This window comes from Longimicrobiales bacterium (genome assembly GCA_035764935.1).
GTDB lineage: Bacteria > Gemmatimonadota > Gemmatimonadetes > Longimicrobiales > RSA9 > DASTYK01.
Window position 1 is genome coordinate 1 of the sequence record DASTYK010000094.1, and the last position, 48,278, is coordinate 48,278.

The 48,278-nt window shown below is 68.5% G+C and carries 43 protein-coding genes and 1 rRNA gene; 20 read left to right on the forward strand and 24 right to left on the reverse strand.

The genetic code is table 11. The features are described from left to right. The 7 genes from VFU06_07745 to otsB all read right to left on the reverse strand — a co-directional run. A 16S ribosomal RNA gene (locus VFU06_07745) occupies nucleotides 1–76 on the reverse strand; the annotation flags it as partial. A gap of 323 nt (nucleotides 77–399) precedes the next feature. Next, nucleotides 400–654: a hypothetical protein gene (locus VFU06_07750; protein HEU5209287.1), complete on the reverse strand. Its 255-nt coding sequence runs from the start codon at nucleotides 652–654 to the stop codon at nucleotides 400–402. A 383-nt stretch (nucleotides 655–1,037) separates the two neighbouring features. After that, nucleotides 1,038–2,888 (reverse strand): translational GTPase TypA, encoded by a 1,851-nt coding sequence (gene typA, locus VFU06_07755; GenBank protein HEU5209288.1) that lies wholly within the window; start codon nucleotides 2,886–2,888, stop codon nucleotides 1,038–1,040. Between the two features lie 248 nt (nucleotides 2,889–3,136). Beyond that, on the reverse strand, nucleotides 3,137–4,135 hold the full coding sequence (locus VFU06_07760) for a cation diffusion facilitator family transporter (GenBank protein ID HEU5209289.1): 999 nt from the start codon (nucleotides 4,133–4,135) through the stop codon (nucleotides 3,137–3,139). Beyond that, the gene (locus VFU06_07765; protein ID HEU5209290.1) at nucleotides 4,132–4,548 is read right to left on the reverse strand and encodes a hypothetical protein; all 417 of its coding nucleotides are present in this window, start codon (nucleotides 4,546–4,548) and stop codon (nucleotides 4,132–4,134) included. The genes VFU06_07760 and VFU06_07765 overlap by 4 nt, the downstream gene beginning before the upstream one ends. Next, entirely contained in the window at nucleotides 4,541–5,929 is a 1,389-nt protein-coding gene (locus VFU06_07770; protein HEU5209291.1) for a cation:proton antiporter, read from the reverse strand. The genes VFU06_07765 and VFU06_07770 overlap by 8 nt, the downstream gene beginning before the upstream one ends. Then, entirely contained in the window at nucleotides 5,926–6,720 is a 795-nt protein-coding gene (gene otsB / locus VFU06_07775) for a trehalose-phosphatase (protein HEU5209292.1), read from the reverse strand. Before otsB ends, VFU06_07770 begins: the two co-directional genes overlap by 4 nt. A 143-nt stretch (nucleotides 6,721–6,863) precedes the next feature. Between otsB and VFU06_07780 the strand changes: the two genes are divergently transcribed. The 10 genes from VFU06_07780 (at nucleotide 6,864) to VFU06_07825 (ending at nucleotide 20,421) form a co-directional block, all read left to right on the forward strand. Continuing rightward, on the forward strand, nucleotides 6,864–7,871 hold the full coding sequence (locus tag VFU06_07780) for a DUF4837 family protein (GenBank protein ID HEU5209293.1): 1,008 nt from the start codon (nucleotides 6,864–6,866) through the stop codon (nucleotides 7,869–7,871). 20 nt (nucleotides 7,872–7,891) lie between these two features. Next, nucleotides 7,892–11,485: a DNA polymerase III subunit alpha gene (gene dnaE / locus VFU06_07785; protein HEU5209294.1), complete on the forward strand. Its 3,594-nt coding sequence runs from the start codon at nucleotides 7,892–7,894 to the stop codon at nucleotides 11,483–11,485. A gap of 7 nt (nucleotides 11,486–11,492) precedes the next feature. After that, a complete protein-coding gene (locus tag VFU06_07790) occupies nucleotides 11,493–12,467 on the forward strand; it encodes an acetyl-CoA carboxylase carboxyltransferase subunit alpha (GenBank protein HEU5209295.1) in 975 nt (324 codons plus the stop codon). Between the two features lie 7 nt (nucleotides 12,468–12,474). Further along, complete coding sequence (ricT, locus tag VFU06_07795; GenBank protein HEU5209296.1) at nucleotides 12,475–13,440, forward strand: regulatory iron-sulfur-containing complex subunit RicT; 966 nt, start codon at nucleotides 12,475–12,477, stop codon at nucleotides 13,438–13,440. Further along, the gene (metG, locus tag VFU06_07800) at nucleotides 13,437–14,972 is read left to right on the forward strand and encodes a methionine--tRNA ligase (GenBank protein ID HEU5209297.1); all 1,536 of its coding nucleotides are present in this window, start codon (nucleotides 13,437–13,439) and stop codon (nucleotides 14,970–14,972) included. The genes ricT and metG overlap by 4 nt, the downstream gene beginning before the upstream one ends. 257 nt (nucleotides 14,973–15,229) lie before the next feature. Further along, the gene (locus tag VFU06_07805) at nucleotides 15,230–16,165 is read left to right on the forward strand and encodes a M23 family metallopeptidase (protein HEU5209298.1); all 936 of its coding nucleotides are present in this window, start codon (nucleotides 15,230–15,232) and stop codon (nucleotides 16,163–16,165) included. Nucleotides 16,166–16,246: 81 nt separating this feature from the next. Further along, the gene (locus VFU06_07810) at nucleotides 16,247–17,020 is read left to right on the forward strand and encodes a hypothetical protein (GenBank protein HEU5209299.1); all 774 of its coding nucleotides are present in this window, start codon (nucleotides 16,247–16,249) and stop codon (nucleotides 17,018–17,020) included. Continuing rightward, a complete protein-coding gene (locus VFU06_07815; protein HEU5209300.1) occupies nucleotides 17,017–19,194 on the forward strand; it encodes a 3-hydroxyacyl-CoA dehydrogenase NAD-binding domain-containing protein in 2,178 nt (725 codons plus the stop codon). Before VFU06_07810 ends, VFU06_07815 begins: the two co-directional genes overlap by 4 nt. Further along, nucleotides 19,191–19,739: a DUF402 domain-containing protein gene (locus VFU06_07820; GenBank protein HEU5209301.1), complete on the forward strand. Its 549-nt coding sequence runs from the start codon at nucleotides 19,191–19,193 to the stop codon at nucleotides 19,737–19,739. The genes VFU06_07815 and VFU06_07820 overlap by 4 nt, the downstream gene beginning before the upstream one ends. Before the next feature lie 49 nt (nucleotides 19,740–19,788). Further along, nucleotides 19,789–20,421: a thioredoxin domain-containing protein gene (locus tag VFU06_07825; protein ID HEU5209302.1), complete on the forward strand. Its 633-nt coding sequence runs from the start codon at nucleotides 19,789–19,791 to the stop codon at nucleotides 20,419–20,421. Here the strand turns inward: VFU06_07825 and VFU06_07830 are convergent, their stop codons facing one another. Genes VFU06_07830 through VFU06_07845 form a run of 4 tightly spaced genes read right to left on the reverse strand, consistent with a single transcriptional unit; the run spans nucleotide 20,422 to nucleotide 22,595 of the window. Next, nucleotides 20,422–20,622, reverse strand: coding sequence for a hypothetical protein (locus tag VFU06_07830; protein ID HEU5209303.1), 201 nt, complete (start codon nucleotides 20,620–20,622; stop codon nucleotides 20,422–20,424). Continuing rightward, nucleotides 20,619–21,104 (reverse strand): vitamin K epoxide reductase family protein, encoded by a 486-nt coding sequence (locus VFU06_07835; GenBank protein ID HEU5209304.1) that lies wholly within the window; start codon nucleotides 21,102–21,104, stop codon nucleotides 20,619–20,621. The genes VFU06_07830 and VFU06_07835 overlap by 4 nt, the downstream gene beginning before the upstream one ends. 11 nt (nucleotides 21,105–21,115) lie before the next feature. After that, complete coding sequence (locus VFU06_07840; protein ID HEU5209305.1) at nucleotides 21,116–21,841, reverse strand: DsbA family protein; 726 nt, start codon at nucleotides 21,839–21,841, stop codon at nucleotides 21,116–21,118. 58 nt (nucleotides 21,842–21,899) lie between these two features. Further along, entirely contained in the window at nucleotides 21,900–22,595 is a 696-nt protein-coding gene (locus tag VFU06_07845; GenBank protein ID HEU5209306.1) for an HAD hydrolase-like protein, read from the reverse strand. Nucleotides 22,596–22,598: 3 nt separating this feature from the next. Here VFU06_07845 and VFU06_07850 point away from each other — a divergent pair, with 3 nt between their 5' ends. Then, nucleotides 22,599–23,552 carry a biosynthetic peptidoglycan transglycosylase gene (locus tag VFU06_07850; protein HEU5209307.1) on the forward strand — a complete coding sequence of 318 codons (954 nt, stop codon included), beginning with the start codon at nucleotides 22,599–22,601 and terminating at the stop codon, nucleotides 23,550–23,552. Nucleotides 23,553–23,571: 19 nt separating this feature from the next. Here VFU06_07850 and VFU06_07855 read toward each other — a convergent pair whose 3' ends face one another. The 9 genes from VFU06_07855 to uvrA form a co-directional block, all read right to left on the reverse strand. Continuing rightward, nucleotides 23,572–24,495 (reverse strand): P1 family peptidase, encoded by a 924-nt coding sequence (locus tag VFU06_07855; protein HEU5209308.1) that lies wholly within the window; start codon nucleotides 24,493–24,495, stop codon nucleotides 23,572–23,574. A 2-nt stretch (nucleotides 24,496–24,497) separates the two neighbouring features. Continuing rightward, nucleotides 24,498–25,292, reverse strand: a complete 795-nt coding sequence (locus tag VFU06_07860) for a gamma-glutamyl-gamma-aminobutyrate hydrolase family protein (protein ID HEU5209309.1) — start codon at nucleotides 25,290–25,292, stop codon at nucleotides 24,498–24,500. Between the two features lie 33 nt (nucleotides 25,293–25,325). After that, nucleotides 25,326–26,321: a threonine/serine dehydratase gene (locus VFU06_07865; GenBank protein HEU5209310.1), complete on the reverse strand. Its 996-nt coding sequence runs from the start codon at nucleotides 26,319–26,321 to the stop codon at nucleotides 25,326–25,328. Next, nucleotides 26,314–28,956, reverse strand: coding sequence for a DNA gyrase subunit A (gene gyrA / locus VFU06_07870; protein HEU5209311.1), 2,643 nt, complete (start codon nucleotides 28,954–28,956; stop codon nucleotides 26,314–26,316). Before gyrA ends, VFU06_07865 begins: the two co-directional genes overlap by 8 nt. Nucleotides 28,957–29,194: 238 nt before the next feature. Further along, nucleotides 29,195–30,496, reverse strand: a complete 1,302-nt coding sequence (locus tag VFU06_07875) for an amidohydrolase family protein (GenBank protein ID HEU5209312.1) — start codon at nucleotides 30,494–30,496, stop codon at nucleotides 29,195–29,197. Further along, nucleotides 30,493–31,875 (reverse strand): amidohydrolase, encoded by a 1,383-nt coding sequence (locus VFU06_07880; protein ID HEU5209313.1) that lies wholly within the window; start codon nucleotides 31,873–31,875, stop codon nucleotides 30,493–30,495. The genes VFU06_07875 and VFU06_07880 overlap by 4 nt, the downstream gene beginning before the upstream one ends. Nucleotides 31,876–31,960: 85 nt before the next feature. Further along, on the reverse strand, nucleotides 31,961–32,962 hold the full coding sequence (locus tag VFU06_07885) for a glycosyltransferase (GenBank protein ID HEU5209314.1): 1,002 nt from the start codon (nucleotides 32,960–32,962) through the stop codon (nucleotides 31,961–31,963). 3 nt (nucleotides 32,963–32,965) lie between these two features. After that, nucleotides 32,966–33,424: a hypothetical protein gene (locus VFU06_07890; GenBank protein ID HEU5209315.1), complete on the reverse strand. Its 459-nt coding sequence runs from the start codon at nucleotides 33,422–33,424 to the stop codon at nucleotides 32,966–32,968. A 74-nt stretch (nucleotides 33,425–33,498) separates the two neighbouring features. Beyond that, nucleotides 33,499–36,348, reverse strand: a complete 2,850-nt coding sequence (uvrA, locus tag VFU06_07895; protein HEU5209316.1) for an excinuclease ABC subunit UvrA — start codon at nucleotides 36,346–36,348, stop codon at nucleotides 33,499–33,501. Between the two features lie 358 nt (nucleotides 36,349–36,706). Here uvrA and VFU06_07900 point away from each other — a divergent pair, with 358 nt between their 5' ends. Beyond that, entirely contained in the window at nucleotides 36,707–36,832 is a 126-nt protein-coding gene (locus VFU06_07900) for a hypothetical protein (GenBank protein ID HEU5209317.1), read from the forward strand. A 101-nt stretch (nucleotides 36,833–36,933) separates the two neighbouring features. Here the strand turns inward: VFU06_07900 and VFU06_07905 are convergent, their stop codons facing one another. Beyond that, on the reverse strand, nucleotides 36,934–38,124 hold the full coding sequence (locus VFU06_07905; GenBank protein ID HEU5209318.1) for an aminotransferase class V-fold PLP-dependent enzyme: 1,191 nt from the start codon (nucleotides 38,122–38,124) through the stop codon (nucleotides 36,934–36,936). Between the two features lie 69 nt (nucleotides 38,125–38,193). After that, nucleotides 38,194–38,493, reverse strand: coding sequence for a ribosome assembly RNA-binding protein YhbY (gene yhbY / locus VFU06_07910; GenBank protein ID HEU5209319.1), 300 nt, complete (start codon nucleotides 38,491–38,493; stop codon nucleotides 38,194–38,196). A 247-nt stretch (nucleotides 38,494–38,740) separates the two neighbouring features. Between yhbY and hisG the strand changes: the two genes are divergently transcribed. From hisG to hisIE, 8 genes are read left to right on the forward strand one after another with little or no spacing between them, the layout of a single operon-like run. Continuing rightward, complete coding sequence (gene hisG / locus VFU06_07915) at nucleotides 38,741–39,604, forward strand: ATP phosphoribosyltransferase (GenBank protein HEU5209320.1); 864 nt, start codon at nucleotides 38,741–38,743, stop codon at nucleotides 39,602–39,604. Then, nucleotides 39,601–42,060 carry a histidinol dehydrogenase gene (hisD, locus tag VFU06_07920; GenBank protein HEU5209321.1) on the forward strand — a complete coding sequence of 820 codons (2,460 nt, stop codon included), beginning with the start codon at nucleotides 39,601–39,603 and terminating at the stop codon, nucleotides 42,058–42,060. Before hisG ends, hisD begins: the two co-directional genes overlap by 4 nt. Continuing rightward, a complete protein-coding gene (hisH, locus tag VFU06_07925; protein ID HEU5209322.1) occupies nucleotides 42,057–42,653 on the forward strand; it encodes an imidazole glycerol phosphate synthase subunit HisH in 597 nt (198 codons plus the stop codon). The genes hisD and hisH overlap by 4 nt, the downstream gene beginning before the upstream one ends. After that, nucleotides 42,650–43,363 carry a 1-(5-phosphoribosyl)-5-[(5-phosphoribosylamino)methylideneamino] imidazole-4-carboxamide isomerase gene (locus VFU06_07930; protein ID HEU5209323.1) on the forward strand — a complete coding sequence of 238 codons (714 nt, stop codon included), beginning with the start codon at nucleotides 42,650–42,652 and terminating at the stop codon, nucleotides 43,361–43,363. Before hisH ends, VFU06_07930 begins: the two co-directional genes overlap by 4 nt. After that, a complete protein-coding gene (gene hisB / locus VFU06_07935) occupies nucleotides 43,360–43,905 on the forward strand; it encodes an imidazoleglycerol-phosphate dehydratase (protein ID HEU5209324.1) in 546 nt (181 codons plus the stop codon). The genes VFU06_07930 and hisB overlap by 4 nt, the downstream gene beginning before the upstream one ends. Further along, nucleotides 43,905–44,762: an imidazole glycerol phosphate synthase subunit HisF gene (gene hisF / locus VFU06_07940; protein HEU5209325.1), complete on the forward strand. Its 858-nt coding sequence runs from the start codon at nucleotides 43,905–43,907 to the stop codon at nucleotides 44,760–44,762. Before hisB ends, hisF begins: the two co-directional genes overlap by 1 nt. Further along, a complete protein-coding gene (gene hisN, locus VFU06_07945) occupies nucleotides 44,759–45,538 on the forward strand; it encodes a histidinol-phosphatase (protein ID HEU5209326.1) in 780 nt (259 codons plus the stop codon). The genes hisF and hisN overlap by 4 nt, the downstream gene beginning before the upstream one ends. Before the next feature lie 5 nt (nucleotides 45,539–45,543). Then, a complete protein-coding gene (hisIE, locus tag VFU06_07950) occupies nucleotides 45,544–46,218 on the forward strand; it encodes a bifunctional phosphoribosyl-AMP cyclohydrolase/phosphoribosyl-ATP diphosphatase HisIE (protein HEU5209327.1) in 675 nt (224 codons plus the stop codon). Here hisIE and VFU06_07955 read toward each other — a convergent pair. Together VFU06_07955 and VFU06_07960 are read right to left on the reverse strand one after the other, a co-directional pair. Then, nucleotides 46,141–46,404, reverse strand: a complete 264-nt coding sequence (locus tag VFU06_07955) for a GlsB/YeaQ/YmgE family stress response membrane protein (protein HEU5209328.1) — start codon at nucleotides 46,402–46,404, stop codon at nucleotides 46,141–46,143. The genes hisIE and VFU06_07955 overlap by 78 nt on opposite strands. Nucleotides 46,405–46,407: 3 nt before the next feature. After that, nucleotides 46,408–48,111 (reverse strand): methyl-accepting chemotaxis protein, encoded by a 1,704-nt coding sequence (locus VFU06_07960; protein ID HEU5209329.1) that lies wholly within the window; start codon nucleotides 48,109–48,111, stop codon nucleotides 46,408–46,410. Nucleotides 48,112–48,278: the final 167 nt, after the last annotated feature.

Below are 48,278 nucleotides of genomic sequence, written 5' to 3' on the forward strand. Positions count from 1 at the left end.
ACTGGACTCGTTCGACTTGCATGTGTTAGGCACGCCGCCAGCGTTCGTCCTGAGCCAGGATCAAACTCTCCAAAAAGAAAAGTCCGATACAGCTCTCATCAACGAAACGCTCACGTGTTGTTCTGTGAACGTTCGGAATCATTACCTTTGCAGTACCTCGTGGTGCGTTGCCGCACCTGCGCGGCGGAAGGTATGCCGCCACGCGAGGCCCACACGAACGTCTTACCCGACCTCGATTGTCAAAGAGCAATTGGCGCGAAACGCGCCGAGCAGAACAGTATACAGGACGGTCGCCGACTCGTCAACCCCGTGTTTCACGAAGGGTGCCGGCCGTCTGAACGACCCGGCCGGCAGAGCTCCTTCCGATTGCGGAACGGAGCTCACGGAGCGGGGGAGGAGCTATTCCTCCTCGTCCTCGACGTCCTCCTCGAGGTCCTCTTCCCACTCTTCGTCTTCGTCTTCTTCCCAGTCCTCGTCCTCGTCCCAGTCCTCGTCCCAGTCCTCGTCGTCGTCCCAGTCCTCGTCGTCTTCGTCGTCCCAGTCCTCGTCTTCGAGCTCATCGTCCTCGAAGTCGTCCTCGTCGCCGGCGAGGATCGTGGGGATGTCCTCGTCCTCGAGCCACGCGCTCCGGCGCCGATGCAGAACCTCCGCCATTTGCCGACTCTCCTATGACAGGGCGGTATGGAAATGGTGCCGGCCCCCGCAGGCAGCACCTGTCGACGTGCGTACTGCGCGTCGGACGGCCCAAGGTAAAGGCATGATCAGGAGTGTCAAGGGGATTATTTCCCTCGAAAAACCTTGTGAACACGCCAAGAATTTATGCGTCGCTCTCTGCCCGGTGATGAGACGGAACGCGCGCCCCGAACCCAACGTCGACGGGCGTTGCACTGGCTGCTCGGCAGCACGCGATCGAGCCGGCGCGGGGGCACGGCGCAACTGCATGGAATGGTCCGCTGGTGCGGGAGCCGGAACCCTGCCGCCGCGTGGGCGGCGATGAACAGAGTTCCGGAGACCTGTGGAAGAGGCGGCGCGTCCGCTCAGCTCGCGGCGCGCGCGGCCTTTTTGCGTTCGTGCTGCTTGAGAAAGCGCTTGCGGAGACGGATCGCCGCGGGCGTGATCTCGACGAGCTCGTCGTCGCCGATGAACTCGAGAGCGCTCTCCAGGGTGTGGGCGCGCGGCGTTTCGAGCTGGATCGCCTCGTCTGCACCGGACGCGCGGATGTTCGTGAGCTTCTTGCCCTTGGTGACGTTGACCTCGAGATCACCGGGTCTTGCGTTGCTGCCGACGATCATCCCCTCGTAGACGTCGATGCCGGGGCCGATGAACAGCTCCCCCCGCTCCTGCAGGTTCCAGAGGGAGAAGGCCACGGAAACGCCGTCGGCCATCGATACCATGACACCGCGGTCGCGGCTGCGGATCGTGCCGGCCCAGGGTCCATAGCCGCTGAAGCGGTGGTGCAGCACGCCTTCGCCACGCGTGTCCGTCAGGAACTCGCTGCGGTAGCCGAACAGGCCGCGCGCAGGCATGCGGTAGACGATCCGGGTCAGCCCGCTGCCCTCGCCCTGCCCTGCGCTCCGCATCTCGAGCATCTCGCCGCGGCGGCTGCCGAGCTTCTCGATGACGACGCCGACGAACGCCTCGGGCACGTCGATCACGACCTCCTCGTACGGCTCCAGCGTCTCGCCGTCGGGGCCCTTCTTGGTGATGATGCGCGGTCGGGAAACGGCGAACTCGTAGCCTTCGCGGCGCATCGTCTCCATGAGGATGCCGAGGTGCAGCTCGCCGCGGCCGCTCACGGTGAAGGTGTCGGGCGAGTCGGTGTCCTCGACGCGCAGGGCGACGTTGCGCTCCAGCTCCTTGTAGAGCCGGTCGCGGAGCTGGCGGCTCGTGACGTACTTGCCGTCACGGCCTGCGAACGGCGACATGTTGACCATGAAGTCGACGGAGATCGTCGGCTCCTCGACCGCGATGCCGGCGAGCCGCTCCGGTCGCTCAGGGTCCGTGATGGTCGAGCCGATCTCCACGTCCTCGATACCGGCGAGCGCGACGATATCGCCGGCCGATGCGCTCTGCACCTCCACGCGCTGCAGCCCCTCGAACGTGTAGAGCTTCGAGACGCGCCCCTGGCGGTCGCCCTCGTCGGGTGCAAAGCCCACCACGTCGTCGGTGCGATGCGCGAGCAGCAGGATCGAATCACCGACGTTGACACTGCCACGCTCGACCCGGCCGATCGCCAGGCGGCCCAGGTAGGGCGAGTGATCGATCGTCGAGACCAGCATCTGGAACTGCGCCTCTGCATCGCTCGGCGGCGGCGGCACATGCTCGAGGATCGCCTCGAAGAGCGGCTCCAGGCTGTCGCGCGGCTGGTCCAGCTCGCGGACCGCGTAGCCGTTGCGGCCGGAGGCGTACAGGAAGGGGGCGTCCAGCTGCGCCTCGTCCGCCTCCAGCTCCATGAACAGCTCCAGCACCTCGTCGTGGACACGCAGCGGGTCCGCGCCGTCGCGATCGATCTTGTTGATCACGACGATCGGCTGCAGCCCGAGCGCGAGCGCCTTGCGCGTGACGAAGCGCGTCTGAGGCATCGGCCCGTCAAAGGCGTCCACCAGCAGCAGCACACCGTCGACCATCCGCAGGATGCGCTCGACCTCGCCGCCGAAGTCGGCGTGGCCGGGCGTATCGACGATGTTGACCTTGTGCTCGCGCCAGTGGATCGACGTGTTCTTGGAAAGGATCGTGATCCCGCGCTCGCGCTCGAGCGGGTTGGAGTCCATGACCCGCTCCTCCACGACCTGGTTGTCGCGGAAAGCGCCGGCCTGGCGCAGCATCTTGTCGACCAGTGTGGTCTTGCCGTGGTCGACGTGTGCAATGATGGCAATGTTGCGGATCATGTGTCGGATCGTTCGGGTCTCGTGTAGAGCCCTTGAAAATAACGGGACTGGATGGGTAGGCGGCACCCCCCAATTTCGGACGGAAAACTGCGGGTTGTGGGCGGGTGGGTGGTGCGAGATGGGTGGTGGGCACTTCGGGAACACCCTGGGGCGGCGGGCGGCGGGCGCCCTTCGCCCGTTAACCCCGTCGTTCCCGAAGTGCCCACCACCCCTCTCGCACCACCCATCGCCCAAAACCCGCCGTGTATTCAGCCTTCGATCCGGTACAGCCTGACCGGCTCGATCTGCACCGTGACATGGTTGATGTCGTAGTCGTCGTGCATGCGCTGGTGGATCGCGTCGAGCACGGTGCGGTGCGTGGCCGCGTCCGTGATGACGACATGGCCGCTCATGGCGACGAAGCCGCTGGTGAGGGTCCAGACGTGGAGGTCGTAGACGCGCTCGACGCCGGAGATGCTCTCGATGCGCGCCTGTACGTCGGCCAGGTCGATATGGGAGGGGGTCGCCTCGAGCAGCACGTCGACGCTCTCGCGCACGAGGCGGAAGCTGCTGTAAAGGATGAGGGTTGCGACCAGGGCGGAGATGATGGGGTCGGCGGGCATCCAGCCGGTGAAGAGGATGACGAGTGCGGCCGCGATGGCGCCGACGGAGCCGAGCAGGTCACCGAGGACGTGGAGATAGGCGCCGCGCACGTTCAGGGAGTGACCGGACGCGCCGTGCAGCAGGAGTGCCCCGACGATGTTCACGAGGAGGCCGCCACTGGCGACCGCCAGCATCAGTCCGCCCTCGACCTCCTGCGGCACACGCAGGCGTGACCAGGCCTGCCAGTAGATGAGCAGGGAGAGCGCGATCAGGGTGGCGCCGTTGATGAGGGCGGCGAGGATCTCGATGCGCAGGTAGCCGAAGCTGCGGCGCGCCGTGGCGGGTCGTCGCGAGAACCAGAGCGCAAAGATGGCGAGCGCAAGGGAGGCGACGTCGCTGAGCATGTGTGCCGCATCGGCGACGAGCGCGAGCGAGTTTGCCAGGATGCCGCCGACCAGCTCGACCACCATGAACGCCGCGGTGATCGCGAGCACGATGGAGAGTCGGCGTCGACCCAGCTCACGCAGATCGTGACTGTGGTCATGCTCATGGCCATGGTCGTGCACGTGATCGTGCCTGTGCCCATGCTCGTGCTCGTCGCTGCGCCCCTGCCGCAGCTGCTGAGCTTCCCGGTGGCCGTTGTGGTCGCGCGCGTGAACAGTCATCGTGGGGGCGGCGTGAACGCGGCGTCGCGGGCGATCACCCATGTGAACGTGCTGTCGATGTCGATCGCGCGCGGTGCGTCCTGCAGCAGCGCGCCCGCCTCGTCGCGGGCGAACAGAACGATCGGCTCGCGCGCGGGCACGGGGGGCATGGTGTCGATCGTCTCGGGCTCGACGCGACCGATGACGACGTGGCCGCCGCCCGACTCCAGGTAGTCGTAGCCGACGGTCAGCCGGCGCTGGGAGCGGTTGTCGACGATCAGGGTTGCGAGTGCGGCGCGCGAGGAGGCGGCGTCCCTCGGTGCTTCCGGGAGTGTGGCGGGCGCAACCGCGCACGCCGTTGCGGACGCGAGCGCAACGGCTGCCGGCAATCTGCGCCCGAACAGGCCTGCTCGCACGACTCTGTACTCACGCATGTGCCTGTCGGACCGTGTGAACCTCCTCGGCCTGCGCCGGCAGCTCACCGGCGCGCGACAGTGCCGTGCGGAACAGCACGGGGCCGATGATCTCGTGGATTGCGATCATGGCAAGGAACATGGTCTGGATCTGTCCTCCGTACTCGCCGAGTGCCCGACTCGCGACGGTCGCAAGCCCGAGTGCGACACCCGCCTGAGACACCAGTCCCATCCACGTGTACCGCTTCACCTGCGGCTCCGCCTGTGCCCATTCTGCGCCGATGCGGGTTCCGAGCCACAGCCCTCCCGCCCGCAGCGCAACCGCTCCGAGCGCGACCGGCCACAGCATCGCAAGCTCGCGCAGGTGAATCGAGCCGCCGGCGACGCTGAAGAACATCACGTAGGCGGGCACGCTCGCATCCTGGATCGCCTCGATCAGCGGCTCGCCGTCCACGGGGCTGATGTTCTCCACGAAGAAACCGGCCGCGAGCATGAAGAGCATGTACTCGACGTGCAGCACGTCGGCGAGCTCGTACCCGAAGAAGATAACGAAGATGACGAAGATGACGAGCCGGGTACCGACGCGGCGCAGGTACAGGTCGATGAGCAGACCGAGCAGTGCGCCGGCGACGAGTGCGCCGATCAGCTCCCATGCGATCGTGCCGATCGCGGCGATATCGAAGCCGGCTTCGGGAGAGAGTACACTCTGCGCGCCCGCGATGGAGAGCGTCGCCAGCAGCACGACGAGCACATCGGCCACTACGACGACGCCGAGGGTGGTGCTGGTGACAGGTCCGCTCGATCGCACCTCGTTGAGCAACGCAATCGTCACGGCCGGTGAATGCACGGTTGCGATCGATGCGAAGACGAACGCCATCGCTACGGCCGCGGCGAACGGGAGCCCGGCGAGGAATGGGACGAACTCGCGGAGCAGGAGCGCAACCGCTGCGAGAAGCACGAAGACGATCCCGATCTCGCAGACCAGGATCCGCAGGATGATGCCGCCTCGCTCCCGCAGAAGCTGCGGTCGCAGCTCGGCCCCCGCGACAAAGGCGATCACGCCGATCGCGAAGCCATTGACGACGGAAAGATCGGCGATGTTGCGGGCCGAGAGCGTGCCGAGCAGTTCCGGTCCCACGAGCATCCCGCCGAGCAGATAACCGGTGATTTTCGGCAGTCCGAGCAACTGCGCGATGCCGCCCAGCGTGAACGCGAACAGGAAGAGGAACCCGGCAGCCATCGCCGAGCCTGCTGCGCCTACGGCGGTTTCCGGAAGTCCGAACGAACCGGGGACGAAGGCATCACGCAGAAACCGGATGCTGGCAATCACTCCGAGCAGGGAGATCGCAAGCACGATCTGCGTCCCCATCCCGCCGCCCGATGATGGGCCGTCGTGGCTCATGCGTCGTCCGCAAGCCTCTCGAGCAGGGTGATCACCTCATCCGGGGAGCGGACCCACGCGGTGGCCGCGGAGTGTTCCAGCCGATGGGGCGCGACGAGCACACCGGCGCCACGGCCGCGCAACGCCTGGAATGCGTCCTCGTCCGTGCGGTCGTCACCGATGTAGATCACCGGTGCGATGCCGTTGCTGCCGAGCAGCGTCTCCACGAGGAAGCTCGTGGCCCTGCCCTTGTCCCACTCCACGTCGGGACGCACTTCCACGACCTTCTTGCCCTCCAGCAGACGCAGGCCGCGACGTCCGCCGCAGCAGCGCTCGACCCGCGCCCGTATCGCCTGCTCCCTGGCTTCGTCTCTCACCAGTCGGAAATGGACCGACAGCGAGAGATGCTTGTCCTCGACCAGCACCTCGGGTTCCGCGCGAAACTCCGCCTCCAGCGCGGCCCTGCACTCCGCCACGACATGCGTCGTTTCCAGCGCCTCCGGGTGAATACGCTCCACGCCCGCGCCCTCGATCTCCAGGCCGTGGTTTCCGGCGTAATAGATCTCGCCCAGGCCGACGCGTGCGCGTGCATCCTCCAGCGCTCGCCCGCTCACGACCGCAACGAGCATGTCCTCCCGGTCGAGCAGGCGCTGGAGCGCGGCGCGGGCGCCGGGCAGCAATGCGGCGTCGTCAGGTACGGGAACGATCGGCGCGAGCGTCCCGTCGAAATCGAGCGCCAGGAGCATCCGTCCGGCGCGGGCGCGCGCAGCGCGCCACTCAGGTATACAGTCGTATGCGTGCACCATTTTCATCAGCGTCGGGGAACGGCAGCTTAGCCCGCCTGGCGGAATGCGGTCAAACACCACGGCGCCCTGCTGCGCGCCGTTGCAGCGCCCTCTGGCCGCCGCTACCTTTTTCCTTTCACGACCGCCATCGCCTCGAGCCAAGTTCAGTAATGCGAACAAAATACGCCCGGCTGACCTCCGTCGCGCTGGCGTCCGCCACGCTGCTCGGCTGTGATCCCGACAGCTCGGCGCGGGCGCTCGGCGACTTCAACACCATCGTCGTCCTGGCCGTCGACTCCCTCTGGGCCCAAGTTGGCGACAGCCTCTCGACGGCGCTCGAACCGCGGGTCTTCACGACACGCAACGAGCGCACCTTCGAGGTAGAGCAGATGACACCGCTCGATCCTCGCTGGGAGCAGCTGCGCGGCTTCGTGCAGGTGCTGGCGATCGGGGTGCCCGGCGATGGCTGGATCTCGCCGGTCGTGAGCGACGGGTCGGTGCAGCCGCCGTCGATCGTGCAGAAGACGGACGTCTGGGCACGGGGGCAGCTCGTGACAGCGCTGGTCCTGTCCCCTGACAATGCCGCGGCCGATGCCCTCGCCCTCGCCGACTCGCTCGGCGCAACCTACGACGCGCTGTTCCGTCGCTACGTTGCGCAGCGCATGTTCGCCTCGGGCGAGGACACCGCGACACGCGACTCGCTCCTCGCGCGCTACGGCTTCGGCATCACCATTCCCAACGTGTACAACCCGACCGCAGCCAGCGACTCGGTCCACATCTTCCGCAGCGACGCGCAGATGGGGGGCACGCTGTTCCGCTCGATCGGGATTGCGCGGCGCGAGGGTGTGCTGCCCGCGGATCCGCAGGCGGCGCTCGACTGGCGCGATCGGATCGCGGCGGAGTACTACACGCGGCCGCCGCAGGCGACCCTGCGCGATACGCTCATCACCAGCTCCCTGCCGCAGGGCGGCATCGAGGTGCAGGGCGTGTGGCAGAGCGCGGACCCGTCGTTCCCGGAGGCGGGTGTCTTCGTCACGCGCATGGTCCCGTGCCCCGAACGCAACGAGACGTACCTGCTCGACGCCTGGCTGCTCGCGCCAGGTCGGGGCAAGGTCGAGTACATGATCCAGTTCCAGACGATCCTGGATTCCTTCACGTGCGCGGGCGCGCAGTCCTGAAGAAGAGGCGGCAGTAACGGATGTCGTTCGTACACCTGCACACCCACAGCGAATACTCGCTGCTCGACGGCGCGAACCGGCTCGGCGACCTGGTCCGGCGCGCCGTCGATCTCGAGATGCCTGCGCTCGCGCTGACCGACCACGGCTGCATGTTCGGCGCGTGGACGTTCCAGCAGCAGGCCGGCAAGCACGGCATCAAGCCGCTGCTCGGGATGGAGGCGTACGTGGCACCGGGCGACCGGCGCGTGAAGAGCGGCGGCTCCGGTGAGGACAAGTACTATCACCTGGTGCTGCTCGCCCGCGACGAGGTCGGCTACCGCAACATCGTCCGGCTCACCTCGATCGGGTACCTGGAAGGCTTCTACCACCGTCCGCGCATCGACCGGGAGGTGCTGCGACAGCACTCCGAGGGGGTGATCGTGACGTCCGCCTGCATGGCGGGCGAGGTCGCACGGCACCTGATGGCGGGGCGCCAGGAGCAGGCGCGGGAAGCGGCCGCGTGGTATGCGGACGTGTTCCGTGACCGCTACTACCTCGAGGTGCAGGCCCACGACTCCGAGGGACAGCACCAGCTCAACCGCCAGGTGATCGGCCTCGCGGACGAAATGGGACTGCCGCTCGTCGCGACCAACGATGCGCACTTCCTGCGGGCGGAAGACCACGACGCGCACGACGTCCTGCTCTGCATCGGCCTGGGCAAGGACCGCAGCGACGAAAACCGGATGAAGTACGATCGCGGTCTGTACTTCAAGACCGCACAGGAGATCGCCGCACGCTTCCCCGACCGCCCGGAGGTCGTCGAGAATACGCTCGCGATCGCCGACAGCGTCAACGTCGCGTTCCGGAAGCAGTACTACGTGCCGCAGTTCCCGCTGCCGGAGGACGTGTCCGACGAGCCTTCACTGCTGCGGAAGCTGGTCTACGACAAGGCGCCGGAGCGTCTGGGCGAGTTGACGCCGGAGCTGCGCGAGCGGATCGACTACGAGCTGGGCGTGATCACCAACCCCAAGGCCGACTACGCCGGCTACTTCCTGATCACGCAGGACTTCATCAACTGGGCGAAGGAGCACGGCATCCCGGTCGGGCCGGGACGCGGCTCGGCAGCGGGCTCCATCGTCGCGTACGTGCTCGGCATCACGGATGTCGACCCGATCCGCTTCGACCTGCTGTTCGAGCGCTTCCTCAACCCCGACCGCGTGTCGATGCCCGACATCGACGTCGACTTCTGCTACGAGCGCCGCGGCGAGGTGATCGAGTACGTGCGCGCGAAGTACGGCAAGGACTCGGTCGGGCAGATCATCACGTTCGGCACGATGAAGTCGCGGGCCGTGATCCGCGACGTCGGCCGTGTGCTCGGCTTCGAGCCGTCGGAGACGGACCGGCTCGCGAAACTGATTCCGAACGCGCCGAACAACTCGCTGACGGTCGCGGAAGCCGCGGAGCAGATTCCCGAGCTGCGCGATTTGATCGCGAGCGACACGCGCGTGCGCCAGCTGGTCGAGTACGCCAAGGTGCTCGAGGGACTGTCGCGCCACGCGAGCGTGCACGCTGCCGGCGTCGTCATCGCGCCGGGGCCGCTGCACGAGTACGTGCCGGTCTGCACGCAGCCGACGCGCGGCTCGGGCGCCGCTGCGGAGGCGGGCGACGATGGCGTGCTCGTCACGCAGTGGGACATGATCGCGCTCGAGCAGGCCGGGATGCTCAAGATGGACTTCCTCGGCCTCAAGACGCTGACCGTGATCAATGACGCGGTCACCGCGATCCGGCAGCGGCACGGCGCACTGCGCCATCCGGATTCGGGCGAGGAGTACGCACGCATCGAGGACGTGCCGCTGGACGACCCGGCAGTCTACGACATGCTGGCGCGCGGCGGTACGACCGGCGTGTTCCAGTTCGAATCGCCGCTCGCGACGGACAAGCTGCGCGCGATGCGCTGCGACACGTTCGAAGACCTGGTCGCGACCAACGCGCTGATCCGGCCGGGCCCGCTCGACAGCGGCATGACGGACGTATACATCCGTCGCAAGCTGGGCAAGGAGAAGGTGCGCTACCCGCACCCGCTGCTGGAAGAGGTGCTCCGGCCGACACACGGCGTGATCACCTACCAGGAGCAGGTGATGCGCATGGCGCAGGTCCTGGCCGACTTCACGCTGGCGGAAGCGGACGTGCTCCGTAAGGCGGTCGGCAAGAAGGACATGGAGCTGATTCAGCAGGAGGTCGGCAAGTTCAAGGAGCGCGCGCTCGCGAAGGGTGTCGAGCAGCGCGTCGTCGACGAGATCGCCGAGCAGGTCGTGACCTTCGGCCGCTACGGCTTCAACCGGTCTCACTCGGTGGCGTACGCACTGCTCAGCTACCAGACCGCATGGCTGAAGCGGCACTACCCGGCGGAGTTCATGGCCGCGCTGCTGTCGTCCGTGCTCGACAAGACCGACGACGTCGTGCACTACATCGGCGAGTGCCGGGAGATGGCGCGCTACATCCCGCCACGCGCAGGCAAGCGCTTCGATGGCATCCAGGTGCTGCCGCCGGACGTGAACGAGTCCGGCTGGAAGTTCACGCCGGTCGCCGACGACCAGATCCGCTTCGGCCTGGGTGCGCTGCGCGGCATCGGCGCCGCGGCGGTCCAGTCGATCCTGGAGAACCGCGCGGAAGGGCCGTACACCTCGCTCTTCAGCCTGGCGGAGCGCATCGACCTGCGCGTCGCCGGCCGGCGCGCGCTGGAAGCGCTGATCCTGTCGGGTGCGTGCGATCAGCTCGCCCCGCCGGGCGAGCCGCACCCGCACCGCGCCCAGATGATGGACGGTCTGGACCTGATCGTGCGCGAGGCGCAGCTCCGCCAGGAGGAGAAGTCCAGCGGCCAGGCCTCGCTGTTCGACTTCGGCGCCGAGAGTGCGCCCGTCGAGCGGCCGGAGCCTTCCCTGCCGGATGTGCCCCGCTGGCCGGAATCGGAGCGGCTCGCGCGCGAGAAGGAGATCCTGGGGTTCTTCATCAGCGGCCACCCGCTGGACCGCTTCCGTGACGAGGTCCGCGTCTTCGAGCACGTGAACACGTCCTCGCTGAAGCAGTTCCGCGACCAGAAGGTCGAGCTGGCGTGCGTGGTGACACAGGTCTCGCGTCAGATCTCACGGCGCAACGGGGCCGAATGGGGACGCATCCAGGTCGAAGACTTCCGCGGCACCGCCACCGTGCTCGCATTCGGTGACGTCTGGGACCAGTATCATGACCTGATCGTGCAGGATGCGCCGGTGCTGATCCGCGGGCAGGTGAGCGGGCGCGACCGGGACGAGGAGGATCCGCCGATCTTCCTGGACAGCGTGATCCCGCTGTCGCAGCTGCGCGAAAGCGGCACGCTCGGCCTCGAGCTCATATTGAATGGCGGCAATGACACCGCGCTGATCGATGCGGCAACGCAGGTGCTGCGCGCGCATCCCGGCCAGGCCCCGGTGCTGGTCGTCGCGGACCAGGCCGAGCATGCCGCCAACGGCAGCGCGAAGCCGGAGACGGTGACGCTGCGGCTCCGTTCCCGCTCGCTGCAGGTGCAGCCGAACGATATGCTGCTGGCCGAGCTGCGGGAGATCCTGGGCGGCGACCGAGTGCGCCTGGTCAAATCGTGAGGAACGCATGACCGACCGACCGCTTGACTTCGAGGAAGGCATCCGCGAGCTGGAGGCGCAGATCGAGCGTCTCGAGTCGCTGGCGTCGCAGCACGGCCTCGAGGTCGGTGACGAAGTGCGGCTGCTCGAGGAGAAGCTCGCGCAGCTCCGCCAGCATACGTACGAGAACATGAGCGCGGTGGCGCGGGTCCAGCTCGCGCGCCACCCGAAGCGTCCGTACACGCTCGATTACACGAGCAGCGTCTTCACGGATTTCGTCGAGCTGCACGGCGACCGCAGCTTCCGCGACGACGAGGCGATCGTCGGGGGCTGGGCGCGGCTCGACGGCGAGTCCGTGATGCTGATCGGGCACCAGAAGGGGCGCGACATGAAGGAGAACCTGCGGCGCAACTTCGGGATGCCGCATCCCGAGGGGTACCGCAAGGCGCTCCGTCTCATGCAGCTCGCCGACAAGTTCGGCCGGCCGATCATCACGCTGATCGACACCCCCGGTGCGTACCCGGGCATCGGCGCGGAGGAGCGCGGTCAGGCGGAGGCGATCGCGCGCAACCTGCGCGAGATGGCGCGGCTGCACGTGCCGATCGTCGCCGCCGTGATCGGCGAGGGCGGCAGCGGCGGTGCGCTCGCACTGGGCGTCGCGGATCGCCTGCTCATGCTCGAGAACTCGATCTACAGCGTCATTTCGCCCGAAGGCTGCGCCGCGATCCTGTGGAAGAGCGCCTCCGCCAAGGACAAGGCGGCCGAGGCGCTCAAGCTCACCGCAGGTGACCTCGCCAGGCTCGGCGTGGTCGACGAAATCGTGCCGGAGCCGACGGGCGGGGCGCACACGGATCCCGATTCGACCGCTGCAGCACTCCGGTCCGCACTGATCCGCAGCGTGCGTGAGCTGAAGGAGCTGGATCCCGCGACACTGCGACGGCAGCGGTGGCAGAAGTACGAATCGCTCGGCGCCTGGCGTGAGGTGACGCCGGCCGGGACGTGAGGCATGGATGGCTACGATCGTCGAAGTAAGCTTCAAGGGAAACCGCCGCGAGTACTATGTCGCGGAGCAGGAAGTCGGCATCAGCGACTACGTCATCGTCGAAGCGGACCGGGGCGAGGATCTCGGGCGGGTGACGGCCGCGGGTGCGGTCGCGGAGCGCAAATGCTCCGGCTGCTCTACGGGCTGCTCTGCGCCGGTCCCGGAGCGACGCGTGCTGCGCACCGCACGCTCCGAGGAAGTCGACAACGCGGTGCAGCTGCGCGAGGACGAGCCGCGCGTGCGTCGTATCACGCGCGAGAAGGTTCTGCAGTACGGCCTCAAGATGAAGGTCAGCGAAGCGGAGTGGCAGCACGACCGCAACAAGCTGACGATCTATTTCACGGCTGAGCGTCGGGTCGATTTCCGCGAGCTGGTGCGCGACCTGGCGCGTACGTTCCGCACGCGCATCGAGCTGAAGCAGATCGGCGTGCGCGACGAGGCCGCCCTGCTCGGCGGCGTGGGCCGCTGCGGCCGCGAGCTGTGCTGCTCGACCTGGCTCCGGGAGCTGAAGCCGGTCAGCCTGCAGCTCGCCAAGGACCAGCGACTCTCGCTCAACCCTGCGCAGATCTCCGGGTGCTGCGGCCGGCTCATGTGCTGCCTGACATACGAGCACGACTCGTACGTGGCGGCACGCAAGCGCTTCCCGCGCGAGGGTCGCACGCTGCAGACATCGCTCGGCCGCGAAAAGGTGATCGGTGTCGACATCTGGCGTGAGCGCGTGACGCTGCGCCACGAGGATGGCAGCCGGCGCACGATCGCGCTGGCCGACCTCAAGCAGGAAGTCGTCGAGGGCGGTGAGGGCGGCGGCCGGGGTGATGGGGGCCCGAGGGGCGATCGCGGTGATGGCAATAACGACGCTCCGGGCGGGCAGTACCCGTTCCGCCCACGCCGTGGCAATCCGCGCGACCGGGGTGGAGAGGGGCGGCGCTCGTGAACACCAAGGACACCTGGTACATCACGACAGCGATCGACTACGCCAACGGCCCGCCTCACCTGGGGCATGCGGTCGAGAAGATCGGTGCCGACGTGATGGCGCGCTATCACCGGCAGAAGGGCGAGCAGGTCCACTTCGTCATCGGCACCGATGAGCACGGCGTGAAGGTGCTGCAGAGTGCGCAGGCCGCCGGCGTCACGCCGCAGGAGTGGGTCGACCGCATCAGTGCGCGCTTCCAGGAGACGTGGGACCGGCTGGCGATCTCGTACGACGATTTCATGCGCACCACGCAGCCGCGCCACCGCCTCACGTCGCAGGAGATCATCCGTCGCATGCGCGCCAACGGCGACGTGTACCGCGGCCGGTATGAGGGCTACTACTGCGTCGGTTGCGAGGCGTTCAAGCGCGACGAGGAGCTGACGCGCGACGCCGCCGGCACGATCCGCTGCCCGCTTCATCCCACGCGCACGGTCGAGTGGACGGAGGAGGAGAACTGGTTCTTCCGCCTGTCCGCGTACGGTGACCGGCTGCTCAAGCTCTACGACGAGCGGCCCGACTTCCTGCGGCCGCAGAGTCGGATGAACGAGGTGCGACGGCTGGTCGAGAGCGGCCTCGAGGACATCTCGATCTCGCGCGCGCAGCTCGCCTGGGGCGTTCCCTTCCCGACGGAATCCGGCGAGGGCGATGCGGTCATCTACGTCTGGGTCGAGGCCCTCATCAACTACGTGTCCGCCACGGGGTTCCCTGACGGAGACTGGGAGCGGCTCTGGCCGGCCGACATGCACGTCATCGGCAAGGACATTACGCGCTTCCACGCCGTGTACTGGCCGGCCATGCTCATGAGTGCAGGGCTCGCCCTGCCGCGTGCCGTCTGGGCTCACGGCTTCGTCACGATCGGCGGCGGCAAGCTCTCGAAGTCCGAGGGCGTTACAGTGGAGCTCGACGACGCGATCGACCGCTACGGCGTCGACGCGTTCCGCTACTACCTCGTGCGCGATGTGCCGTGGAACGGCGACGGCGAGTTCTCCTGGGAGCGCTTCGATGCGCGCTACACCGCCGAGCTCGCGGACGACATCGGCAACCTCGCGAGCCGCACGATCTCGATGATCCTGCGCTACCGCGACGGCATCGTGCCCGCGCATGCGCAGACCGACCTCGACACCGAGATCGTGCGCACCCTCGTGCGCTACCGCGGCGTGATGGACGACCATCTCCATCACCAGGGCATGCAGGCGGCGCTCGAGCTCGCCGCAGCAGCGAACGGCTTCGTCGAGTCGCAGGCACCCTGGACACTGGCCAGGGACCCCGCACGTGCCGCAGAGCTGGACGCGACGCTGTCGGCACTCGCTCGCTCGCTCGCAGCACTCTCCGCGATGCTCTTTCCCGTCATGCCGGGCCGCATGACGGACCTTGCACTCTCCATCGGCCTGGATGCGCCGCCTCTGCTCGACCAGGTCGCCGGCTGCGATCTCCAGGGTCGCCGCGTCACCAGGGGCGCCGTGCTCTTCCCCAAGCCGACCACGCCCGTGTGAGGCCGTCGCGCTGCCGCGCAGTGTTTCAACGCCCATTGTGGCGAACACGGGGAACGCAACGGCAGCTCGAGCGTATGTCAGTGCCGCGCGCACATCCGGGACACGCACGCAATCCGTCAGATCGTGCTTGACAGCGGTTTGCACGACGGGGTATCCTGCGGCGCCGTTCGTCCCGGCGGCGCCCTGCTACATGTCGCTGCGTCCCTGCCCTGCAGGCGATTGCATCGGCACGTGTGTTCCTCCCAGGCTGGAGTCTGATGGCAGCAAGACAGTGGACGCTCGTGGTGGTCTCGGAGGAGAACCGCCCGGTTCGACAGGTCCGTCTGACACGGGGCATCGTCAGACTGGCGATCGGCGCGGGACTGCTCGTGGCAGCGCTGGTGAGCGGGCTGCTGGTGAATGCACTGTTCCCCGAGGCACCCAGTGCGGAAGCACGGCGTCTCGCGAAGCACAACGCAGCGCTGACGGGCGAGCTGGACACGCTGAGCCGGCGCATGGCGATTCTGCAGGAATCGATTGCGGCACTGGAGCAGAAGGACGAGCTGTACCGACTCCTCGCGGGACTCGAGCCGATCGATGCGGACACGCGCAAGGTCGGCATCGGCGGGCCGGGCGGCCCCAGGGTGCAGGAGGCGGCGCTCTGGCAGCACGACCGCGACGCCGCCCGTTCCGCGTTCCAGGCGTCGTCGCAGGTGAACGAGATGCTCCGGCGGGCGCGACTGCTCGAGTTCAGCTGGCGCGAAGCCGAGGACACGCTGCGCAACAAGCACGCGCGCCTGGCGGCTACCCCATCGATCTACCCGACGGCCGGCTACATGACGAGCGGCTTCAGCTCGAGCCGCTGGCACCCGATCCTGGACAGGCCGAGGCCACACAAGGGCGTCGACATCGTCGCCCGTCCGGGCACGCCGATCGTTGCGGCGGCCCATGGCCGCGTCGTACACGCCGGCCCGATGGGCGAGTACGGCCTGACCGTCGAGATCGACCACGGCTACGGGATCACGACCCGCTACGCTCACGCATCGCGCCTGCTGGCCCGCGTCGGGCAGACGGTCGCCCGCGGTGACACGATCGCCCGTGTCGGCCAGACCGGCCTCGCCGTCGGTCCGCACCTCCACTACGAGGTGATGGTCGGCGGGCAGCCCGCGGACCCTCGCATGTTCATCCTGCAGTCCACGGTCGTGCCGGACTGAGCGCTCGTTCTTGATCGAAGGCGGGTCCGCCGCTTAGGTTCCCGCAGATCACCGACAACTCGGACATTTCGGAGAAGCCTGATGAGACGACTCGTGCTGGGCCTTGTCGTGGCCGGAAGCGGTCTACTCGCCGCCTGCGGCGGTGGTGAGGTCGTGGTACAGGCGGCGATCCGCCCCGAGGCCGACGACGCAGCAGAGCCGACACCGCTGCCGAACCTCGAGGTCCGCGCAATTCCGTACGACCGCGACGCGATCTTCGACTCGCTGCGCACCGCCTACGGCGAGCCGGAGCCGGAGATTCCCGACAGCCTCTCGCAGCTGCAGGACGCGCTGGTCGAGGCGCAGGAGCAGCTCGCCGAGTCGGAAACACGCTGGAACGCGGCGCGCGACAGCCTGAAGACGCTCAGCGACCAGATGCAGCAGATGTCGCGTGGCAGCCCGCAGTACGTGGTCGCGTTCCGCGACTTCAACGCGCAGGAGGCGATCGAGCAGCAGCAGCGGCGCCTGATGGAGCAGGCGAACCAGCGCTACACGCAGATGCTGAGCGCGTTCAATGAGCAGAGTGCGGCGATCCGCGCCCGCCGGCAGGCCTGGGGGGACGAGGCGTTCGCATCGGTGAACGAAGTCATCGAAGCGCGTCTCGAGGCGAGCGGCCTGACGGAGCACTGGGACACGACGGACGGGAACGGCGTCGTGCGCTTCGAAGGGCTGAAGCAGGGCGACTGGTGGATTCACGCGCGCTACGACCTGCCGTACACAGAGCTGTACTGGAACGTGCCGGTCCAGGTGGAGGGCAGTGATCCGGTCACCCTCATCCTGAACCGCCAGAACGCGCAGGTCCGGCCCAAGCTGTGACGGGTCCGACGGCAACGCGCGACCAGGCGGCGCTGACGCTCGAACAGACGGGCGACGGCGTCGCCTGGCTCGTTTTCGACCGACCCGACAGCAAGGTCAACCTGCTGGACGAGCCGACGATGCAGCGGCTCGAGCAGCTGCTCGGTGAGCTCGAGGAGCTGGTGCGCACGCATGCAGTGCGCGTGGTGCTCGTGCGGAGCGGCAAGGAGGGCAGCTTCATTGCCGGTGCCGACGTGAACGCGATCGCGGCGATCACGGACCCGGCAGAAGCGGAGGCCAAGGCACGCTCGGGCCAGCGGCTCTTCCGGCGGCTCGAGCAGCTTGCCGTGCCGACCATCGCAGCGGTCGACGGCATCTGCCTGGGTGGTGGCACGGAGCTCATCCTCGCCTGCACCTACCGGCTTGCGAGCGAGCGGCCCGAGACGAAGATCGGGCTTCCGGAAGTGCAGCTCGGCATCATCCCGGGCTTCGGCGGCACGACTCGCCTGCCGCGCCTGATCGGCCTGCGCGCCGCCTCGGACCTGATCCTCACGGGTCGCAACGTGGATGCGCGCCGGGCGCAGCGCATGGGTCTGATCGACGAGGCAGTGCCCACACCGGCGCTCTACGAGCGCGCGGAAGCGGTGGCGCGTGCGTACATGCAGGGGCGACCGCCGGAGCGGCGTGACCGTCGCGGCGCGGCGACGAAGGTGCTCGAAGGCACGATGCCGGGACGCCGCGTGCTGTTCTCGCAGGCACGCAAGCAGGTGATGAAGCAGACGAGGGGGCACTACCCCGCCCCGCTGGCTGCGCTGCAGGTCATGAAGGAGTCTGTCGGGCTGCCGCTCGACGCGGCGCTGGACGTGGAAGCGCGGGCGGTCGGCACGCTCGTCGTGAGCGAAGTTTCCAAGAACCTGATTCACGTGTTCCACCTGATGGAAGCGGCCAGGAAGGCCGCGCCGGCGGGTGCAGCGGCGCGCGAGGTGGAGCGTGCGGCCGTGGTCGGGGCGGGAGTGATGGGCGGCGGGATCGCGCAGCTGCTGGCCACGCGCGGCATCGGCGTGCGACTCAAGGACATCAACAACCCCGCATTGTCGAGCGGGCTGCGTCACGCGCGCGAGCTGTTCGACGGGGCGGTGAGCCGCAGGCGGCTGACGAAGCGCGAGGCCAATCAGCAGATGGACCTGATCGCGCCCACATTGGAGTACTCCGGGTTCGGCCAGGTCGACGTGGTGATCGAGGCGGTCGTCGAGCGGATGGACGTGAAGAAGCAGGTGCTCGCCGACGTCGAGTCGCGGACCCGCGGGGAGTGCGTGCTGTCGACGAACACGTCATCGCTGTCGGTCAGCGAGATGCAGAGCGCGCTCGCGCGGCCCGGCGACTTCTGCGGCATGCACTTCTTCAATCCCGTGCACCGCATGCCGCTGGTGGAGGTCATCCGCGGGCAGCAGTCGTCCGACGCGGCCATCGCGACGATCGTCGCGCTCGCGCGCCGGCTGGGGAAGACGCCGATCATCGTGGAAGACGGGCCCGGTTTCCTCGTCAACCGCATCCTTGGTCCGTACATCAACGAAGCCGGCTGGCTGCTCGCGGACGGCGCATCGGTCGTAGCTGTCGACCAGGTGCTCACCCGTTTCGGCATGCCGATGGGGCCTCTCCGACTGCTCGACGAGGTGGGCTTCGACGTGTCCCGCCATGCCGGCGCCACGCTTCACGAGGCGTTCGGCGAGCGGCTGGCTCCCGCGCCACCGCTCATCGCGCTGGAGCACACGAAGCTGCTCGGCAGGAAGGGCGGCAAGGGCTTCTACGAGTACGAGAAGGACCGTGAGAAGGGGCGCAACGAGGGGATCTACCAGGCGCTCGGCGCCGCCGTCCCGTCGGAGCGGCGTGAGATCAGCGCCAACGAGATCCGTGACCGGACCGTTCTCGCGATGGTGAACGAGGCGGCGCGGGCACTGGAGGACGGCATCGTCCCCGGGCCCGGCGAAGTCGACCTCGGCATGATCACCGGCACTGGCTTTCCGCCCTTCCACGGCGGCCTGCTCCGGTATGCGGACCGCCGCGGCATTTCCTCGATCGTGCAACGCCTCGAGGAGCTGGCGGAGCGCCACGGCGCCCGCTTCACGCCGGCACCGTTGCTGCGCCGTTACGCGGACGAGGGGCGCGGCTTCTACCCTGCAGGTCCGTCGGCGTGAGCGCCGGCGACGTCGTCATCCACTACCATCGCCCACCGGATCGCTACGAGCGGTTCGAGCAGCACCTCGTGCACCGCACGCAGGACTGCGTCGTGACGCTGCTCGAATCTGCGAGCGTCAGGCGCAACATCATGATCGGTGGCGTCACCGCGCTCGAGCCGGGCGCGAGTGTCGTGTGGTTCACGTTCCGCAATGCGTGGCACGACGTCGGGCGCTTCCACACGCGGGCCGACGAGTTCACCGGCGTGTATGCAAACGTGCTGACGCCGGTGGACGGGTTCGACGGACACGAGTGGCGCACGACGGACCTGTTCCTCGATGTCTGGCAGCCGCCGGGCGGCCGCGCGCGGATCCTCGATGAGGACGAGCTCGCAGAGGCACGCCGGGCGGGTGTCATCGACGAGGCGACAGCACGACGCGCCGAAGCGGAGGCCGCCGCACTGGTGGAAGCGGCACGAACCGGCGCATGGCCGCCGGCGATCGTTCACGAGTGGACGCTCGAGCGCGCGCGAGGGCACGTTCGCCGGCAGGAGGGTGTACGCTAGCCGGGCCGCGCTGCCGCGGCTGCACCATCGCATCCCGGGAGTCCAGTTGATGCACGCAACCGCTTTCGCCCGTTTCGCCCTGCTGCTCGGCCTGCTGGCCGTCGCGCAGCCGGTGGCGGCGCAGGGCGATTCGTTCTTCGAGCGCGCCTCGCGCAGTCGCATGAAGGGTCCACAATCCGCGCCCGTGCTCATCTACGAGATCTCGGATTTCCAGTGTCCGTTCTGCGCCGAGTTCGCGCGTACCGTTTACCCGAGGATCGACAGCACCTTCATCCGCGCCGGCCATGTGCAGTGGGTCTTCGTACATCTGCCGATGCCGAACCACGCGAACGCCTGGGCGGCATCGGAAGCATCACTTTGCGCAGGGGCGCTCGGCGACCGCTTCTGGCAGATGCACGACAGGATCTTTGCGAGCCAGGACGAGTGGAACGTTGCCGATGATCCGGTGGCCATGTTCGCGCGCTACGCCAGCGAGCTGGGCATACCCGCCGATGCGTATGCCGACTGCGTGCGCGAGGATCGCGTGGCAAGTCTCATCCTGGCCGATGTGATCTTCGCCGCGAGCACGCGCGTAAGCGGCACGCCGATGTTCATCATCAACAATGAGCGGACGATCGTCGGCCTGAAATCCTTCGATGAATGGCAGGCGCTGCTGAAGAAGGAAATCGAACGGAAGCAGTAGCTACTCGGCCGCCACGCGATACGCCGCGACCAGGCGGCGCCTGTCGATGTAGATCTCACCCGTGATCGCAAGGTCCTCGCGCAGCGCATCGATGAGACGATCGTAGCGGGCCAGAACGTCGCCTGGCAGATCCACCACCATCTCGTGAAACGAGCCGCGGTCGGCAAAAACGAGTCGGACGGGTACGCGTGTCTGGCTCACGAAGCGCTCCCGCGCATGCGCGCGAATTCGGGAATCACGGCAAGGAAGAGAAGCCCGGCAACGACCGCGGAGCCGATGCACCACCTGCACCAGGCGTGGATCACGTACATCTCGAGGTACGTCAGGTAGATGCTGAAGCCGGCACCGATCACGGCGCCGGTGACCAGCACCGCGGCGATGCGCCGGTCTGCGAGCCCGCCCGCCCGTGTACCGATCAGGGCCGCCAGGAAGAGCACACCGTAACCGAGCAGGCCGATGAGTGGGACGGGCACCCCGAGAACGTCTGCCCACGGAGAGTTCTGCACGGTCTGGCAGCCACCCGTACCACACATGATGGACCCGATCAGGCCGACATGGTACAGCAGCATGTACGTGGAGATCAGCATGCCGATGAGCGCAAGGACCGCCACGACCATCCGGTTCAGCGGTGGTGTCGCCTCGATCTGCGACTCCACCGCCTCACCCGACCGCTGTTCCGTCACGGCATCCCGGCTCACGTACCGGTCGCCGCTCCGGCCGAGGCGCCCGCCATCGCCTGGATCTCCGCCCTGGCTGCCTCGAAATCGTTCCAGTTCTGAAGCTGGCGCCCGTTCACGAAGACGGTCGGGGTTCCGCGCACGCCGAGCTGACTGCCCAGCATCTGGCTTGCCGTGACCGTTTCCGCGTGGGCATCGCTCTCCAGGCAGCTGCGGAACTGGCTCATGTCCAGGCCGAGCGTCTGCGCGTACTCGACCAGCAGGTCGGTCGGCGTCGTCCTGCTGTACGACCACTGCTCCTGCTGCGCGAAGGCGAGGTCATGGTACTCCCAGAACTTGCCCTGGTCGTTCGCGCAGCGCGCGGCACGCGACACGATGAACGAGTGCGGGTGTCCCGAGAGGGGGAAATCGTAGTAGACGAGCTGCACCTGGCCGCTCTCGACCAGGTCCGCCTTGAGCGGCGCCTCCACCTGCAGCGCCCAGTGCTTGCAGCCCGGGCACTGGAAGTCGCTGAACACGAGCATCTTGATCGGCGCATTCGGATCACCGACCGGGATGCCCTGGGCGCGCTCGAGAAGCGCGGACGCGTCCTCGACGTTGGAAAGCTCGATCGGCTCCGTCACCATGCCGGAGTCGCCGCCCATTGCAGCGAGGAGGATCGCGCCGACGCCCAGCACCGCAACGATGCCGAGAATCCAGTAGAACGTCTTCGGGCTGGAGCCCTTCTGCTTCGCTTTCGCCACGTTTCACTCCTGGGTCGATGATGCCGCCAAGCTACTCGCTGGCACCTGCCCGGTAAAGTCAGGCCAGGAGCACGTCGAGCACGGAGGCGGTGTCGCTCAGGTCCGCGAATACCACGTCCGCGCCCGCCGCCCGCAGCGACTCGCCGTCATGGCTGCCGGTCGCAACCGCGACGGCCGTCACGCCCAGTGCCCGGCCGCACGTCACGTCGTTCGGGGTGTCCCCGACGACCACCACGTCCCGCCCCCTGAACTCGACCCCGGTCAGCTCCGCCGCGCGCTGCACTGCGACCGGGGGGAGCCCGTCCCGCTGCTCGCAGTCGCTGCCGAAGGCGCCGAAGCGGAACAGCGCGGGCTGGATCCGGGCGGACGTCAGCTTGAGCGCGGCACCCTGCGCGATGTTGCCCGTCAGCAGTGCCAGCACCGCATCGTCCTCGCCGTCCAGCGCATCCAGCAGCGCCCGCACACCCGGCAGCACCACCGTCTCGTGGCCCGGCGATTCCAGCTCGGAGGCCAGCTCCCGCAGGTAGGTGTCCCACAGCCGCGACAACCGCGCATCGATGGCCGCATCGCTCAGGCCTGCCAGCCGGAGCAGCTCGCGCGCGATTTGCGGATCCGTCTTGCCGCTGAAATGATGCGTGGAGATCGGGCCCGCCGTGCCGTACACTTCCAGCAGCGCGCGGTGGAACGCCCGCCGTGGTGCGCCACGGGCCGTCAGAATGGTGCCGTCGATATCGAACAGGATGAGCTTGCGCATACGATGATCCGCCGACTGCTGCTCGCGCTGCCGCTCGCGGCATTCGGCGCGTTCTGGTTCTGGTTTCTGACCGCGCCCTGGCCCGTCACGCTGCCGTTCCGCGATCCGTCCGCAACCGCGTTCATGCGGATGCGCGTCGACGAGGCCGCCGCCGCAGGGGACGAGCTCGACATCGAGCACCGCCCGGTCCCGCTCGAGGAAATCGCGCCCGCCATGCGCCGCGCGGTCGTTGTCGCCGAGGACGGTCGATTTCACGACCACGGGGGCATCGACTGGCACGCCCTGGCCGAGGAAGTCCGCTGGAGCGGCGACGATGATTTCAGCGTCCTCAGCCTCTCCGACTGGGGCGCCATGCTCGACGCGCTCCGCTACTACCGCGCGAACTCCGAAAAGATTCGCGGCCGCAGCACGATCACGCAGCAGCTCGCGAAAAACCTCTACTTCTCCGACGATCGCTCACTGATGCGCAAGCTCGAGGAGCTGATCGTCGCGAAGCGGCTCGAATGGTTCCTCTCCAAGGAGCGCATCCTCGAGCTGTACCTCAACACGGTGGAGCTCGGCCCGGGCATCTTCGGCGTGGAGGCGGCAGCGCAGCACTACTTCGGTGTGCCGGCCTCGGAGCTGTCGCGTTACCAGGCCGCGTCGCTCGCTGCGACCCTGCCGCATCCGCTCTCCTCCAACCCGTCGCGCAACCCGGGGCGTATGGCGTGGCGACGCGACATGATCCTGGGCCGCATGGGCGGCAGCGGTCCCGTGGAGACGGTGCCGCTCGCGCCCGAGGACGTCGAGGTGGATGAGCCGGACGTGATCGGAGAGCCGGTCAATGAGCGTGTGCCCGTCGAGGAGCCGGCCGAGTCGACCGGGCGCGCCGGGCCGCCGACGGCCGGCGAGCCCGTACCTCCAGCCGAGCCGATCGACACCTCGACAGCCTCGCCGGATCCTCCTGCTCGTCGCTGAGCGAGCGCAGGTCGCCGGCTCAGCGAGCAACTCCGCGCTCGATTGCCTGCTCCAGCGCGTGACCGGCACGCACGCCGAGCGACAGAAGGTCAGCCGGCGCAAGCTCGCGCGTATCCGGCGCAGTGGTGAGAGCAAAGACGACATCGCCGTCGAACGGGGTGTTCACCGGCGTGATGCGTCGGGCGAGCGCATTGGCCGCGATGTGCGCAACCGTCTGCAGTGCCGCGCGCGTGAGCGGCGCATCGAGCACGACCGCGGCCAGCGTCGTATTCGTTCCCGCTGATGCGCCGAACCGTCCACCGCTGAGAGCGCCGTTGCGCAGCAGTGCCTCGGCGTCCGCGAACGCGCCACTCGCATCGCGTGCACCGGCGATGATGCGACCGTCGGCGCCGCGCACGTCCCCGAGTGCGTTCACTACGGCGACTGCGCTGATGCTGCCGCTCGTCGAGTGCTCCGTATGAATGCCGAGCCCGCCCGCGGACGCCCGCTCCGGGCCGAGCAGCTTTCCGACAGTAGCGCCGGTGCCCGCCCCCACTGCGCCCTCGGCGACGTCGGCCGCGCGCGCGTCGTCGCACGCGGCCTCCCCCAGCGCCGCGTCCGGGCGTCGCGTTGCGCTGCCGGCCCCGAGATCGAAAATGACCGCCGCCGGCACGATCGGCACACGCGCGACGCCCACGTCGAAGCCCACGCCCGCGCGTTCGAGCCACCGCATCACGCCGTCGGCCGCTGCGAGTCCGAATGCGGATCCACCCGTGAGCAGAACCGCATCGATGCCGGGGACCAGGTGGGTGGGGGAAAGTGCGTCCAGCTCCCGCGTGCCGGTCGCGAGGCCGCGGACGCTGACTGCTCCGCGGAACGGCCCGAGCAGCACCGTGCACCCCGTGCGCGCTGCAACGTCGGTCGCATGGCCGATGCGCAGGCCGTCAACGAGCTGTGCGGGCATGGTCAGGAAGCGAACCCTCTCCCGGTCGCGGCCTCGCTTCCCGCGACGGCGCCGTGCAGAACCTCCGCAAACGCCTGGAACAGCAGACGGTCGGGATCATTGCCGGGGGTCGAGGCCTCATAGCGTTCGGGATGCCACTGCACCCCCACCAGCCACGGCTGATCGCGCCCCTCCACCGCCTCGACCATCCCGTCCTCCGCACGCGCAACGACGGACAGCCCCGGCGCGACGTCGCGGATCGCCTGGTGGTGGTAGGAGTTGATGAACAGCTCTTCGTTCTGGACGATCTCGTGCAGTCGTGAGCCCGTGACCACGCTCGCGCAGTGCGTGCGCTGTCCCCAGTCTTCGCGCTGCTGATGCAGCACGGGGCCGGGACGCTCCGTTGCCAGGTCCTGGAAGAGCGTGCCGCCCATGGCGACGTTGATCACCTGCGCACCCCGACAGATGCCGAGCACCGGCATCTGCTGCTGCAGTGCGTATTCCAGCGCGTTGAACTCGACCTCATCACGGCGGCGGTTGACACTGCCGAGCGCCGGGCTTGGCTCCGCTCCGTAGCGCGCCGGATCCACGTCCTCGCCGCCACTCAGCACGAGGCCGGCGCATGCGTTCATCAGTGCACGCACCGCCTGCGGCGAATGCGCCGGTGTGATCAGTACGGTGGCGAGGCCGACTGCCTCGAGCGCATTGATGTAGGACTCGTATATGGCGACGGCGGGCCGCTGATACGTGCCGCCCTCATCGATGCACGTGGTGGTCAGGGCAACACGGGGAGCGCTGTGTCCTGCAGGTCCGTTCATGGTCCCCAGGGGGTGGCAATCATCGCGCCAGAGTCAGACGGCGGGCAGTGTCGGAGGTGGCTCACTGCGTGCGGCCAGTAGTTCCAGCGCACGCACGGGATCGAGATTGCCGCCGGACAGAACCGCGACCGTGCGCAGACCGCGCGCATCGAACGCACCGCTTCGCAGCGCCGCAACCGTCGCTGCGCCGGAAAATTCGACGACGAGCTTGCTCTTCTGCAACAGCAGCCCGGTCGCCTCGATGATTGCGTCGTCGCTGACGGTGACGACCTCGTCCACGAACGCGAGCGCGTGCGCCACGTTCAGATCGCCCGGCCGCACCGGCATGAGTCCGTCGGCTACCGTGCGGTGCGCCTGGATCGTGACCGGATGGCCTGCCCTGATCGACTGCTGCATCGCATTCGCGTGCTCCGGCTCCACGCCGATGATGCGGCAGCCGGGCAGTACGTCCCTGATCCAGGCGGCGATGCCGCTGATCAGGCCGCCACCTCCGACCGGAACGAGCACGACCTCTGCCTCCGGCCAGTCCTCCGCGATCTCGACGCCGGCGGTGCCCTGCCCCGCGATCGTGCGGGCATCATCGAATGCGGGAATGATCGTCAGCCCCTGCTCCGCCGCGATCGCTTCCGCGCGCTCCTGGCGCTCGACGGACGTCGTTCCCTCGAGCACGACGTCGGCGCCGAGCGCGCGCGCGCCATCGAGCTTCACGCGCGGCGCCGTCGTCGGCATGACGACGACGGCCCGTATGCCGAACAGCTTCGCTGCGAGCGCGACCCCCTGGGCGTGGTTGCCGGACGAGTATGCGATCACGCCGCGGGCACGTTCCTCGTCCGTCAGCGATGCCACGGCGTTGTACGCGCCGCGGATCTTGAACGCCCCTGCCCGCTGCAGGTTCTCGCACTTGAGTCGCACTTCGGCGCCGAGCTCCTCGTCGAGCCAGGGCGCGGGCAGCAGCGGCGTCCGGATGACGACGTCGCGCAGGCGGTCGGCCGCAGCGCGGATCGCTGCGGCCCCGACCAGCTCACTCATCGCCGGTCACGTCCTCGTCGAAATCGCCGGTGAAGTCATCGACCTCGTCATCCGGGAAATCCCCGTTCGTTGCCGATGCCTCGAGCCCTCCGATGAAATCGGCGTCCGGCTCGTCGATGTAGTCCGGCTCCGGCACCTCGATTCCCTCCGTGCCCGCCGGTCCGCCGTTGGTGGACGGCAGCGTGCTGTCATCCTCAGGTACCACGCGCGCCACGTCGACGATGGTGTCGCCCTCGTCCATGCGCATCACGCGCACGCCCTGCGTGTTGCGGCCGATCACGCGGATCTCGTTCACGCGCTGGCGGTTCACGACGCCGTTGCGCGTGATCATCATCAGCTCGTCGCCCGGGTAGACGCCCTTGATGGCGACCACCTTACCCGTGGTCTCGTTGACGCGGAAGTTGATGACGCCCTGGCCGCCGCGTGTCTGCAGGCGGTACTCCTCGATGTCCGTGCGCTTGCCACGTCCGTGCTCGGACACGACCAGCAGCGTCGCGCGCTCGGGACCATCCGTCCGGCCGACGACCATCCCGACCACCACATCGTCGCCGCGCAGGCGGATGCCGCGGACACCGGTCGTTACCCGCCCCATCTCACGCACGTCGCTTTCCTCGAAGCGGATCGCCATGCCGTCCCGCGTCGCGAGGATGACGTTGTCGGAGCCGGTCGTGATCTGGACGTCGATCAGCTCGTCGCCTTCCTCGATGTTGATTGCGTTGACGCCGGTCACACGCACGTGCCGGTAGGCATCCAGCGACGTCTTCTTCACCGTGCCGCGCCGCGTCACGAACATCAGGTTGAGCGCTGGATCGAACTCGCGCACCGGGACAATGGCGGCCACGCGCTCGTCCGGGCCGAGCGACAGCAGATTGACGAGCGGCTTGCCGCGCGCGTTGCGGCTGGCGGTCGGGATCTCGTGGACCTTCAGCCAGTAGCAGTGGCCGCGCGCCGTGAACACCATGAGGTAGTCGTGCGTCGCAGCCGTGTAGAGGTGCTCGACCCAGTCCTCCTCGCGCGCGACCACGCCCTGCAGGCCGCGCCCGCCGCGCCGCTGCGCGCGGTAGGTCGTGAGCGGCAGCCGCTTCGCGTAGCCGGCGTGCGAGATCGTGATCACCATCTCCTCGTCGGCGATCAGGTCCTCGATCGACAGCATGTTGAAATCGGTGAGCGCGGTGCGCCGCTCGTCGCCGTACTCCTCGGCAACGCGGCGCAGCTCCGAGACCACGATCTCCATGCGGCGCTCGCGGCGCTCCAGGATATCGCGCAGGTCGGTGATCGTCGCGCGCACCTCCGCCAGCTCCTGCTCCAGCTTCTCGCGCTCGAGCCCCGTCAGGCGGGCCAGGCGCATGTCGAGGATCGCCTTGGCCTGACGCTCCGAGAGGCCGAAGCGCTCCTGCAGCTGCGCATTCGCCTGCTCCGTGTCGTCGGCAGCCCGGATCAGCGCGATCACGGCGTCGATGTTGTCGACGGCGATCTTGAGGCCCTCGAGAATGTGCTCGCGCTCGAGCGCATTCCGCAGCTCGTACTCGGCGCGCCGCGTGACGACCTCGTGACGGTGATCCACGAAGTGCTGGATCATCTCGCGCAGGTCCATGATCTTCGGCACGCCATCGACCAGCGCGAGCATGATGACGCCGAACGTGGACTGCATCTGCGTGTGCTTGTAGAGCTGGTTCAGCACGATCTGCGGAATCGCGTCGCGCTTCAGCTCGATCACCACACGGATGCCGTGGCGGTCCGACTCGTCGCGCAGGTCGGTGATCTCCGCCACCTTCTTCTCGCGCACCAGTGCGGCGATCTGTTCGATCATCCGCGACTTGTTGACCATGTACGGGATCTCCGTCACGATCAGCCGCGGCTTGCCGTTGTCCGGCTCCTCGATATCGACCTTCGCGCGCATGACCACGCGGCCGCGCCCTGTCTGGTAGGCGTCGCGAATCCCCTCGAACCCGCAGATGTAGCCCGCGGTCGGGAAGTCCGGGCCCTTCACGAACTTCATCAGGTCGTTGACCGTGGCGTCCTGGTTCTCGATCAGGTGCACGCACGCGCTCACCACCTCGCGCAGATTGTGCGGCGGGATGTTGGTCGCCATGCCGACGGCGATGCCGCTGCTGCCGTTGACGAGCAGGTTCGGGAAGGCCGCGGGCATGACGCGCGGCTCCTCGAGGCGGCCGTCGAAGTTGGGCGAGAAGTCGACGGTCTCCTTTTCGATGTCGGCGAGCAGCTCGCCGGCCAGGCGGGTGAGGCGCGCTTCCGTGTAGCGGTAGGCAGCCGCGCCGTCGCCGTCGATCGAGCCGAAGTTGCCCTGGCCGTCCACGAGCGGGTAGCGCATGGCGAAATCCTGCGCCATGCGGACCATCGCCTCGTAGACCGCGAGGTCGCCGTGCGGGTGGTACTTGCCGAGCACATCGCCGACCACCGTCGCGCTCTTCTTGTACGGCCGGCCCGCGGACAGCCCGGCCTGCGACATCGCATAGAGAATCCGGCGGTGCACGGGCTTGAGCCCGTCACGTACGTCCGGCAGCGCACGCTGCACGATCACGCTCATCGAGTAGTCGAGGAACGAGTCCCTCATCTCCTCCTCGATCAGGCGCGGCAGCACCCTCTGCTCGAATTCCGGCGGCATCGTCGACATCGATACTCCGTCTTGCAGTTCGGTCACCGGGGCGGTTGCGCCGGCAGACCTTCCTGATACCCTCGTACGCGCGCGTGGTGCCCGCGTGCGCGGGCGCGCGGGCGCGCGAGGCCGGCCGCCTCAGCCGGCCGGGGACCGCCAGCCACGCGGCGCGTCCCGGAACGCAGACCGCCACCCGCGCTCCAGGCGCGGGTGGCGGCTCCCGTGGGCCCGACGCGGCCGGCGGCCGCCGGCCGGGTCAGTTCCGATACCGCTCGAAAAGCTGCTGCTGGCGGGTGTCCCGGATCTGCTCGTGGCCGCGGATGAAGACGTAGTCGGCCGAGGTCGTGAACTCGAAGGGGTCGCCGGACCAGACCACCACGTCGGCGTCCTGGCCGACCTCGAGCGTCCCGTACCGATCCGCGATGCCGAAGACCCGGGCGGGCGCCTGCGTGACGGCGGCGAGCGCCGCATCGTGCGGCAGGCCGTAGCTGACCGCGTTGCCGGCGACCTGCCGCAGATTGCGCACGTTGCTGCCATCGAACGACGAGAGCATCACGGTCACGCCCGCCGCATGGAGGCGCGCGGCGTTCTCCAGCGTTGCGCCCAGGTTGTCGAAGCCGGGGATGTTGTTCATCGAATTGATGATCACCGGCACGTCGGCGCTCGCCAGCTCGTCCGCCACCATCCAGCCCTCTTCGACGCCGGACAGGATGATCCGGACGTTCTCCTGCCGCGCGAAGTGAAGCGCATTCATGATGTCGGAGGCGCGGTTCACGGTCACGATGAGCGGCACCTCGCGACGGAGCACGGGCTGCAGCGCCTCCAGGTCGAGCCGGGACAACGCATACTCGCGCCGGTTCCCCTGCTGGAAGGCATTGCGGTTGGAGGCGTAGTCGCGGGCATCCTGGAGCGCCTCGCGCAGCAGCAGCATGGCCGCCGCCCGCGAGCCACCGGCGCGTCCCGCGCCGGCCTCGCCCAGTGTGACGTAGACGCCGACGGGGTTGCGCACGATCATCTCGTCGGCCCGCAGCCCGTCCAGGTGGATCAGCACGCCCTGGCCGCGCAGGATCGACTGGAAGCCACCCGGCACGACGACAGCCCGCGTGATGCCTTCCACACGGGTCACCGGGATCGCCGTGGCGCGCGGGTTGAGCGCATCGGCGACGTTGAAGGCGGCCGTCAGCCGGTCATTCGAGGTGGCGGCGTCGTTGGTGCCCGACACGCCGCCGATCTCGACGATGCCGAGCGACGTCGACGCGTCGAGGAAGCCGGGCGTCACCACCTTGCCGGTCCCGTCGATCACGCGCGCGTTTTCCGGGACCTCCACGTCCGCGCCGACGGCAGCAATGCGGCCGTTGCGAATGACGATCGTACCGTTCTCGATCGTCGGTCCGCTGATCGTATGGATGCGCGCGTTGGTGATGGCGGTCGTCTGCGCGTGCAGGGCTGCGGCGGGAGCGAGCAGCGCGGCCATGGCGGCACCCAGTCCGGCCCGGGCGATGCGCGCAATGAATCGATTCCTGTGCAGCCGGGCGATCATCGGATGGAGGCGGCTCATGGCATCACCTCCTGCGGCAGGATGCCCAGCATGAAGTCGCTCTGGCGGTGCGTGGACGGATCGAGCCGGTCGTAGAGCAGCGCGCCATCGACGAAGACCTTCTCCGCCTTGGAGTAAACGCTGAACGGATCGCCGTCCCAGATGACGACGTCGGCCATCTTGCCGGACTCGAGCGAGCCCGTCACGTCGTCGACGCCGATCGCTTTCGCAGGGTTGATGGTGATCCAGCGAATCGCATCCTCGTAGCTGATGCGGATGCCGTTCCGGTTGCCGGCGGCCATGGCCTTCGCGGCCTCCTGGTTCAACCGCTGGATCCCCTGCGCGTCGTCGGAGTGGATGACGATGCATGCCCCGTCCTCGTGGAGCAGCGCGGCATTCTGCTGGATGCCGTCGTAGGCCTCGAGCTTGAAGCCCCACCAGTCCGCCCAGATTGAAGCGCAGATGTCGCGCTCCCTGAGCAGCTCGCCAATCTTGTACGCTTCGACGGCGTGGTGAAACGACGAGACCTGGTAGCCGAACTCGTCCGCGACGTCGATGACCTGCGCCATCTCGTCCGCGCGGTAGCAGTGGTGCTGCACCAGGATGTCGCCCTCGAGCACCCCGGCCAGGGTCTCGAGCTCGAGGTCGCGCGTGGGGCGACGCGCCGGATCACCTTCCATGTCGTCGCGGTACTTTGCCGCACGGATCCATGCAGCGCGGTACCCTGCGACGTTGCCCATCCGCGTTGCCGGTCCGCCGCGCTCGCCGTACACGCGCTTCGGATTCTCGCCACACGCCATCTTGAGACCGTACGGCGCCCCCGGGAACTTCATCCCCTGCACCGTGACGGACGGCACGTTCTTGACCGTGACGCTGCGTCCGCCGAACAGGTTTGCGGAGCCCGGCAGGATCTGCAGTGCGGTGATGCCACCCGCGCGCGCCAGCTCGAACTGCGGGTCCTGCGGCCAGACCGAATGCTCCGCCCACACCTCGGCCGTGTTCGGGCTCACCATCTCGTTGCCGTCGCTGACCGCGTCGACACCGGGTGCCGGATAGTCACCGAGATGCGAGTGCGAATCGATGATGCCGGGCGTGACCCACTTGCCCGAAGCGTCGATCACGCGGGCGCCCGGCGGCACGTCGATGTCGCGGCCCACCGCCGCGATCCGGCCGTTCCGCATCAGCACGGACCCGTTCTCGATCCGTGGCCCCGCGGCGGTCAGGATCGTCGCGTTCCGGATGAGGACGGGCGGTGCCTCGCGCGCCTCGTACGTCGACGGGAACGCGACGTCCGCTTCGCCGTCGCGCCGCTCGCCCGGTGCCGGTGATTGCGCCCCCGGCGTCTGCGCGGATGCGCAGCCGAGCCCGAGCAGCGCGCACGCAACAAGCGCTCGCTTCATGGGCAATGCTCCAACGATGTGAGGGTTGAGTCGGGTCTGGTTCAGGAGGCGAAGCTACGCGGGTCCGGCAGGCGCGGCAACCGACTCAGGCCACCGCGCAGAAGCCGGTGATCTCGTCCCGGCCGGCGGCGATGAGCGCAGCGCGGATCTCCGAGCGCGCCGCCGCACCGGCGACCGCCGCCACCACATAGTACCCGCGAAATGCTGCGATGCGCTCGGGTGCCACGACCGGCGCGCCGTGCACGGTCTGGCCGATCTTGCGTGGGTCGACGTCGACGAACGCGGCGACCCTCACCTGCTCGCACGCGAGAGCGCGGGCAAAGCGCTTTCCCACCGGGCCTGCCCCCCAGACCACCACGTCACGACCGGCCAGGCGCGTGGCCGCGAGGTGATGTGCCTTGCACTGCTGGAAGGCGAACTCCGTGTACCGCTCATCCGTCCGCGACAGGCGCCCCTCGCCCTCGCGCCAGTCGAGCAGCACCTCCGGTACGTTTGCGAGCCGCGCGCCCGCGGCATGCAGCCGGAGCACCAGGTCGTAGTCCTCGGGCCAGCCGTGCTCCTGGTAGCCACCGGCCCTCTCGTACGCGACGCGGCGCATCATCAGGGCGGGATGCGCGATGGGACACTCGACGAAGAGGTCGCGCTCCAGCTCGGACGGCTCCGTCAGCGAGTTGAGCCAGCGTTCGTAGCGACGCGCTCCGCCCCGGACGCGCTCGCGGGGGAAGTAGCGTACGCGCGTGCCGCACGCACCGATGCTGTCATCGGAATCGAGCAGTGCGACCTGCCTCGCCAGGCGCTCCGGATGTGCGACATCGTCGGCGTCCATGCGCGCGAGCAGGTCGCCATCGGCGGCATTCGCAGCGGCATCCAGCGCGGCGACGATGCCACGCGCGCGGCCGGGCAGCACGCGCACACGGCCGTCGCGCACCGCCCAGTCGGCCAGCAGTGCGCCGGTGCGGTCCGTCGAGCCGTCGTCGACGGCAATGACTTCGTAGTCGGAGAATGTCTGGGCTTCGAGAGACGCGATTGCCGCGGCCAGGTGGGCCGCGGCATCACGCGCGGGCAGCAGGATGGAAACGCGCGGCAAGCCTCAACGCACGGCTCGGAAGGTGCCGCTGTCGGTGCCGTAGTAGTCGGTGTGCAGATCCCAGTAGCCGACCATGGTACGGCCCCTCACCTCGCCCTCGTGCTCGAGCACGAAATCGATCTGGCGGCCCCCGTCGTCCAGCCAGCCCTCGAAGTCGAAGCGGATGTAGTCGTCGCGCACGTAGGCGCGTGCGGGTGAGTCGCTGCGGATCCGGTAGATCAGCGTACCCCGATCATCGCGCATGACCCAGTCGATATCGACCAACGCCTCATCGCCACGCTGGTCACGCACGCGGATCTCGCCATCGATGTAGTAGAACGGCGCGCCATCGACACTGCCGTCGTAGCTGTACCGCCCCTCGAGGTCACCGTACCCGAGGCCGAGCCGGTCACTGCACGCGCTCGTCAACAGGCCCAGCAACAGCACGGCGGGCAGAGCCAGCCTGGATCGAATCGACTTCATACTGCTTCTCCTCCGGTGTGGCGCTCCGACCTCATTACAGCAGGTCGAAGGGCGAGTTCCCGCAGGAGCGTCGTTCACACTCCCAGCGCAGGCTCCTCCATCGCGTCACGCAGGTAGCGTGCTGTCACGCCGTCGCTCTGCGCCACCTCGCGGGGGGTGCCCATGGCGACCACCTGTCCACCGGCATCGCCCGCACCCGGCCCCAGGTCGATGATCCAGTCCGCGGCCAGCATGACGTCGATGTTGTGCTCGATCACGATCACGGTATGGCCCTGCTCGACCAGACGGCCGAGCACGCCGATCAGCTTGCGCACCTCCGGACCCGACAGCCCGGTGGTCGGCTCGTCGAGCACGTACACGCGCCGGCCACGTCGCTTTGCCGCGGTGATCAGCTCGCGCGCGATCTTGAGCCGCTGCGCCTCACCCCCGGACAGCGTGGGCGCCGGCTGGCCCAGCCGCAGGTAGCCCAGCCCCACCTGCTGGAGCTGCCACAGCATCTGGCCGAGGCGGTCCTCCCGGATGAAGAACTTGATCGCCTCGTCCACCGTGAGGTCGAGCGCCTCACGGATGTTGACTCCCTTGTAGGTGACCTCGAGCGTTTCCGGCTTGTAACGGCGGCCGCCACACACCTCGCACGGGATGAAGACGTCGGCGAGGAACACCATCTCGATCTGCATGACGCCCTCGCCCTGACACGCCTCGCAGCGGCCGCCCTTCACGTTGAAGGAGAAGAAGCCCGGCTTCCAGCCTCGCTGCTTCGCGAGCGGCTGGGACGCGTACAGCTCGCGGATGAAGTCGAACGCCTTGACGTACGTCACGGGATTCGAGCGGTGCGAGCGGCCGATCGGCGCCTGGTCGACGAGCACTACATCGTCGATGTGCGCGATTCCCTCCAGCCGGTCGTACTCGCCCACCGCTTCGCCCAGGTGGCGTTTGGCCGTCGTCTCACCGGCGGCGAGCTCGCGCTCGAGTGCACGGTAGAAGACATCGTGCACCAGAGTGCTCTTGCCGGAGCCGCTGACACCGGTGACCACCGTCAGTGCACCGACGGGGAACTCGACGTCGACGCCCTGCAGGTTGTGCTGTCGTGCCCCTGTCAGCCGGATGCGCGCGCCGTCGAGCGGGCGCCGCTTGCGAACGGGCGGGCCGCCGTCGCGTCCGGACAGGTACCGGCCGGTCGCGGTGTCCGCGTCGAGAAGCGAATCGTAGCTGCCTTCGTACACGATAATGCCACCGCGCTCGCCACTGCCCGGCCCCAGCTCGACGACGTGGTCCGCAACCCTGATTGCGGCGGGATCATGCTCCACGACGAGCACGCTGTTGCCACGCTGTCGCAGCTGCTTCAGCAGGCCCAGCAGCCGATCGCTGTCGCCGGGGTGCAGCCCGATGGTCGGCTCGTCGAGCACATACAGCGTGTCCGTCAGCGCGGAGCCGAGCGAGTTCGCGAGCGAGATGCGCTGCGCCTCGCCGCCCGACAGCGTGCGTGTCTGGCGCTGCAGGGAGAGATAGCCGAGACCGACGTCGTCGAGGAAGCGCAGCCTGGCGAGCAGCTCGCGCAGGATCGGTGCGGCAATCGCATGCTCCTGCGGCGCCAGTGCAAGCTCGCCGCCTTCGCCCGCCTCCAGGCCTTCGGCCCAGTCGAGCAGGATGGACACGGGCAGCTCCGCTGCTTCCGCGATGTTCATGTCACAGACGCGCACGAACAGGGCTTCCGGGCGCAGCCGCGAGCCGCCGCACGCCGGGCAGGTGAGCGCACTCTGGTAGCGCCGCAGGAAAACACGGATGTACTGCTTGTACCGCTTCGGCTCGCGTGAGCGGAGGAACGGGATCACACCCGTGAACCCGCGCGTGCCGTGCACCACGGCATCCTGGAAGTCCGGATCGAGGTCCGCCCACGGCTCCTCGAGCGAGACGCCCTGCTCCCGGGCGAACGACAGCAGCTTGCTGCGGTAGCGCGCGTACCGCGGCTTCTCCCACGGATCGACCGCGCCCTCGTCCAGCGAACGATCGGGGTTGGGCACGATCAGCGACTCGTCGTACTCGAGCACCGCGCCGAAGCCCGTGCACTCGGGACAGGAGCCGTACGGGTTGTTGAAGGAGAAGAGCCGCGGCGTCGGCTCGAGGAACCGGATCTCCGGATGATCCGGGCAGTGGAACTGCTCGGAGAAGCGGTGACGCCGCTCCTCCGTGGCATTCACCACGATCAGCTCGCCCTCGCCCTCCCGGTAGCCGGTGCCCACCGAGTCGGCAATCCGCTCGCGCGCGTCGGGGCGCACGATCGTCCGATCGACGACGACGAGCAGTTCCTCCGCGCCCGCGAGATCGTGACCGAGCACGGCGGCGTCCTCGGCCCCCGCTGCATCCAGCTCCAGCGTTGCGCCGTCGACGAGCACGCGCATGAAGCCCAGTGCACGCAGATTTTCGACGACCGTGCGGTGCGCGATGCGTGCGCTGCGCGGCAGCGGGAAGGTGATCATCAGGCGCGTGCCGTCCGGAAGCGCCATGAGCGTGTCCGTGACCGACTGCACGGTGTCGGGCAGCACGCGGCGGCCGCACACCGGGCACCAGGTGCGACCTGCCCGGGCGAAGAGCAGGCGGAGGTAGTCGTAGGTCTCGGTGGCCGTGCCGACCGTGGAACGGCTGGTCTTGGTCGGGTTCTTCTGTTCGATCGCGACCGCCGGCGACAGCCCCTCGATCACGTCGACGTGCGGCTTCTCCATGCGCTCGAGGAACTGCTTGGCATAGCTCGACAGCGACTCGACGTAGCGTCGCTGCCCCTCGGCATAGATGGTGTCGAACGCAAGGGTCGACTTGCCCGAGCCGCTCGGCCCGGTCATCACGACCAGTGCGCGCCGCGGCAGCTCGAGGTCGACGCCCTTGAGATTGTGCTGCCGCGCATTCCGGATAACGATGCGATCCTTCACAGTACCCGACCGGTGTTGCTGCTGATTCGAACCCCGCTGGTACCCCCCTCGGGCCGGAAGGATCGATGGTCGGCGGGCGGATGCGCCCGCGCCGTCTCGACCGGGGGCCCGGACCACGACACGCGCAGCCGACCGGCTCGACCACCCCGCGTCCGATCGCCCGTCCCGCCTCCTCCACGCCCTGCGACACCATGCACCTCATCCGTCACCGTATACGCAACGGTCGGCAGGCACGCCGAAACTAACGGTCAACAGAGGTCGTACGGCGTGCAGCAGTCAGAACCAACGCAGCACCGACCACAGCAGCACCGGCTCAGTTCCCAGGCGACGTCCTGTCGCCTTACATGGAGGTGGATAGATGATCGCTCGAGTGCGTCAGACCCAGGCCAGCGTATACGCGGAAGTCTTCGGTGTCAGCTTCGCCTACGTCGCCATGATCACCGGCTTCGCTTACCAGATCGCCCGTTCGGCGGGTATTGCCTGACCCGCCGGGGACATCGGCCCCGGCAACACTGCCCTCCCCACTGTCCCACCGGAGTGCGCGAATGAACGGCCGGAGCGGAAGGACGCTCCGGCCAGTTCGTTTCAGCCACTCGCGATCGCCTCGATCGCTCCGACCACGATGTCGATCTCACGCGCCGTGTTGTAGTAATGCGGCGAAACGCGCAGCGCGCTGCGCGCCTGCTTGTCATCCATGTCGAGCACGGCAGACGAGCGATCCAGCGCGCTGGTGTTGATCGCCTCGTCGCGCAGCTCGCGCACGACGTCGTGTGCATCGTGCCCATCGATCTCCACCGTCACGATCGCACACAGCTCTTCACCGGCATCGAGAACACGCACTCCCGGGATAGCGGCCAGCTGCTCCCGGGCGTGACGAGCGAGCTGCGACGCGTGGCGTCCGGCAGCCTCCACCCCGACGCGCTGCGCATAGGCCGCGGCCGTGCCCATCCCGAGCATCAGCGCGTAGGCGAACTCCCAGTTCTCGAAGCGGGTCGCGTCGCGCACGAGCTCGAAGCGGTCGGGCTCCGCCCAGTGCGCGCCGTGCAGGTCGATGTACAGCGGATACTGGCCGGCCGCGAGTGCCGCGTCGCTGACATACAGGAACCCGACGCCCCGGGGGCCACGCAGGAACTTGCGCGCCGTTGCAGCCAGGTACGTGCACTGAAGCCGCTCCACGTCGAGCGGCAGCTGTCCGACGGACTGGCATGCATCGACGAGGTACGGCACGTCTTCCCGGGCACAGATGCGGCCGATGTCCTCGACCCGCTGCACGAGTCCGGAATTGGTCGGCACGTGTGTGATCGCGACCAGGCGCGGCCGCTCGCTGCGTACGAGCCGGGCGACCGAATCCGGATCGACTCCGCCCGCCGGCAGATCCGCCGCCCGCAGCACGCGCACGCCACGACGCTGCGCGAGCGAGAGGTACATCAGCTGGTTGGAGCTGTAGTCGTTGCGGCTCGTGACGATCACGTCGCCGGGCTGGAAATCGAACGCCGAGAGCGCCTGCGAGAATGCGACCGTTGCATTCTCGACGACGGCGATGTTGCGCGCGGCAGCGCCGATCAGGGCGCCGACGTCGGCGTGGGCCTGCCCGATCGCTTCCCGTGCGAGGTCGGCCGCCTCGTAGCCGCCCAGACTGACCTCGCGCTGGAGGTGCTGCACGATCGTCTCGTGCACCGGGCGCGGCATCAGCGATGCACCGGCATTGTTGAGGTGGATGCGGCCGGCGGCGACCGCCTCCGTATCGGCTCTCCACGGCGCTGGATCGAACGACATGCATGCTCCCGGGTGGCGAAGGGCTGGCCGGGATGCTGGCGCGGCGTGAGCGCGCCAGCAAGCCGGGCCCTAGGGCAGGCGGATCTCCGGCTTCTCCGGGTGGCGGCGGTACAGCACGATGGTGCGGCCGATCACCTGCACGACGTGCATCGCTTCGACCTGCCCCGCCAGCTCGTCTGCCGCCTCGCGAGCAGAGACGGGTGCACCCTCCAGGACCTTGACCTTCAGCAGCTCGCGCGTTTCCAGTGCGGCCGCGATCGTGCCGGCGACGTTCGAGGTGACGCCCTCACGGCCGATCTGGAAGAGTGGCTTCAGGGGATGAGCGAGCGACTTGAGATGCGCACGCTGGCGGGCTGTAAGTGATTCCATCTCGATCTCCGTTTTTCCTCTGCCGGATGCACGCGATGTGCCCCCGCTTGACGCCGCCCGGGGCTCGCATTAGCCTCGTTGCATGAGCTACCGCTTCGCGCAGCATCGCCATCACGCCCATCATCACGGCCCGGCGGGTCGGGACGGAGGCGTGTAGCGCGTTCTGCAGGCGAATCGAACGCACGACGTTATCCGGCCGCGGCCCGTCTGTCGACGGGCCGCGGCTTTTTCGTGTCCGGAGAGGCCGATGGTCAGGATTGCACTACCGAACAAGGGTCGCCTCGCCACCGAGGCGCGCGACCTGCTCGAGCGGGCAGGACTCGGGCTCGAGGTCTCGAGCGAGCGCGCGCTGCAGGCGTCGCTGGGCGGCGAGTTCCTGGCGCTGTTCGTGCGCGCGCAGGACATCCCCGAGTTCGTGGCGGACGGCGCCGCGGATCTCGGGATCACGGGGCACGACCTCGTGGTCGAGAGTGGACGCGACGTCAGGGACGTGCTCGACCTCGGCTTCGGCCGCTGCCGGATCGTGGTCGCCGCCCGCGATGACTCCGACATCAACGGCCTTGGTGACGTGCCGCGCGGCGCCCGCGTCGCCACGGTGTTCCCGGCGATCGCGCGTGCGTGCTTCGAGGAACGCGGATGCGACGTCACCATCGTGCCGGTCTCCGGCGCCGCCGAGATCGCGCCGCACCTCGGCGTCGCGGACATCATCGTCGACATCACGTCCACGGGTTCCACTCTCAAGGTCAATGGGCTGCGGGAGATCGAAACGGTGCTCGAGTCGTCTGCCCGGCTGATCGCGCGGCCCGCGCTGCTCGAGACGGAGCAGGGCGAGCGCGCCACGCGGGAGCTCTCGGCTGCACTCGAGTCGGTGCTGCGCGCGCAGGGCAAGCGCTACCTGATGGCAAACGTGCCGCGGGCAGCTCTCGAGCAGGTGAAGCGCATCATCCCCGGTCTCAACGGCCCCACAATCATCGACATCCTGAACGGCGGCGAACACGTTGCCGCGCACGCGGTCGTCAACGCAACCGACGTATACCGTGTCATCGCGGAGCTGAAGCAGGCGGGCGCCGAGGGCATCCTCGTCACGCGCATCGAGAGGCTGATGCCATGAGCCCGGAACTGCGAAGCGAAGGCGGGGCACCCGGACGGATCGCCGCGGCGACGGCCGGTGCCCCTGCGATTGCACTCGTGTCCGCCCTCGATGCGTTGCCGCGCGACGCGGAGCGGATCCTGTTCCAGCGCGGGTCCGCCGACGAGCCGGACGTGGCGTCCGCGGTGGCTGCGATCCTCGGCGATGTCCGTGCGCGCGGGGATGCCGCGCTCATCGAGCTGGCGCAGCGCTTCGACGGCGTGACGCTCACGTCGCTGGAAGTGCCGCGTGCAGAATGGGAGCAGGCGCTGCGCGCTCTCGATCCCGACGTCCGGGCCGCGCTGGAGCAGGCCGCACGCGCGATCGAAGCGTTCCACCGTGCGCAGCTGCCCCGCGACATCGAGATCGAAGGCCGGCCGGGTCTCCGTCTCGGCAGGCGCGCCGAGCCACTGGAGCGGATTGGCGTCTATGCGCCCGGCGGGCGGGCGGCGTATCCGAGCAGCGTGCTCATGGGCGTGGTGCCGGCGCGTGTCGCCGGCGTGGGCGACATCGTCGTCTGCTCACCGCCGGGACGCGACGGCCTGCCGCCCGCGGTCGTGCTGGCGGCCGCAGCGATCGGGGGTGCGGACAGGGTCTTCGCGATCGGTGGCGCCGGTGCCATTGCCGCACTGGCCTACGGCACGGCAAGCGTGCCCGCGGTGGATCGCATCGTCGGGCCCGGCAATGCCTGGGTGAACGAGGCGAAGCTGCAGGTCACGCGCGTCGTGGGGATCGACAATCCTGCGGGCCCCTCTGAGCTGCTCGTCCTCGCGGACGATTCGGCAGATGCCGACCTTGTCGCCGTGGAGCTGCTGGCGCAGGCCGAGCACGATCCGGATGCAAGCTGCGTCCTCGTGACCACCAGCGGAGGGCTCCTCGGCCGGGTACGTGAGCGGCTCGCGGAACGGGTGCCGCGCGAGCCGCGCCGCGAGATCATCGAACAGTCGCTCGCCAGCAATGGCGCGCTCCTCCTGGCGGAGGACGTCGATGGCGCCATCGCGTTCGCGAACCGCTACGCACCGGAGCACCTGCTGGTGCTGACGCGTGAGCCGCGGTCCCTGCTGTCACGACTGCGCAATGCGGGCACGATCTTTCTCGGGCCGTCGAGCTCCGTTGCCTTCGGCGACTACATGACGGGGGCGAATCACGTGCTGCCGACCGGCGGCCTGGCCCGCCTCCATTCGGGCCTGTCGGTACAGGACTTCCTGCGCTTCAGCACCTGGCAGGAGCTGGACGCGCCGGCTGCGGCAGCCCTGGCAACGCCCACCGGTGTGCTCGCGGATGCCGAAGGGCTGCCCGCGCACGCGGCCGCAGCGCGGCTGCGCTCGGACGGCGACGCAGGCACGCGCGCCGAGCTCGGGCCGGATCGCCCAGTGCTGCGCGCCGAGTACCGCGCGCTGACCACGTACGATCCCGGTCGTGAGCCCTGCGCGATCGACCTGAGTGACAATACGAACCTGTGGGGCCCGAACCCCGCCGCCGCCCGGGCGGTGCGCACAGCGGCCGACGCTGCGCTCACGCGCTATCCACCCGTCTACGTCCCGGCCCTGAAACGACGCATCGCAGCGCTGCTCGGCGTCGCGCCGGACAACGTGGCCACCGGCTGCGGCTCCGACGACGTGATCGACAGCGCGCTGCGTGCCTTCTGTGCGCCTGGCGACCTGGTCGCCTACGCCGAGCCGACGTTCGGCATGATCCCGGCCTTCGCTCGCATGAACGCGCTGAATGCTGCTGCCGTGCCACTCGCGCCGGAGCTGGCGCTGGACGTGAATGCGCTGCTCGCTGCGCGCGCCGCGGTGACGTACGTCTGCCGGCCGAACAACCCGACGGGGACCCTGTTCGAACGTGGCGCGCTCGACCGACTCGAGCGTCAGGCAGCGGGTGTGCTGCTCGTCGACGAGGCGTACATCGACTTCGCCGGGGAGGCAGGACTTGCCGGTGCGGCAACAGCCTCGTCGCGCACGATCGTGCTGCGCACCTTTTCCAAGGCGTGGGGACTCGCGGGGCTGCGCCTGGGCTTTGCAGTCGGGCCGGCCGACCTGATCGCCGAGATCGAGAAGTCGCGGGGGCCATACAAGGTGAACGCGCTCGCGGAGCAGGCGGCGTTCGCGGTTCTCGACGAGGGGCGGGAGTGGGTCGAAGCGAGGGTCAGGGACGTCGTGCTCAACCGCGACAGGCTGACGGACGCACTCACGGCGCTCGGGCTGCGTGTACTGCCATCGGCCGCGAACTTCGTCCTCGCCGTGCTTCCCGAGGGTGAGGATGCGAACGACTGGAATGCCCGCCTGCGCGCCGCCGGGGTCGCCGTGCGACCCTTCCCCGCGCTGCGGTCGCTCGGTGAGTGTGTCCGCATCACGGTCGGACCACCGGAAATGATGGAGCCCGCGGTCGATGCGATCTCCACGATCCTGCGTCAGCGAGAAACGGTGAACGGATGAACGTCGCGATCTTCGATTACGGCACGGGCAACCTGCACTCGCTCAGGAAGGCGATCGAGGCCGCGGGCGAGCGCGCGTCCTTCGTGCAGGATGCACACAGCGCCGCCAGCTCGGATGCGCTGGTGCTGCCCGGCGTCGGTGCATTCGGTGCGGCGGCGGCGCGGCTGGCGCGTTCCGGCGCGGAGCTGCGCGATGCGATCCGCAGCGGACTGCCGACGCTCGGCATCTGCCTCGGCATGCAGCTCCTCTTCGATGCGAGCGACGAGGGAGGCGGGCACGGCCTCGGCGTGATCCCGGGGCGCGTGCGGAAAATGAGGGCGCGCCGGCTGCCGCAGATGGGCTGGAACGACGTCGAGACGTCGCCCGATCCGCTGTTCCAGGCGCTGCCGCCGCTGCTCGCATACTACGCCAACAGCTATATCGTGCGACCTGCGCAGCCGGAATGCGTGATCGCATGGTCCGAGCACGGGGGCGAGCGTTTTCCCGCGGCGGTTCGCAGTGGCAGCGCCGTGGGCGTGCAGTTCCATCCCGAGAAGAGCGGTGCCAGCGGACTGCAGCTCATCGCCAACTTCCTCGCCGGCGCGCGCCGATGATCGCCGTTCCTGCGATCGACCTGCGTGGCGGGCGGGTGGTACAGCTCGTCGGTGGCGAGCCGGGGACGGAACGCGTTTCCCTGCCCGATCCCGCCAGCGTCGCTGCCCGGTGGGAACGCGACGGCTTCGCGATGCTGCACGTCGTCGACCTGGATGCGGCCCTCGGCACGGGCAGCAACCACGACGCCGTGCGTGCAGTGCTGGACGCCGTTGGAATACCTGTACAGGTTGGCGGCGGCGTGCGCAGCGACGAGGACGTCGAGGCGTTGCTCGGGGCGGGCGCGGCGCGCGTCGTCGTGGGTACCCGCGCAATCGAGGATGCGCGTTGGCTGGAGCGTATCACCGCGCAGCATCCCGGGCGCGTGGTGCTCGCCGCGGACACCCGCGATGGCCGCGTGGTCACGCGCGGCTGGACCGCGTCCACGGCGCTCGCGACCACCGATCTCGTTGCGCGCGTCGGCGCACTGCCCCTGGCGGCCGTGCTGGTGACCGACGTCGGCCGGGAAGGTCGCATGGAAGGCGCGGACGTCGTGCAGTTCGAGACCCTGGTCGAGACGAGCCGGCAGCCACTCATCGCCTCCGGCGGCATCGCCGACAGCGCTGACCTGACTGCCCTCGCCGCCGTTGGCGTTCATGCGGTCGTGCTCGGCATGGCCCTTTATACCGGGGCGCTCGATGCGCCCGTCATCGCCCGGAGCTATCAGAAATGAGCACGATCCGCAGGGACACGCGGGAAACGAGTGTTAACGTCACGATCCGCCCGGACCTGGCGACGGATGGTGCAATAGGAACCGGAGAACCGTTCCTCGATCACATGCTCGGCACGCTCGCCCGGTACAGCGGCCTGCACCTTGCCATTGAAGCGTCCGGGGATCTGCGACACCACCTGGTCGAGGACGTCGCGATCAGCGTCGGACTTGCGCTGCGGGACGTCATCCCGGAGGAGTGCGCACGCTACGGCAACGCAACCGTGCCGATGGATGATGCGCTCGTGCAGGCAGCACTCGATGCGGGCGGACGCTTCTACTATCGCGGTCGCCTCGGCTCGACACTCTACGAGCACTTCTTCCGTTCGCTCGCGGAGAATGCGGCCATGACACTGCACGTGCGCGTGCTCCGAGGGCGTGACCGGCATCACGTGGTCGAGGCGGCCTTCAAGGCATTCGGGCTGGCACTGCGAGAGGCGCTGGTCCCCACGGGCGCCGTGTTCAGCACCAAGGGAAGTGTGCGCGTAAGGCGGGAGGACAACTGATGCTGCACAAGCGGATCATCGTCTGCCTGGATGTGAAGGACGGCCGTGTCGTGAAGGGCACTCGATTCGAGGACCTGCGCGATGTCGGCGATCCGGTGGAACTCGCTGCCAGGTACGAGGCAGAGGGCGCCGACGAGATCGTGTTCCTCGACATCTCGGCCTCCGCCGAGGGCCGGCGCACGCTGCTCGACGTCGTGCAGCGCACGGCGGAGCGGCTGTTCATCCCGCTGACGGTCGGGGGCGGCGTGAGCGACCTGGAGGGAATCGGCGCCGCACTGCGCGCCGGCGCCGACAAGGTCAGCATCAACACGGCAGCCGTGCAGAACCCGGAGCTGCTCCGCGAAGCGTCGGTCGAATTCGGCCGGCAGTGCATCGTCGCAAGCATCGATGCCCGCGTCGAGAAGAGGCAGATCGAGATTGCCGCGCGACCGCAGGGCGCCGTGGCCGATGCAATGGCAAGCCCGGGCGGTGCCTGGTTCCGGGTCTTCACGCACGGTGGCCGCACCGCCACTGAGCTGGACGCCGTCACCTGGGCAAAGCAGTGCGAGGAGCTCGGTGCCGGGGAGGTCCTGCTCACGAGCATCGACCAGGACGGCTCACGCGCCGGCTACGATCTCGAGATGACGGCACGCATCGTCGAGGCGCTGTCGGTACCCGTGATCGCAAGCGGCGGTGCAGGATCCGCCGAGCACATCCGCGACGCGTTCCTGCTGGCCGGCGCGGATGCGGCCCTCGTCGCCGGCATCTTCCACGATGGCACGACCACCATCCGGGCCGTGAAGCGCGTGCTCGCCGAAGCCGGCATCAGCGTGCGCGACGTACCCCCCGCCACCCGTCAGATCGCTGCGCAACAGTGACCCTCACCGCGTACCGTGACCTGCTCGACTTCGCGGTGGAAGTCGCGTGGCGCGCCGGGCGGGTGACCCTCGCCGGCTACCAGACGGGTATTGCAGCCGAAACCAAGGCGGACGACTCGCCGGTCACGCGTGCAGACCGCGATGCGGAGCGGCTCGCGCGTGAGCTGATCGCGTCCCGCTTCCCCCACGACGGCATTGTCGGCGAGGAAGAGGGGGAAACACGGCCGGGTGCAGACCGCCGCTGGATCCTGGACCCGATCGACGGCACACGCAGCTACATCCGCGGTGTGCCGCTCTACGGTGTGCTGCTCGCACTGGAGGAGGAGGGTGAGGCTGTCCTGGGCGTCATCCACTTCCCCGCGCTGGACGAGACCGTCTATGCGGCGCGCGGGCTCGGCTGCTGGTGGAACGGCCGTCGTGCACTGGTCTCGGACACGCACACGCTCGAGCAGGCGTTCGTGCTCACGACCGACGCCGAGAACGTGTACGATGCGAACCGCGGCGCGGGCTGGGATGCATTGCGCGCGCGTGTCGGTGGCTGGCGCACGTGGGGAGACTGCTACGGCTACGCACTCGTCGCGACCGGTCGTGCCGATGCCATGCTGGATCCCATGCTGAGCATCTGGGACGCAGCGGCGCTGGTGCCGGTCGTGGAGGAGGCAGGAGGCGTATTCACCGACTGGGACGGCCGGCCGGGCCATACCGGCAGCAGCGCGATTGCCACCAACGCGGCACTTGCACGGGACATCCGCACCATTCTGTCCGGAACGGTCTGACCTTCATGCAGATACACACGGCTGCCGATCTGGACGGCCTCGACTTCGCACGCGGCGATGGACTCGTCACTGTCATCGTGCAGCATGCGCGCACGGGCGTGGTGCTGATGCTCGCACATGCGGACCGCGCCGCGCTGGAGCGCACACTGGACACGGGTGAGCTGTGGTTCTGGTCACGCAGCCGGCGGGAGCTGTGGCACAAGGGCGCCACCAGCGGCAATACACTGGGCCTGGTCTCGCTGCACGCAGACTGTGACCGGGATGCGCTGCTGGCGCTGGTCGAGCCCGCCGGGCCGGCGTGTCACACGGGTGCCGAGAGCTGCTTCACAGCGCGGCCGACGCTGCCGGCACTGGCCGACGTGATCGAGACACGCCGCAGCTCATCAGCGGGGCAGAGCTACACCGCCCGCCTGTTTGCGAACGAAAATCTGCGGCTCAAGAAGCTGGGCGAAGAAGCCGTCGAGCTGGCACTCGCGTGCAGCTCGGGGGACACGCGCGGCGCGGGCGAGGAAGCGGCGGACATGCTGTACCACCTGCTCGTCGCGTGTGCCGGATCGGGAGTCCGTCTGGACGACGTGCTGCGCGTGCTGGACGCGCGCCGCTCAGCGGCGGCGGCGTCCGAGAAAGATGCGGTAGATCAGGAGCAGCACGATCGCGCCCAGGATGGCGATCGCGAATGACCGCAGGTTGAAGCCGGTGACGGTGCCCCAGCCGAGCAGCTCGGTACTGAGAAAGCCGCCGATCAGCGCGCCGAGGATCCCGATGATCACCGTGACCAGGCACCCGCCCGGATCCTTGCCGGGAAGGATGAGCTTGGCGATGCCACCGGCCAGCAGGCCGAAAACGATCCAAGAAAGAATGTTCATTCGCTAGACCTGGAACTCCGAGACCAGCTCCTTCAGTGTTTCCGCCGCATGCAGCAGCTCGAGGCTGGCTGCGCTCAACTCCTCCGTCGCGGCTGACTGCTCCTCCGCGGCAGCGCTCACCTGCTGCGCACTCGCCGCGTGCGCCTCGGCGGTCGCACCGACCGAGCGCACATTGGCATCTACGGACTGGACCGCCCGCTGGTTTTCGCCCGCCGCCTCCGCCACGCGCGTTGCTGCCTCGTTGACGTGGGCCACGGCGGCAACGATCTCCTCGAACGCGGCCTCCGCTTCCTTGGACGTCTCCTCGACGCCGCTCACCCGGCGGAACCCCCGGTCCATGGTGTGGACCACGGTTTCGATCTGTGTCCGTACGTGCTTGACCGTCGATGCGACGTCGTCGGCTGCGCGCGCACTCTCGTCCGCCAGCTTGCGCACTTCATCGGCCACGACGCCGAACCCGCGGCCGTGCTCGCCTGCGCGCGCGGCCTCGATCGCGGCATTGAGCGCGAGCAGGTTCGTCTGGCGGGCGATACCCTGGATCGTTGCAACGAACTGGGTGATGCGCTCGGAGGCGCGCTGCAGCTCGCTCACCTCCGCGCCGGAGCTGCGGACGACTTCACGCACCTCCAGCAGCATGGCGAGCGCGCGGCCGACTTCCTGCCTGCGCAGCTGTGCGACGTCGCCGATCTGCGCGCCGACCTCGCGCACGCGATCCGCCGCGGCGCCGATCTCGTCGGCGCGAGAGCGCATCGTGGCCAGCGCCTCGTCGACACCGCGCAGGCCGAGGGCCTGCTCTTCCGCGCCGTTGGTGATGCCGACCATCGCCGTGGACACTTCCCCGCTCGATGCTGCGACCTCTTCCGAGATGCTCGAAAGATCGGCAGCTGACGCCGTGATCTTGTTGGCAGTGCGCACGGTCTCGCCCACGACCACGCGCAGCCGGTCCGCCATGCCCGTGAACGCGCCGGCGAGCACGCGGAACTCGCCCGGCATCCTGCCATTCAAGCTGACGTTCAGGTTGCCGGAGCCGAACTCGTTGGCCGCATGCACGAGACGGTTGAGCGGCCCTTCCACGGCGCGGACGGTCAGGTACGCGAAGCCGATCATCAGGGCGGAGGTGATGCCGAGGATGACGAGCAGCACGGTCTGGACACGTTCCTTCTCAGCCTCGAAGGCGCCGGGAGCGAGCTGCGCGCGCCCCAGCTCGTCACGGCCCAGGGCGCGGATCAGGGCCCGGACGCGCTCCCCCGCCGCGAGTACCGCTTCGCCCTGCTGCAGCGCGGCGTTCGTCTCGCCGCGCTCGAACGCAGCCTGGACCCGACGGTTGTCCTGCATCAGCCCTGCGTGGAGCCGCTCGATCTCCGCGAGGCGCGAGCGCTGCTCGTCACTGAGATCGGCCAGCCCCGCATAGCGGCGCTGGATCTCGACGACAGTGCTGCCCAGCGTGTCGAAGCGCGATAGGGCCGCGCTGTCGCCGGTCTGCAGGTACGTCTGCCCCGCCGCGAGCTGGGCGGACAGCGTGCTCTCCAGCTCGGCGGTCGTCTGGATTCCGTTGTAGAGCGTGGAGACCCTGTCGCTGACCTCGTCGGTGAACGAGTTCAGCATGACCGTGCTGACGATGACGATCGTCAACGTGCCGAGGAAGGTCAGCACCAACCCGAGGAACAGTCGTCCCTCAATCCTGTCGAAGTAGGCTCTCAAGCTCATCGCCGAGCGACGGGAAGAATGGCCGGGGAGGCTGGGACAAGATGCCGACGGCGCTTGCGGCTGTCAACGAGAAAACGCCATACTCGACAGGGAATTACACGCGTGGGGAGGCATGGTGCAAGAAGAGCGGTCCGGGCTCACCCCGATTCCGCAGGAGCGCAGGCAGA

Bases quoted from the DNA above. Each gene is read 5' to 3' on its own strand.
- VFU06_07875 (HEU5209312.1), bottom strand. From the start codon at position 30,496: ATGAGCCGCCTCCATCCGATGATCGCCCGGCTGCACAGGAATCGATTC.
- VFU06_07750 (HEU5209287.1), bottom strand. From the start codon at position 654: ATGGCGGAGGTTCTGCATCGGCGCCGGAGCGCGTGGCTCGAGGACGAG.
- VFU06_07845 (HEU5209306.1), bottom strand. From the start codon at position 22,595: ATGCGCAAGCTCATCCTGTTCGATATCGACGGCACCATTCTGACGGCC.
- hisB (HEU5209324.1), top strand. From the start codon at position 43,360: ATGAGCACGATCCGCAGGGACACGCGGGAAACGAGTGTTAACGTCACG.
- VFU06_07905 (HEU5209318.1), bottom strand. From the start codon at position 38,124: ATGTCGTTCGATCCAGCGCCGTGGAGAGCCGATACGGAGGCGGTCGCC.
- VFU06_07865 (HEU5209310.1), bottom strand. From the start codon at position 26,321: ATGAGTGAGCTGGTCGGGGCCGCAGCGATCCGCGCTGCGGCCGACCGC.
- VFU06_07790 (HEU5209295.1), top strand. From the start codon at position 11,493: ATGACCGACCGACCGCTTGACTTCGAGGAAGGCATCCGCGAGCTGGAG.
- VFU06_07955 (HEU5209328.1), bottom strand. From the start codon at position 46,404: ATGAACATTCTTTCTTGGATCGTTTTCGGCCTGCTGGCCGGTGGCATC.
- VFU06_07765 (HEU5209290.1), bottom strand. From the start codon at position 4,548: ATGCGTGAGTACAGAGTCGTGCGAGCAGGCCTGTTCGGGCGCAGATTG.
- VFU06_07825 (HEU5209302.1), top strand. From the start codon at position 19,789: ATGCACGCAACCGCTTTCGCCCGTTTCGCCCTGCTGCTCGGCCTGCTG.
- VFU06_07850 (HEU5209307.1), top strand. From the start codon at position 22,599: ATGATCCGCCGACTGCTGCTCGCGCTGCCGCTCGCGGCATTCGGCGCG.
- VFU06_07760 (HEU5209289.1), bottom strand. From the start codon at position 4,135: ATGACTGTTCACGCGCGCGACCACAACGGCCACCGGGAAGCTCAGCAG.
- VFU06_07960 (HEU5209329.1), bottom strand. From the start codon at position 48,111: ATGAGCTTGAGAGCCTACTTCGACAGGATTGAGGGACGACTGTTCCTC.
- ricT (HEU5209296.1), top strand. From the start codon at position 12,475: ATGGCTACGATCGTCGAAGTAAGCTTCAAGGGAAACCGCCGCGAGTAC.
- VFU06_07860 (HEU5209309.1), bottom strand. From the start codon at position 25,292: ATGAACGGACCTGCAGGACACAGCGCTCCCCGTGTTGCCCTGACCACC.
- yhbY (HEU5209319.1), bottom strand. From the start codon at position 38,493: ATGGAATCACTTACAGCCCGCCAGCGTGCGCATCTCAAGTCGCTCGCT.
- gyrA (HEU5209311.1), bottom strand. From the start codon at position 28,956: ATGTCGACGATGCCGCCGGAATTCGAGCAGAGGGTGCTGCCGCGCCTG.
- dnaE (HEU5209294.1), top strand. From the start codon at position 7,892: ATGTCGTTCGTACACCTGCACACCCACAGCGAATACTCGCTGCTCGAC.
- otsB (HEU5209292.1), bottom strand. From the start codon at position 6,720: ATGAAAATGGTGCACGCATACGACTGTATACCTGAGTGGCGCGCTGCG.
- VFU06_07855 (HEU5209308.1), bottom strand. From the start codon at position 24,495: ATGCCCGCACAGCTCGTTGACGGCCTGCGCATCGGCCATGCGACCGAC.
- hisH (HEU5209322.1), top strand. From the start codon at position 42,057: ATGAACGTCGCGATCTTCGATTACGGCACGGGCAACCTGCACTCGCTC.
- hisG (HEU5209320.1), top strand. From the start codon at position 38,741: ATGGTCAGGATTGCACTACCGAACAAGGGTCGCCTCGCCACCGAGGCG.
- hisD (HEU5209321.1), top strand. From the start codon at position 39,601: ATGAGCCCGGAACTGCGAAGCGAAGGCGGGGCACCCGGACGGATCGCC.
- VFU06_07770 (HEU5209291.1), bottom strand. From the start codon at position 5,929: ATGAGCCACGACGGCCCATCATCGGGCGGCGGGATGGGGACGCAGATC.
- VFU06_07805 (HEU5209298.1), top strand. From the start codon at position 15,230: ATGGCAGCAAGACAGTGGACGCTCGTGGTGGTCTCGGAGGAGAACCGC.
- VFU06_07780 (HEU5209293.1), top strand. From the start codon at position 6,864: ATGCGAACAAAATACGCCCGGCTGACCTCCGTCGCGCTGGCGTCCGCC.
- VFU06_07900 (HEU5209317.1), top strand. From the start codon at position 36,707: ATGATCGCTCGAGTGCGTCAGACCCAGGCCAGCGTATACGCGGAAGTC.
- VFU06_07810 (HEU5209299.1), top strand. From the start codon at position 16,247: ATGAGACGACTCGTGCTGGGCCTTGTCGTGGCCGGAAGCGGTCTACTC.
- hisIE (HEU5209327.1), top strand. From the start codon at position 45,544: ATGCAGATACACACGGCTGCCGATCTGGACGGCCTCGACTTCGCACGC.
- hisF (HEU5209325.1), top strand. From the start codon at position 43,905: ATGCTGCACAAGCGGATCATCGTCTGCCTGGATGTGAAGGACGGCCGT.
- VFU06_07890 (HEU5209315.1), bottom strand. From the start codon at position 33,424: ATGAAGTCGATTCGATCCAGGCTGGCTCTGCCCGCCGTGCTGTTGCTG.
- typA (HEU5209288.1), bottom strand. From the start codon at position 2,888: ATGATCCGCAACATTGCCATCATTGCACACGTCGACCACGGCAAGACC.
- VFU06_07880 (HEU5209313.1), bottom strand. From the start codon at position 31,875: ATGAAGCGAGCGCTTGTTGCGTGCGCGCTGCTCGGGCTCGGCTGCGCA.
- VFU06_07930 (HEU5209323.1), top strand. From the start codon at position 42,650: ATGATCGCCGTTCCTGCGATCGACCTGCGTGGCGGGCGGGTGGTACAG.